51 protein-coding genes and 2 pseudogenes (2 of these 53 only partly in view) are annotated in these 57671 nt (G+C 65.3%); 35 read left to right on the top strand and 18 right to left on the bottom strand.

Annotated elements, in window-relative coordinates; all coding sequences use genetic code 11:
• Nucleotides 1-1353, top strand: the 3' portion of a protein-coding gene (locus QFZ70_RS12635; protein ID WP_307096033.1) for an NADP-dependent isocitrate dehydrogenase. The gene continues 867 nt to the left of window position 1, outside the view; only the last 1353 of its 2220 coding nucleotides appear in the window; its start codon lies beyond the left edge, outside the window; its stop codon occupies nucleotides 1351-1353.
• A gap of 148 nt (nucleotides 1354-1501) precedes the next feature.
• Here the strand turns inward: QFZ70_RS12635 and QFZ70_RS12630 are convergent, their stop codons facing one another.
• From QFZ70_RS12630 to QFZ70_RS12590, 9 genes and pseudogenes are all read right to left on the bottom strand, one after another.
• On the bottom strand, nucleotides 1502-2014 hold the full coding sequence (locus QFZ70_RS12630) for a hypothetical protein (RefSeq protein WP_307096031.1): 513 nt from the start codon (nucleotides 2012-2014) through the stop codon (nucleotides 1502-1504).
• A complete protein-coding gene (locus tag QFZ70_RS12625) occupies nucleotides 2011-3234 on the bottom strand; it encodes a serine/threonine-protein kinase (RefSeq protein ID WP_307097878.1) in 1224 nt (407 codons plus the stop codon). Before QFZ70_RS12625 ends, QFZ70_RS12630 begins: the two co-directional genes overlap by 4 nt.
• A gap of 293 nt (nucleotides 3235-3527) precedes the next feature.
• A complete protein-coding gene (locus QFZ70_RS12620; RefSeq protein WP_307096029.1) occupies nucleotides 3528-5117 on the bottom strand; it encodes a hypothetical protein in 1590 nt (529 codons plus the stop codon).
• Nucleotides 5118-5210: 93 nt separating this feature from the next.
• Nucleotides 5211-6230 (bottom strand): hypothetical protein, encoded by a 1020-nt coding sequence (locus QFZ70_RS12615; protein ID WP_307096027.1) that lies wholly within the window; start codon nucleotides 6228-6230, stop codon nucleotides 5211-5213.
• Nucleotides 6231-6383: 153 nt separating this feature from the next.
• Nucleotides 6384-7478, bottom strand: a complete 1095-nt coding sequence (locus tag QFZ70_RS12610; RefSeq protein WP_307096025.1) for a Gfo/Idh/MocA family protein — start codon at nucleotides 7476-7478, stop codon at nucleotides 6384-6386.
• Between the two features lie 246 nt (nucleotides 7479-7724).
• Entirely contained in the window at nucleotides 7725-8822 is a 1098-nt protein-coding gene (locus tag QFZ70_RS12605) for a sugar-binding protein (RefSeq protein WP_307096023.1), read from the bottom strand.
• A gap of 50 nt (nucleotides 8823-8872) precedes the next feature.
• Nucleotides 8873-10161, bottom strand: a pseudogene (mmsB, locus tag QFZ70_RS12600) (multiple monosaccharide ABC transporter permease).
• Between the two features lie 44 nt (nucleotides 10162-10205).
• Nucleotides 10206-11762, bottom strand: a complete 1557-nt coding sequence (mmsA, locus tag QFZ70_RS12595) for a multiple monosaccharide ABC transporter ATP-binding protein (protein WP_307096021.1) — start codon at nucleotides 11760-11762, stop codon at nucleotides 10206-10208.
• A gap of 131 nt (nucleotides 11763-11893) precedes the next feature.
• Entirely contained in the window at nucleotides 11894-13084 is a 1191-nt protein-coding gene (locus QFZ70_RS12590) for an ROK family transcriptional regulator (protein WP_307096019.1), read from the bottom strand.
• Nucleotides 13085-13287: 203 nt separating this feature from the next.
• Here QFZ70_RS12590 and QFZ70_RS12585 point away from each other — a divergent pair, with 203 nt between their 5' ends.
• The gene (locus tag QFZ70_RS12585) at nucleotides 13288-14082 is read left to right on the top strand and encodes a nitrilase-related carbon-nitrogen hydrolase (RefSeq protein WP_307096017.1); all 795 of its coding nucleotides are present in this window, start codon (nucleotides 13288-13290) and stop codon (nucleotides 14080-14082) included.
• Here the strand turns inward: QFZ70_RS12585 and QFZ70_RS12580 are convergent.
• Nucleotides 14061-15707, bottom strand: coding sequence for a PucR family transcriptional regulator (locus QFZ70_RS12580; RefSeq protein ID WP_307096015.1), 1647 nt, complete (start codon nucleotides 15705-15707; stop codon nucleotides 14061-14063). The genes QFZ70_RS12585 and QFZ70_RS12580 overlap by 22 nt on opposite strands.
• 107 nt (nucleotides 15708-15814) lie before the next feature.
• Between QFZ70_RS12580 and QFZ70_RS12575 the strand changes: the two genes are divergently transcribed.
• Nucleotides 15815-17362 (top strand): amino acid permease, encoded by a 1548-nt coding sequence (locus tag QFZ70_RS12575; RefSeq protein ID WP_307096013.1) that lies wholly within the window; start codon nucleotides 15815-15817, stop codon nucleotides 17360-17362.
• A complete protein-coding gene (locus QFZ70_RS12570; protein ID WP_307096011.1) occupies nucleotides 17359-19092 on the top strand; it encodes an NAD(P)/FAD-dependent oxidoreductase in 1734 nt (577 codons plus the stop codon). Before QFZ70_RS12575 ends, QFZ70_RS12570 begins: the two co-directional genes overlap by 4 nt.
• Here QFZ70_RS12570 and QFZ70_RS12565 read toward each other — a convergent pair.
• From QFZ70_RS12565 to purU, 3 genes are all read right to left on the bottom strand, one after another.
• Nucleotides 19089-19607, bottom strand: coding sequence for a gamma carbonic anhydrase family protein (locus tag QFZ70_RS12565; RefSeq protein ID WP_307096009.1), 519 nt, complete (start codon nucleotides 19605-19607; stop codon nucleotides 19089-19091). The genes QFZ70_RS12570 and QFZ70_RS12565 overlap by 4 nt on opposite strands.
• Nucleotides 19608-19691: 84 nt before the next feature.
• Nucleotides 19692-20360 (bottom strand): class I SAM-dependent methyltransferase, encoded by a 669-nt coding sequence (locus QFZ70_RS12560; RefSeq protein ID WP_307096007.1) that lies wholly within the window; start codon nucleotides 20358-20360, stop codon nucleotides 19692-19694.
• A gap of 27 nt (nucleotides 20361-20387) precedes the next feature.
• Nucleotides 20388-21248 (bottom strand): formyltetrahydrofolate deformylase, encoded by an 861-nt coding sequence (gene purU / locus QFZ70_RS12555; protein WP_307096005.1) that lies wholly within the window; start codon nucleotides 21246-21248, stop codon nucleotides 20388-20390.
• A gap of 274 nt (nucleotides 21249-21522) precedes the next feature.
• Here purU and glyA point away from each other — a divergent pair, with 274 nt between their 5' ends.
• From glyA to QFZ70_RS12505, 10 genes are all read left to right on the top strand, one after another.
• Nucleotides 21523-22821: a serine hydroxymethyltransferase gene (glyA, locus tag QFZ70_RS12550; protein WP_307096003.1), complete on the top strand. Its 1299-nt coding sequence runs from the start codon at nucleotides 21523-21525 to the stop codon at nucleotides 22819-22821.
• A 3-nt stretch (nucleotides 22822-22824) separates the two neighbouring features.
• Nucleotides 22825-23742 carry a bifunctional methylenetetrahydrofolate dehydrogenase/methenyltetrahydrofolate cyclohydrolase gene (locus QFZ70_RS12545; protein WP_307096001.1) on the top strand — a complete coding sequence of 306 codons (918 nt, stop codon included), beginning with the start codon at nucleotides 22825-22827 and terminating at the stop codon, nucleotides 23740-23742.
• 125 nt (nucleotides 23743-23867) lie between these two features.
• A complete protein-coding gene (locus tag QFZ70_RS12540) occupies nucleotides 23868-24869 on the top strand; it encodes an ABC transporter ATP-binding protein (protein WP_373461587.1) in 1002 nt (333 codons plus the stop codon).
• 4 nt (nucleotides 24870-24873) lie between these two features.
• Complete coding sequence (locus QFZ70_RS12535; RefSeq protein ID WP_307095998.1) at nucleotides 24874-25728, top strand: ABC transporter permease; 855 nt, start codon at nucleotides 24874-24876, stop codon at nucleotides 25726-25728.
• Entirely contained in the window at nucleotides 25725-26558 is an 834-nt protein-coding gene (locus tag QFZ70_RS12530; RefSeq protein WP_307095996.1) for an ABC transporter permease, read from the top strand. The genes QFZ70_RS12535 and QFZ70_RS12530 overlap by 4 nt, the downstream gene beginning before the upstream one ends.
• 77 nt (nucleotides 26559-26635) lie before the next feature.
• Nucleotides 26636-27196, top strand: a complete 561-nt coding sequence (locus tag QFZ70_RS12525; RefSeq protein WP_307095994.1) for a hypothetical protein — start codon at nucleotides 26636-26638, stop codon at nucleotides 27194-27196.
• A 10-nt stretch (nucleotides 27197-27206) separates the two neighbouring features.
• Nucleotides 27207-28040 carry an exodeoxyribonuclease III gene (locus tag QFZ70_RS12520; protein WP_307095993.1) on the top strand — a complete coding sequence of 278 codons (834 nt, stop codon included), beginning with the start codon at nucleotides 27207-27209 and terminating at the stop codon, nucleotides 28038-28040.
• A 20-nt stretch (nucleotides 28041-28060) separates the two neighbouring features.
• Nucleotides 28061-29104: a tryptophan--tRNA ligase gene (trpS, locus tag QFZ70_RS12515; protein ID WP_307095992.1), complete on the top strand. Its 1044-nt coding sequence runs from the start codon at nucleotides 28061-28063 to the stop codon at nucleotides 29102-29104.
• Between the two features lie 4 nt (nucleotides 29105-29108).
• Complete coding sequence (locus QFZ70_RS12510) at nucleotides 29109-29831, top strand: 2'-5' RNA ligase family protein (RefSeq protein WP_307095990.1); 723 nt, start codon at nucleotides 29109-29111, stop codon at nucleotides 29829-29831.
• Nucleotides 29832-29868: 37 nt separating this feature from the next.
• On the top strand, nucleotides 29869-30939 hold the full coding sequence (locus QFZ70_RS12505; RefSeq protein WP_307095988.1) for a YihY/virulence factor BrkB family protein: 1071 nt from the start codon (nucleotides 29869-29871) through the stop codon (nucleotides 30937-30939).
• Here QFZ70_RS12505 and QFZ70_RS12500 read toward each other — a convergent pair.
• From QFZ70_RS12500 to sdhC, 5 genes are all read right to left on the bottom strand, one after another.
• Entirely contained in the window at nucleotides 30896-31666 is a 771-nt protein-coding gene (locus QFZ70_RS12500; RefSeq protein WP_307095986.1) for a S9 family peptidase, read from the bottom strand. The genes QFZ70_RS12505 and QFZ70_RS12500 overlap by 44 nt on opposite strands.
• Nucleotides 31667-31767: 101 nt before the next feature.
• Nucleotides 31768-32550 carry a succinate dehydrogenase iron-sulfur subunit gene (locus QFZ70_RS12495; protein ID WP_307095984.1) on the bottom strand — a complete coding sequence of 261 codons (783 nt, stop codon included), beginning with the start codon at nucleotides 32548-32550 and terminating at the stop codon, nucleotides 31768-31770.
• A 1-nt stretch (nucleotide 32551) separates the two neighbouring features.
• A complete protein-coding gene (gene sdhA / locus QFZ70_RS12490) occupies nucleotides 32552-34351 on the bottom strand; it encodes a succinate dehydrogenase flavoprotein subunit (RefSeq protein WP_307095983.1) in 1800 nt (599 codons plus the stop codon).
• Between the two features lie 108 nt (nucleotides 34352-34459).
• Nucleotides 34460-34921, bottom strand: coding sequence for a succinate dehydrogenase hydrophobic membrane anchor subunit (locus QFZ70_RS12485; protein WP_307095981.1), 462 nt, complete (start codon nucleotides 34919-34921; stop codon nucleotides 34460-34462).
• 3 nt (nucleotides 34922-34924) lie between these two features.
• Nucleotides 34925-35305, bottom strand: a complete 381-nt coding sequence (gene sdhC / locus QFZ70_RS12480) for a succinate dehydrogenase, cytochrome b556 subunit (RefSeq protein ID WP_015936418.1) — start codon at nucleotides 35303-35305, stop codon at nucleotides 34925-34927.
• A 266-nt stretch (nucleotides 35306-35571) separates the two neighbouring features.
• Here sdhC and QFZ70_RS12475 point away from each other — a divergent pair, with 266 nt between their 5' ends.
• From QFZ70_RS12475 to QFZ70_RS12375, 21 genes and pseudogenes are all read left to right on the top strand, one after another.
• Entirely contained in the window at nucleotides 35572-36705 is a 1134-nt protein-coding gene (locus QFZ70_RS12475; protein WP_307095978.1) for a mannose-1-phosphate guanylyltransferase, read from the top strand.
• An 86-nt stretch (nucleotides 36706-36791) separates the two neighbouring features.
• On the top strand, nucleotides 36792-37991 hold the full coding sequence (locus tag QFZ70_RS12470) for an amidohydrolase (RefSeq protein WP_307095976.1): 1200 nt from the start codon (nucleotides 36792-36794) through the stop codon (nucleotides 37989-37991).
• Between the two features lie 183 nt (nucleotides 37992-38174).
• The gene (locus QFZ70_RS12465) at nucleotides 38175-38609 is read left to right on the top strand and encodes a MarR family winged helix-turn-helix transcriptional regulator (RefSeq protein ID WP_307095975.1); all 435 of its coding nucleotides are present in this window, start codon (nucleotides 38175-38177) and stop codon (nucleotides 38607-38609) included.
• Between the two features lie 47 nt (nucleotides 38610-38656).
• On the top strand, nucleotides 38657-39085 hold the full coding sequence (locus tag QFZ70_RS12460) for an organic hydroperoxide resistance protein (RefSeq protein ID WP_307095973.1): 429 nt from the start codon (nucleotides 38657-38659) through the stop codon (nucleotides 39083-39085).
• Entirely contained in the window at nucleotides 39082-40113 is a 1032-nt protein-coding gene (locus tag QFZ70_RS12455) for an NADP-dependent oxidoreductase (RefSeq protein WP_307095972.1), read from the top strand. Before QFZ70_RS12460 ends, QFZ70_RS12455 begins: the two co-directional genes overlap by 4 nt.
• Before the next feature lie 285 nt (nucleotides 40114-40398).
• Nucleotides 40399-41469: a BMP family protein gene (locus QFZ70_RS12450; RefSeq protein ID WP_307097876.1), complete on the top strand. Its 1071-nt coding sequence runs from the start codon at nucleotides 40399-40401 to the stop codon at nucleotides 41467-41469.
• Nucleotides 41470-41649: 180 nt separating this feature from the next.
• Nucleotides 41650-43230: an ABC transporter ATP-binding protein gene (locus tag QFZ70_RS12445; protein ID WP_307095970.1), complete on the top strand. Its 1581-nt coding sequence runs from the start codon at nucleotides 41650-41652 to the stop codon at nucleotides 43228-43230.
• On the top strand, nucleotides 43223-44596 hold the full coding sequence (locus QFZ70_RS12440; RefSeq protein WP_307095968.1) for an ABC transporter permease: 1374 nt from the start codon (nucleotides 43223-43225) through the stop codon (nucleotides 44594-44596). The genes QFZ70_RS12445 and QFZ70_RS12440 overlap by 8 nt, the downstream gene beginning before the upstream one ends.
• The gene (locus QFZ70_RS12435) at nucleotides 44593-45918 is read left to right on the top strand and encodes an ABC transporter permease (RefSeq protein WP_307095966.1); all 1326 of its coding nucleotides are present in this window, start codon (nucleotides 44593-44595) and stop codon (nucleotides 45916-45918) included. Before QFZ70_RS12440 ends, QFZ70_RS12435 begins: the two co-directional genes overlap by 4 nt.
• A gap of 7 nt (nucleotides 45919-45925) precedes the next feature.
• Nucleotides 45926-46333 carry a cytidine deaminase gene (locus QFZ70_RS12430; protein ID WP_307095964.1) on the top strand — a complete coding sequence of 136 codons (408 nt, stop codon included), beginning with the start codon at nucleotides 45926-45928 and terminating at the stop codon, nucleotides 46331-46333.
• Complete coding sequence (locus QFZ70_RS12425) at nucleotides 46327-47661, top strand: thymidine phosphorylase (RefSeq protein WP_307095962.1); 1335 nt, start codon at nucleotides 46327-46329, stop codon at nucleotides 47659-47661. The genes QFZ70_RS12430 and QFZ70_RS12425 overlap by 7 nt, the downstream gene beginning before the upstream one ends.
• Before the next feature lie 6 nt (nucleotides 47662-47667).
• The gene (locus tag QFZ70_RS12420) at nucleotides 47668-48297 is read left to right on the top strand and encodes a DedA family protein (RefSeq protein ID WP_307095960.1); all 630 of its coding nucleotides are present in this window, start codon (nucleotides 47668-47670) and stop codon (nucleotides 48295-48297) included.
• Between the two features lie 126 nt (nucleotides 48298-48423).
• On the top strand, nucleotides 48424-49152 hold the full coding sequence (locus QFZ70_RS12415; protein ID WP_307095958.1) for a DedA family protein: 729 nt from the start codon (nucleotides 48424-48426) through the stop codon (nucleotides 49150-49152).
• A 40-nt stretch (nucleotides 49153-49192) separates the two neighbouring features.
• Nucleotides 49193-50329 (top strand): adenosine deaminase, encoded by a 1137-nt coding sequence (locus QFZ70_RS12410; protein ID WP_307095957.1) that lies wholly within the window; start codon nucleotides 49193-49195, stop codon nucleotides 50327-50329.
• A 64-nt stretch (nucleotides 50330-50393) separates the two neighbouring features.
• Nucleotides 50394-50999 carry a MazG nucleotide pyrophosphohydrolase domain-containing protein gene (locus QFZ70_RS12405; protein ID WP_307097875.1) on the top strand — a complete coding sequence of 202 codons (606 nt, stop codon included), beginning with the start codon at nucleotides 50394-50396 and terminating at the stop codon, nucleotides 50997-50999.
• Nucleotides 51000-51131: 132 nt separating this feature from the next.
• Nucleotides 51132-52412, top strand: coding sequence for a phosphopyruvate hydratase (gene eno, locus QFZ70_RS12400; protein ID WP_307095956.1), 1281 nt, complete (start codon nucleotides 51132-51134; stop codon nucleotides 52410-52412).
• Nucleotides 52413-52536: 124 nt separating this feature from the next.
• Nucleotides 52537-53220: a septum formation initiator family protein gene (locus QFZ70_RS12395; protein ID WP_307095954.1), complete on the top strand. Its 684-nt coding sequence runs from the start codon at nucleotides 52537-52539 to the stop codon at nucleotides 53218-53220.
• Nucleotides 53221-53248: 28 nt separating this feature from the next.
• Nucleotides 53249-53920: a DUF501 domain-containing protein gene (locus QFZ70_RS12390; protein ID WP_307095953.1), complete on the top strand. Its 672-nt coding sequence runs from the start codon at nucleotides 53249-53251 to the stop codon at nucleotides 53918-53920.
• Entirely contained in the window at nucleotides 53917-54864 is a 948-nt protein-coding gene (locus tag QFZ70_RS12385; RefSeq protein WP_307095952.1) for a Ppx/GppA phosphatase family protein, read from the top strand. The genes QFZ70_RS12390 and QFZ70_RS12385 overlap by 4 nt, the downstream gene beginning before the upstream one ends.
• 27 nt (nucleotides 54865-54891) lie before the next feature.
• Complete coding sequence (locus QFZ70_RS12380) at nucleotides 54892-56274, top strand: S8 family serine peptidase (RefSeq protein ID WP_307095951.1); 1383 nt, start codon at nucleotides 54892-54894, stop codon at nucleotides 56272-56274.
• Between the two features lie 58 nt (nucleotides 56275-56332).
• Nucleotides 56333-57671 (top strand): annotated as a pseudogene (locus QFZ70_RS12375) (NAD(P)/FAD-dependent oxidoreductase); it runs 138 nt beyond the window's last position.

Below are 57671 nucleotides of genomic sequence, written 5' to 3'. Positions count from 1 at the left end.
AGCCCGAACAACGGCCTCGCTGCCATCCTGAGCAGCCTCGAAGACCTCCCGGAAGACGTCCGGGAAGGCGTCCAGTCCCTCATCAAGAAGGGCCTCGAAGAGGGCCCCGCCCTGGCCATGGTGGACTCGGACAAGGGCATCACCACCCTGAACGTCCCCAGCGACGTCATCGTGGACGCATCCATGCCCGCCATGATCCGCAGCTCCGGCCACATGTGGGGCCCGGACGGCAAGGAAGCTGACACGCTCGCCGTGCTGCCCGACAGCTCCTACGCCGGCATCTACCAGGTGGTCCTCGATGACTGCCGCGCCAACGGCGCCTACGATCCCACCACCATGGGAACCGTGCCGAACGTGGGCCTCATGGCGCAGGCAGCCGAGGAATACGGCAGCCACGACAAGACCTTCGAGATCCAGGAAGCGGGCACGGTGCAGATCGTGGACGGCTCCGGGAACGTCCTGATCGAACACGAGGTTTCCGTCGGGGACATCTGGCGTGCCTGCCAGACCAAGGACCTGCCCATCCGCGACTGGGTCAAGCTCGCCGTCACGCGCGCCCGCGCCTCCCAGACCCCTGCTGTGTTCTGGCTGGACGAGGAACGCGCCCACGACGCCAACCTCATCGCCAAGGTCAACGAGTACCTGAAGGACCACGACACCGAGGGCCTGGACATCCGCATCATGTCCCCGGTGAAGGCCATCGCGTTCACCCTGGACCGTATCCGCAAGGGTGAGGACACCATCTCGGTATCCGGCAACGTCCTGCGCGACTACCTCACGGACCTGTTCCCCATCCTGGAGCTGGGCACCAGCGCCAAGATGCTGTCCGTTGTTCCGCTGATGAACGGCGGCGGGCTCTTCGAAACCGGCGCCGGCGGATCCGCCCCGAAGCACGTCCAGCAGCTGCTTAAGGAAAACCACCTGCGCTGGGACAGCCTGGGCGAGTTCCTGGCTCTGGCCGTGAGCTTCGAGCACCTGGCCACCACCACGGGCAACGCCCGCGCCCAGGTCCTGGCCGACACCCTGGATCGCGCCACCGGCACCTTCCTGCTGGAGAACAAGTCGCCCAGCCGCCGTGTGGGCGAGCTGGACAACCGCGGCAGCCACTACTTCCTGGCCCGCTACTGGGCGGAGGAACTGGCCAAGCAGACGGACGACGCCGACCTGGCCGCCGCCTTCAGCTCCGTCGCCGATGAGCTCTCCTCCAAGGAGGAAACCATCGTGGGCGAGCTGGCTGAGGTCCAGGGCTCCCCGGTGGACGTCGGAGGCTACTACAACCCGGACGATGCGAAGGCTTCCGCAGTGATGCGCCCGTCCGCCACCCTGAACAAGGTTCTCGCCACGCTGAGCTAACGCACGGCTGCGTCAGCAGCTGAACAGGCAACGCGAAAGAGGCGGTGTCCCTGGTTCGATACCGGGGCGCCGCCTCTTTCTTATGTGGCAGGAACGGGTGGGGTCGTCCTGAGCTGACGAGCCGTCGTCGCGCGCTTGGAGCCAGGCGTTAGTCTTTGCCTTTGCCCTTGCCCTCGTTGTCCTTCTTGTCGTCATTATTTCCGGTTTCCGGTGCGGGGGCCGGAGCGGGCTCGGGAGCCGGTGCCGGAGCCTCGACGGCCGGCGGGGAAGTTTGAGCCGCAGCCCGGTCCGCAGCGATTTTCGCGTTTTCTGCTGCCTTGGCAGCGGCCGCGACAGCTTCTTCCAGGTCGGCCCGTACGGCAGCTGCGATGGTCGTGATCGTCTGGCGCCGATCCTCGGAAATTTGGCCCTTGCCTTGGGCCGCAGCCAACTCTGTTTCAAGGCCTTTCAGGGCTTTCATGGCTGTGGCGGGATCATTCTTGGAGGAAGCCTCAGTGACTTCGAGGACCCGCGCCTGAAGCTGCCGGGCAGCGGCTGGCTGCAAGCCGGTGTCGCTGGGACCGCAGCCAGCCACAAGGCCGGCCGCCAACACGGCAGCCGTGCACGTCGATACAACCCGTAACCGGGGGCCACTCGAAGTGCCCCGCAGCTTCAAGCTCACGGCTCCACGCTCTTCTGGAGCTCCTCCAGGTGCTCACCAAGGACGCCGGTCACCGTGGGGTAGGGCACGACGTCGGCGGTGGACTGGGTGGACAGGCTGGCCATCACTGCCGCTACGGCTGCAGCCAGCACCAAAACCCCAAGAAGCACTGCCAGCCACAAGCGCCGGCGTCGCGATCCTGAGGACCGCTCCTTCTTGGGCTGCCCGCCCTTCAGTACTTGTCCAGGGGCGGCCGGCGAAGCTGCGTCTACTGGCCCTGCCGCCTCACGCAGTTCATCCACCGATTCCTCAGCAGTGATGGAGGGCGGGTGGAACGGCATGGCCGGCAGGACCCTCGTGGTTTCCGGAACGAGTTCTCCGGGGGTTGACGCGGGGGACACCAGCGCCTGCCGGAGGGCGGTCTCGATGTCCGCGGCGGCGGGGCGCTCCAGAGGTTCGATGGCTGTCATGGACCGGACCAGGTCAGCCCATTCGGACGGCAGATCCTCGGGGATTTCCGGCGCACGGTGCAGGCGCGCCACGGCAGATTCAACTGCGCCGCCCGGATACTCGACCGTGCCCTTGATGCATTCAAGCAGCACAAGCCCGAGGGAGTAGATGTCCGTGGCGGAGGAGAGAGGCTTGCCCAGGGCCTGTTCCGGGCTGAGGTAAGCGGCAGTGCCCACCATTGTGCCCGTGGCTGTCAGGCGGGTGGAGTCCGCGATCCGGGCGATGCCGAAGTCCGTAAGTTTGGGACGCAGCGGCTCCCCGGGGCGGATCTGCACCAGCAGGATATTGGCAGGCTTGATGTCGCGGTGGATGATTCCGAGGCCGTGGACATACGCCAGTGCGTCGGCGATGCCTGCCCCGATTACGGCAAGTTCCTCCAGCGGGACGCGGCTATGGCGGATCCGGGTCCGCAGATCCTGGCCGTCCACAAGCTCCATGGTGAGGAAAGGCCTCGGCTCGTCAGGGATACGGTCATCGATCCCGGCGTCGAAAAGAGTGACCAGCCCCGGATGGTTGAGCGTGGCCAGGAGCTGGATTTCCGCTTCCTGCCGCTTCAATTCGTCGGCGTCCGGAGCCTGCGGAGCAAAGAGCTTCAGGGCAACGTCGCGGCCCAGGTTCTCGTCCCGGGCACAGTAAACCGATGACATTCCGCCGCGGCCAATGACTTCACCCAACCGATAACGTCCGCCGACCACTTCATTCTTGATGGAGCTAGGCGATTCCGCCACCATGACCCGTTCCTCCCGGTGCGCTGCGGCACTGTCGTACAACAAATTATACGGGCGGTGGAGTAAACGGACGATTGGCCTGGCTTCTGTTCTGTGACACGCCGAGGGCCCGGCGGCGGAACCGTGTGTGGGTTTCGCTGCCGGGCCATCGGCCACAAGGACATGTGTGCTGATGACATGTTTGCGTTGTTTCGTGTGTTGGTTTTGTGTTGTGCGGGGTCCTCCTTCCGTTCAGCCTGCTTGCTGCTGCCGCTTCAGGCGCGGGGTGCAGGCACGGTCAGCAATCGTTTGGTGTCCTAGGAGACCTTGCGCTTGCGGAGCATGAGGAGGGTTCCTGCTGCCAGGAGCAGCAGGGCCAGCGGGACCAGGGAGGCGTCCGCGCCGGTGTTGGCCAGGGCGTTGGCGCCCTGGGTGGTGCCTGCCCGGGTGGTGCCTGCCTGGGTGGTGTTTGCCTGCGCAGGTGTGTTGCCGGCGGTGGTGTCCAGGGCGATGGCGCCGCTCACTGCGGTGGAACCGGCCGGTGCTGCGGAGAAGCCGCCGGTGGCTGCGGTGCCGGTGTCAGAACCGTTGTTCGAACCCGTGGTGCCGGTGTCAGTACCGTTGCCGTTGCCGTTATCGGTGCCGGTGCCGGGGGTATTGGTGTCGGGGTCTTCGGTGCCGGTGCCGCCTGTGGTGCCGTCACCCGGGGTTTCGGCACCGGGTGTGCCGGTGCCAGGGTTCTCCGTGCCATTGCCGTCACTGCCCAGTCCCAGGTCCAGGCCCAGGTCGAGGTCGGCAACCAGTCCACCGGTGTTACCGCCGGTGCTGCCGGTGCCGACACCGACCACTGCATCTACTACGGCGCTGAGTCCGCCGGTGGTGCCACCGGTACCACTGCCGCCGAGGCTGACGTCCACAACTGCATCAACCAGTGCGTCGGTTCCACCGGTGGTGAGCCCGTCGGTGGTGCCGCTGGTGCCGCCGAGGGTGACGTCCACCAGGGCGTTGGTTCCACCGGTGGTGAGCCCGTCGGTGGCGCTGTTGGTGCCGCCGAGGTTGACGTCCACCAGGGCGTTGGTTCCACCGGTGGTGAGCCCGTCGGTGGCGCTGTTGGTGCCGCCGAGGTTGACGTCCACCAGGGCGTCGGTTCCACCGGTGGTGAGCCCGTCGGTGGCGCTGTTGGTGCCGCCGAGGTCAACCACGACGTCCGCAGCGGCAGCCAGGTCGGTCGCGGCCGCGGCGGGTGCGCCGGTGACGGCTCCGAGGTCCACAACGGCCGCCGCGGTGAGGTCCGGGCTGGCGGCCTGGCCGGTCCCGTTTCCGAGGTCAACCACGACGTCTGCAGCGGCAGTGAGGTTGGCCGGGGCCGGTGCAGGTGCGCCGGTGACGGCGTTGCCGGGACCTAGGTCCACGACGGCGGCCGCGGTGAGGTCCGGGCTGGCGGCCTGGCCGGTCCCGTTTCCGAGGTCAACCACGACGTCCGCGGCGGCTGCCAGGTCGGTCGCGGCCGGTGCAGGTGCGGCGGTGACGGCGTTGCCGGGGCCGAGGTTCACGACGGCGGCGGTGAAGTCAGGGCTGGCGGCCTGGCCGGTCCCGTTTCCGAGGTCAACCACGACGTCTGCAGCGGCTGCCAGGTCGGTCGCGGCCGGGGCAGGTGCGGCGGTGACGGCTCCGAGGTCCACTGCGGCGTTGACTACGGCGGCGACGGCCGTTGACTCCGACGGCGTTGGGCCACCCAGCAGGCCCAACGACGCGGTGTCAGCGGACGCCGCCGCCGAGACGAGGGCGGAACCGGAAAGGTCCGGACCGCTGGTGGTGTCCGCGGCGTTGGCCGCGGTGCAGCCGAAGGCTAGAAGCCCGCCGGCAAAGAGGGTGCCCAGCATCCCCCTGCGTAGGTTCGAACTCATGATGATGTCTCCTGAAAATAGTTGAGGTAAGGGGTGCTTGGTCAGCAACCCGCAATGCCGCGTTCTGCCACACAGGGGGCAGACGGGTCTCAACTAATCAGGAGAGGAACCGGGGTCCAGGGACGCCGGTGCAGGGACGTGCTCAGAGGATTCCCCGGCACGGACGGCACCGGGAACAGGAAGATCAACAGTGAAAACGCTCAGCCACGCCGCAGACCCGGAAGAACCGGACGCCGACGTGCCGCTACCGGCACCGGAACCCGGGACAGCAGGTGCCTGGGCAGGGACAGGCGAAGGGTCAGCCGTCCCAGGCTCCCCGGCCCCGGCACCGGACTCGGCCAGGGGGGCCCGCAGCGGGGACGGGGTACCTGCCAGGGCCACCGCGCCGACAGCGGAATCGGCAGAAACCGTGCCCTGCACAGCGCTGGCGGCGGGCACGTCCGCAGCCGCGGGGCCCTCCGGGGTTGCGTCCCGGTCCTCGGCAACAGCCTGGCCCCCTCCGGGGACGACGGTGCCTGCGGAAGGATCGGTGCCGCCGCCGGAAAGATCAGCGGCGTCGGAAAGATCGGCATCAACCGGAACGGACGGCAGCACAGGCAGTTCGGGAACGGCAACGGGCAGCGGAGCGGCGCCTGTGGCCAGGTCAGCGACGGGCTCCAGAACAGGTTCAAGAACCGGAACGGCCCCGGCAACAGGCGGAACAACAACGTCCACCACTGATGCGGTAGCACCGTCAACAACTCCGGCGACGGGAGCCGAAACAACCGTCACGGCACCGGCGGGAACCACCTGGTTCACCACCGGGACCGCTGCGACGATGCTGTCCGCGAGCCCCGAAACCTGGCCCACCACAGGCCCAAGCAAACCCGGCGAGGGCGCCGCAGCAGCAGGCGCGGCAGCAGCAGGCGCGGCCGCAGGGGCAGCCGGTGCAGGGCCGGCAAGTTTGTCCGTTACCGAAGAAACCGTGCTGGTAACCCCGCCCAACAGTGACGTGGTTTCAGAAAGCACGTCCGCTGAGGCCGCCGGAGACGAAAACGTCAGCCAGGTCAGGGTCGCCGCGCCGGCAAGGAACACAGGGCGCAGGGCACGCCACGCAGAACGAGCCTTAGCCATGCGTACCACCCCCAGTACCGTTGCATTCGACGGATGCCCAAAGCCTAAAACCAAATATTGCAGAAAGTCCAGAACCCACTAAAACAAATCGACAAAGTGAGGCTGCTTTTCTTCATGGGCGTGACAGCGGCTTTGAATTTGTACTGCCGTCCTTTACGGCTGTGTCACCTTTGTGGCTTGCCGTTCATCGTTCGGGTAGCTGACTCCCAGTTGGGCACGCACTCCATCGAAAAGGCGCATCGTGTTCAATGTGTCCTCCAGTGGCATCACCGGGCTTTCAATGAGGCCCTGCTGGATACACCGCGTCACCTCGCGCAGTTCGTAGGTGTACCCGCGCCCTACGGCGTCGAATTTTTCGACCCGGCGTTCTTCCCGCCCTGTTCCAATAACCAGGTCCTGCGGGTTGTTGATGGATCCGATGCTCTGCAGGAAGCCTTTGCTGCCGGCGACCGTGGCTGTGCGCGGGCCATGTGCCAGCAGCGACGAGGTCAGCTGGGCCTGCGCGCCGTGGTTGTAGCCGAGGGTCAGGGCATTCTGGGCGTCAACGCCGTCGTCATTTATATCTCCCGTGGCGCTGACTGTCTGGGGAAAGCCAAGGGTCCCCAGCGCCCAGAGCAGCGGATAAACCGAAAGGTCGAGCAGGGCGCCACCGCCGTCCTGCCTGGCCCAAAGCCTGGCGGTGGGTGAGTAGGGGGCGGGGAAGCCAAGGTCGGCCGTCACCCAGTGAATGTCCCCGATCTCACCGGAGGCCGCAATTTCGAAGGCCCGCTGCATGCCCGGCAGGAACCGGCTCCAGACGGCCTCCATGAGGAAAAGATTCCGGGACCGGGCAAGATCGATGAGCTCGGAGGCTTCCCTGGCGTTGACGGTGAATGCCTTCTCGCACAGGACGTGTTTGCCGGCGTTGAGCGCGGCCAGCACAACTTCATGGTGCTGGGCATGCGGCGTCGCCACGTAAACCACGTCCACCGCATCATCGGCGAGTAACCGCTCATAGCCGCGAATTCCGCCGTCGTCCCCGTATGCCCGACCGAACCCATACGTGGCGGCGAAGTTGTCAGCTGTCTCCTGCCCCCGGGAGCTGACGGCATACAGCTCTGCATCGGCCAGCATAGCCAGGTCCTGGGACACGGAGCGGGCAATTCCGCCGGTGGCAATGACGCCCCAGCGGAGGGGATCTCCCGTGGCGGAACGTGGATCCTGGTCGGGCTGGCTGGACAACCATGGCTTGGCGATAGGCGCACTCATGGTGCCCATCTTCTCACTGTGCTGCGAGAGCGTTTGGATTTGACCTGCAGGAACTGCGAGAGCGTTTGGATTTGACCTGCAGGAACTGCGAGAGCGTTTGGATTTGACCTGCAGGAACTGCGAGAGCATCTGGGGGAGGGCGGCGCTGCTGGACCCTGGACCTCACCCGTCCCGCCTACTTATCCGGTTTACCAAAAAGCCCGGCCCCGCAGAATGCGGGACCGGGCTTTTCGGTGACCAGATTGCTTACTTGGTGATCGGTCCGAGTACCGGATCGTCCACGTAGGCCGTCTTCACGTTTTTAGCAGTGACGATAACCGGCTCCAGCAGGTAGGCCGGGACCGTCTTGACGCCGTTGTTGTAGGAGTCCTTGTCGTTGATTTCCAGTTCCTTGCCGGCCTGGAGATCCTTCACCATGGTGATGGCGTGCTCAACGAGCTTGCGGGTGTCCTTGTTGATGGTGGAGTACTGCTCGCCGGCCATGATCGACTTGACCGACTCAACCTCGGAGTCCTGGCCCGTGATTACCGGGGTGGGCTTGCCAGCGCCCTTGACGGAGGTCAGGACAGCGCGGGCAAGAGTGTCGTTGGGGGAGAGGACGCCGTCCAGGGACTGGCTGGTGTAGCTGCCGGTGAGCAGGGTGTCGGCGCGGCGCTGGGCGTTTTCAGCCTTCCAGCCCTGCGTCACGGCCTGTTCGAACTTGGTCTGTCCGGACACTACCTTGAGCGTGCCGTCGTCGATCTTCGGCTGCAGGACGCTCATGGCGCCGTCGAAGAAGACCTTGGCGTTGGCATCGTCGGGGGAGCCTGCGAACAGTTCGATGTTGTACGGGCCGCTTGCCTTCTTGGCCTGCAGGCCTTCGAGCAGTGCCTGGCCCTGGAGCTCGCCCACCTTGAAGTTGTCGTAGGCCACGTAGTAGTCCACGTTCTGGGTGTTCAGGAGCAGACGGTCGTAGGCGATGATGGTGGCGCCGGCGTCCTTGGCCTGCTGGAGCTGGGTTCCCAGCTGCGAGCCGTCGATGGCACCGACGATGATCACCTTGGCGCCCTTGGTGACCATGGCGCTGATCTGGTTCTGCTGCTCGGACACGCCGCCGTTGGCGAACTGCACATCAGCCTTGAACCCTGCCCCGTTGAGGCCGTCGTTGAACAGCTTCTCCGCCAGGACCCAGTTCTCGCTGGTTTTCTGCGGAAGTGCGACGCCGATGGAGGAGTTCTGTTCGAACCCTCCTGCGCCTTCGGTTCCGCCGCCCGTGCTGGGCTCCGACCGGCCGCAGCCCGTCAGCGCCAGTGCTGCGATGGCAGCAACCGCTGCGGCCTTTCCTGCTTTACCAAACATTCGCATTGTTGGTTCTCTTTCCTTGTGGTGGTGTAACTCTATTCAGGCTGCAAAGCTCAGGCTTCCCTGGCGATCGCTTCCTTGGTGGAGGTGGTTTCGTCGGGCTGGAGGGGGTTGCTGGGTCCGCCGCCGGAGGGCCGGCTGAAGTTTTGTGTCAGCAGGCCGATGATCGACTTCTTGCCCTGGCTCTTGTTGTAGACGTCGAAGGCGACGGCGATCAGGAGCACCAAACCCTTGATGATCTGGGTGAGGTCGGCACCGACGCCGAGGAGCTGCAGGCCGTTGTTCAGCACTGCCATCACCAGGCCACCAATGATGGAGCCGACGACGGTGCCCACGCCGCCCGTAACCGCAGCGCCGCCGATGAAGACAGCGGCGATGGCGTCCAGTTCCCAGCCCACGCCGTCGAACGGGCCCGAGGCGGTGGAGCGTCCGACGAAGATCATGCCTGCCAGGCCGGCAAGGATGGACATGTTCATCATGACCAGGAAGTTGACCTTCTTGGACTGGACACCGGACAGTTCGGCCGCGTGACGGTTGCCGCCCACTGCGTAGACGTGCCGGCCCAGGATGGTGCGGGAGGCGACAAAGCCGTACAGCAGGACCAGGACCGCGAGGATCAGGCCGGGGATGGGGAAGGAAGTACCGGGACGGCCGGTGGCAAACAGGTACGTGGCGTAGAGGATGGCGCCGCAGATTAGGACCAGCTTCAGCACGGTGACCCACATTTCCGGAACTTCAGCGCCAAGAGCCTTGGCGCGGGCCCGGGAGCGCAGTTCGCCCCACACTACGAAGGCCGCGGCGGCGATGCCCAGCAGCAGCGTGAGGTTGTTGAAGCCGGTGTCGGGGCCAACCTCGGGAAGGTAGCCCGATCCGAGGAACTGGAAATCGGCGGGCACCGGAATGGTGTTGGACTTGCCCACGAACTGGTTGAAGCCGCGGAACAGGAGCATGCCGGCGAGGGTAACGATAAAGGCGGGTATGCCCACGTACGCTGTCCACCAGCCCTGCCAGGCGCCGATCACCACGCCGAGCACCAGGCCCAGGAGCACGCCGGCGCGTACCACGGGATTCCCCAGTCACGGATGGCGAGGGCCACGGTGACTCCCACGAAGGCGGCAACTGAACCGACGGAGAGGTCGATGTGCCCTGCGATGATCACCAGCACCATGCCGATCGCCAGGATCAGGATGTAGGAGTTGCCGTTGAAGAGGTTGATGACGTTGCCGGGGGTGAGGGTGCGGCCGTCGGTGGCGATTTGGAAGAAGACGATCAGGGCCACCAGGGCGAAGATCATGCCGAATTGGCGGGTATTTTCGCCAAAGAGCTTCTTGAGGGCGTTCATTGTGTGAGTCCTTGTGTCCGGAAGGTTCTGGGGTGGTCCAGGGGTCAGGCGGCTTTGCGGGCGGAGGTCATCAGTTTCATCAGGCTTTCCTGGCTGGCCTCTTCTTTGTCCAGGACACCGGTGATGGCGCCTTCGAAAATCGTGTAGATACGGTCTGAAAGGCCCAGGAGTTCGGGCAGCTCCGAGGAAATGACGATGACACCCTTCCCCTGGTTGGCCAGTTGCTGGATGATGCCGTAAATCTCGTACTTGGCTCCGACGTCAATGCCGCGGGTCGGTTCATCCAGGATCAGCAGGTCCGGGTCCGTGAACATCCACTTGGCCAGGACTACTTTCTGCTGATTTCCGCCGGACAGTTTGGCCACGCCCTCCTCCACCGACGGGGTCTTGGTCCGCAACGACTTGCGGTACTGCTCCGCTACGGTGAATTCCTGGTTGGGGTCCACCACCGAGTTGTGGCTGATCTTCCGCAGGTTGGCGGCCACCGTGGTGGTTTTGATGTCATCGAGCAGGTTCAGTCCCAGTGACTTGCGGTCCTCGGTGACGTATCCCAGTCCGGCATCAATGGCCTGCCGGACGGACTTGAGGGTCACCTGCTTGCCGTCCTTGTAGATCTGGCCGCTGATGAACTTGCCGTAGGACCGGCCAAATACGGACCGGGCAAGCTCGGTGCGGCCGGCGCCCATGAGCCCGGCGAATCCTACAATTTCACCGCGGCGGACGAAGAAGTTCGAGTTTTTGCAAACCAGCCGGTCCTGGACGTTGGGGTGGCCCACGGTCCAGTCCTTGACTTCGAAGAACACCTCGCCGATTTTCGGAGTGTGGTCCGGGAAACGCGATTCGAGGGTGCGGCCCACCATCCCTTTGATGATGCGGTCCTCGTCCACGCCGTCCGCTTTGACATCCAGCGTCTCGATCGACTTGCCGTCGCGGATGATGGTGATGGAATCGGCGATTTGTTCAATTTCGTTGAGCTTGTGCGAAATGATGATGCTGGTAATGCCCTTCGCCTTCAGGCCAAGCATCAGGTCCAGCAGGTGCTGGGAATCGGACTCATTCAGCGCGGCCGTGGGCTCGTCCAGGATGAGGATCTTTACGGACTTGTTCAGGGCCTTCGCGATTTCCACGAGCTGCTGCTTGCCGACGCCGATTTCTTTGATGGGAGTGTCCGGATCCTCGCGCAGGCCGACGCGGGCCAACAGGTCCAGGGAGCGCAGCCGGGCCTCGGCCCAGTTGATGACGCCGCGCTTTGTTGGCTCGTTGCCCAAGAAGATGTTCTCCATGATGGACAGTTCCGGGATCAGCGCGAGTTCCTGGTGGATGATCACGATGCCGGCGTGTTCGCTGGCCCGGATGTCGCGGAACTGCTGGACCTGGTTCTGGTAGACGATGTCGCCGTCGTAGCTGCCGTAGGGGTAAACACCTGAGAGGACCTTCATCAGGGTGGACTTGCCGGCGCCGTTCTCGCCGCAGATGGCGTGGATCTCGCCGGCCTTCACCCGCAGGTTCACATCGGCCAACGCTTTAACGCCGGGGAATTCCTTGGTGATGGACCGCATCTCGAGGATGATCGGGTCGGTTTGCGTGGTCTGGGACGTCATGTGCCCTAACCCTCCAATGCAATGACTTCTTTGTCCGGCCGGCAAAGCGCAGGGCCGTCTGATGAGAAAGTAAACTGGATCACGCCGGTTGTCGTCAAGTCTTTAACGCATATCCCGGATAACAAAACGGTCTAGGTCTTCCTGATTCCGGCGTGTTGGAACACCAGGGCGGCCGCTCCGAGGGCCTCCGCGCGGTCGCCCAGGGAGGACATGGCCAACGCGGTGGTCTCCCCAATGACGGGCACCGCATGCCGCACCAGTCCCCGCTTAATAGGGTCCAAAAGGAGGTTGCCGAGGCCGGCAAGTGGCCCGCCGACCACGATGACTTCAGGGTTGATCAGGTTGGCAACGTTGCCGAGCGCGCGGCCGACGGCGAGCCCAGCGTCATCGAGTACCCGGAGGGTTGCCGAGTCACGGGCCAGGGCCTTGCGCACGATATCCGCGGGGGTGAGCGGCCGGTCCTCACCGCGGCTCAGGAGCTCAATCATGGTAGTGGTGGACGCGATGGTTTCAAGGCAGCCGCGGTTGCCGCAGCGGCAGACAAGCCCCTGTTCATGGATGGTGGCGTGTCCGATTTCGCCAGTGATTCCGACGTTGCCGTAATAGGGTGCCCCGTTCAGGATGAGGCCGGCTCCGATGCCTGATCCAATCTTCAAGAACAGCAGGTTGCTGACCCCGGTGTGTTGCCCCCAGGTCACCTCGGACCAGGCGCCCAAATTGGCGTCGTTGTCAACAAAAACGGGGATTTTGAGCCGTTCCTCCAGGTGCTGGAGGATGTTGATGCCCACCCACTCCGGAAGGATTGCCCCTTGGGCCACCGTGCCGGTGCGCCGGTCTATCGGCCCGGGGATCCCGGCCCCTGCGCCCACCACTGCACTGCGCGCGATGCCGCTTTCCTGCAGGAGTTTCTCAAGCAGGATTACTGCCGCCTGGATGCCTTCCTCAGCCTGGTGGCCCAGCGGCAGCGTGACTGATTCCTCGGCAATGACGTGATAGCTCAGCGAGGCCAGTACCACCCGTAGGTGGCGCCGGCCGAAGTCGATTCCGACTGCCACCGCACCGTTGCTGTTGAGCCTGACGTTGAGCGCCCGGCGGCCGGAACTGGTGATGGGCTCCGTGGATGCCATCCCTGAATCGAGCATTATTCTGACGATGTTGGAGACCGTTGCCGTGGAGAGCCCGGTCTGCCGGGCCAGTTCAGCCTGCGTGGAAGGCCCGCCCATCAGCGATTCGATAATCCGTTGCTGGTTCAGTTGCCGCAGGGCGGATTGCGAGCCGGGATTTTTGGGCTTGCTCCTCGTTGAGCGCGAAGTTGCGGGCATGCTTGAAAGAGTGCCTTATCGGAAGTCTTGTAGTCAAGAAGTTAACGCAACGCGCCTGAGGAGCGTCGGGGAAAAGCCAGGATGATCTGCCCGCACTGACGGGCGGAGCGGTGCAAATGGGCCCCGCGGACCTGCCTAAACCGTGCCTAGTCTGTTCCTAGGCCTTCTTTTGAGGGCCGGTCCGACGACGGAAGGTGGCCGCTGTGTTGCTGGCAATCCTGCAGGCCAATGCTGTTGTGATGGATGTGGACGCGAACTGTGCCGCCATCGATGCAGCCGCAGAATCTGCTGCTGCCGCCGGGGCCGGCGTCCTGGTGACACCCGAACTCTTTCCCGTGGGTTACGCACCCCGCAGGGTCCGGGCGGAACTGGATCCCGCCCGCCTGCCAGCCCTGCACAGGAAGCTTGCCGGCATCGCGCGGCGCCATCAGGTGGGCCTCGTATACAGCCTTCCCCAGGTCACCGGGCAGGGGGAGTGGCACATCAGCGCCACTCTTCTGGATGCCGAAGGCAACAGCCTGCTCGGCTACTCCAAGGTGCACCTCTTTGGTCCTGACGAACGCGCGGCGTTCAGCCCGGCGGCCGAGCCTCCCGCCGTCGTGGATTTCAACGGCGTGCCAACCTCGATGGTGATCTGCTACGACGTCGAGTTTCCCGAAGCCGTCCGTGCCGCAGCCGTGGCCGGAGCCGAACTGCTCCTGGTACCCACCGCCCTGGCGCACGGGTTTGACGACGTTCCGCAGGTTTTGCTGCGTGCTCGCGCGCTGGAAAGCCAGTTGGCCATTGCCTACGCCAACCACTCGGGAGTGGAGGAGGGCTGCAGGTTCCTTGGCGGCAGCGTCATCGCCGGGCCGGACGGCAGGTTGCTGGCGGCGGCAGGTGAGGAAACGCAGCTCCTTTTCGCGGAGCTAAACGAAGACTCCGCCGCCGAGGCCCGCGGCGAGGTGCCGTACCTCGCCGAACGGCGGCCGGATCTCTATCGTTCCTGGGGCGACTGAGAGTTTTCCGTTACCGGCCCATCCACGTACTGCAGCGCAATCCACAACTCTGCCCGTGACTGGGCCTGGCCCAAGTCGATGTCCAACACTTCCGCGATGGCGTTGATTTGTCGCCGCACGCTGTTCCGGTGCAGGTCCAGCTCCTTGGCCGTGGCGTCCCAGCTTCCGTTTGCCGCCAGCCAGGACCGGAGAACCCGGAGCTGGGCGTCACGGCGTTCGGGCTCCAGCTCGAGGACCGGCGCCAGGATCCTGGCCGCCAGCATGCTGCCGGCCTCCCTGCCGAGCAGGCCGGTCACGGACCAGGTCATCTCCTCGACGCGGGCGCTTTTGCCCGTCGCCGATACCCGGGGCCGGAGCGAGGAGGCACGCCGGTAGGTCTCCGGCAGGCCCGACAGCTCCGTAGGCTCGCCCACCACCAGTCGCCACCCGAGGTGCTCCACTTCGGCCAGCAGCTGGTCATCCACCTTCAGCCGGGTCACGGCCGCGAAGCCGTAGTCGGTCAGCTCCACCATTTTGCTGTCGAACAGCCGGCGCCACTGCAGCAGCTCCCGGACCGGCCCGTCGTCTGCGGCGGGTGCAACCGCTGCCCGCATGCCCTGGATCACGCGGACCTGTCCGGACCGTGTTCCCGCGACGCTTTGCGCCAGCAGATCCTTTAGCCCGTTCAGCTGCCGGGTGTTGCCGCCGGCGAGCGTTTCGGGATGGAGCAGGAGGGCGGTGGCCAGCTGGCTGGGCGCCAGGGACCCGCTGGTGCGCTGGCGGACCAGCAGTTCCAGGAGGCCCACCACAGAAGAAACCACACTGTTCTGCGCGGGAGTCAACGCCTTGTCCGTGCCGAGCACCAGCCCGCCCAAGGTAGCGTCTTTGCTGCTCCGGAGGGGATGGGCGAAGACCAGCGCCGAGCCCGGGGCATCAAGCGTTTCTGTTTCCACCCGGGGTCCGGCCCCGCTGAGGAGCTTCTTGAGCAGGGGCTGGAGTTGGGAAAGGTCGACGGCGGCACCCGCCCGGGCACGAACGCGGCCGTCGGCGCCCAGAAGGACGGCCCACGCCGGGACGCGCTGGGCCAGCGCCGCGAGCAGTTCATGCTCCGGCCGGGCCGAAAGCACTGCCCGCATGAGGTGCCTGTTGGTCTCCGCCAGTTGCCGGAAAACCCGGGCGTTTCCGGACTCAAGCAGCTTGGAGAATTCCAGGCCCAGGGCGGCAAACGGCACGCTGGCGGGCACCTCCACCAAGGTGAGTCCCTGCTTCCGGCAGGCTGCCAGCACGTGGTCCGGGACGGCGTCGTAATAGGGCTGCAGGCCGAAGCCCAGCGCAGCCACTCCGGCCTCCACCAGCCGGCGGACATACTCCTCCACTCGGGCCGCACTTTGGCCCCCTTGGGGGCCGGCGCCGTCGTTTCCGCCGTCCCGGAAGGGCATGCCGGCGGTGAGGACAAATTCGCCGTCAAGCAGGTAGGGGGTGGGGTCCTCCAACTCGCTCGGCTCTACCCACCGCAGGGGCACCTGGCCGTTTCCGGCGTCGTGCACGACTGCTACTTCGGCGGGCAGGGCGGCGAGGAACTGTTCGAGCGTCACGGCGTCCAATTGGTCCGGGCCACCAGCGGCGGTTGGTGCATTACGTCTCATGAGTGAACACTATAGGTCACTTTGCACTCCTTGAGATGCGGCTCACACCCCTACTGTGGGTGAGGGGAAAACCGCTCAACCAGCCAACGACAGAACGGACGTCAACGATGACTGTGCCTACACTCTCCGGCCCGGCTCCGGACGGCACCGCCGGAACAGCAGCCCGCCCGGCCCTGGGCGCACAGCTGCTGCGCCGCAAGCCAATCGCGCAGATGGTCAACGAGGCAGAAAGCTCCGACGGCGGCCCCCGCCTGGTCCGCAGCTTCGGCGTCCTGCAGCTGACCATGATCTCTGTTGGGGCAACCCTCGGCACCGGCATCCTGGTGATTCTGGGCGAATCCGTTCCGCTTGCCGGGCCTGCCATCTGGATTTCGTTCGCGATCGCCGGCCTGGCCGCACTGCTCTCCGCGGTTTCCTATGCGGAAATGGCAGGGCTGGTGCCCGTTGCCGGGTCCAGCTATTCCTACACGTACGCCACCATGGGCGAGGGGATGGCGTGGATCTGCGGCTGGTGCCTGGTGCTGGAGTACGCCGTTTCCGTGGCCGCCGTCGCCGTCGGTGCCGGCCAGTACGTGAATGAAGCGCTTGCCGTCTTCGGCTCCGTCCTGCCAGATGCAGTGTCGCAGCCACCCGGGGACGGCGGAGTGGTCAACATCCCCGCAATGGTCATCGTGGTGCTCGCAACCGTCCTCCTGGTCCGCGGCGCGAAGGAAAGCGCCTGGATCAACACCTCCATCGTGGTGGTGAAGGTGGGCATCCTGCTGTTCTTCTGCGCCGTGGCCTTCACCGCATTCAACGCCGGCAACTTTGAGCCCTTGCTGCCCATGGGTGCTGCCGGCGTCTCCGCCGCAGCCTCCCGCGTCTTCTTTTCCTACATTGGATTCGACGCCGCCTCCACAGCAGGCGAGGAAGCGCGGAACCCCAAGCGCGACCTGCCCAGGGCCATTATGTTGTCCATGCTGATTGTCACCACCATCTACGTCCTGGTGGCCGTCGCTGCCATCGGCGCCCGGCCATGGGGATGGTTCGACGGAACGGAGGCGGCCCTGGTGAAGATCCTCGAAGAGACCACCGGCCAGCCGTGGATTGCACTCGTCTTTGCAGTGGGCGCGGTGCTGGCAATCGCCAGCATCGTCCTGACGGTGCTCTACGGGCAGACCCGTATCCTGCTGTCCATGTCCCGTGACGGGCTCATCCCCAAGGTCTTCGGCCGCGTTTCCCGCCGTACCGGCACCCCCGTGGCAGGGACGCTCCTGGTGGGGGCCGCCGTCGCGCTGACCGCCGGGCTGGTGCCCCTGGGTGCGCTCGCGGATGCCACCAGCATAGGCACCCTGTTTGCGTTCGCCCTGGTGAACGTCGCCGTCATCTACCTCCGCCGCACGCGCCCGGAGCTGGAACGCACCTTCCGCGTGCCACTCTTCCCGCTCACCCCCATCCTCGGCGCCGCGATGTGCGCATACCTGATGGCGAACCTCGGCGCTGACACCTGGGTGGTCTTCGCCCTCTGGATGCTGGTGGGCGTGGCCGCGTACTTTGGTTACGGCCGCCGGAACTCACGGGTGGCGGCACTCAGCAACGAGGAATACCGCGAGCTCTCCGGACCACCACTTTCAACCCAGCAAACCCCAGAACAGACGAAGGCAGAACTTCCATGACCATCGCCACCGAACTGCCGGCCTCAGATCCATCCAGCACATCAGCCACTCCCGGTGCGGCCCCGGGCCCAGGCGGCGCCGACGCAGGTCACATCACCATGCTGAACCCGGACTTCCCGTTCAGCTACGACCACTACCTCGCCCACCCGGACGGCCTCGGTTCCGTGCCGCCCGAACTTCTGGGCACGGAAGTCGCCGTCATCGGGGCCGGGCTTTCGGGGCTGGTCACTGCGTACGAGCTCATGAAGCTGGGGCTGCGGCCGGTGGTGTACGAAGCCGATCGGATCGGCGGACGCCTGCGCACTGCATCGTTCCCCGCTGCGCCCGGTGTTGTGGCGGACCTCGGCGGCATGCGCTTCCCGGAATCCGGCAAGGCGTTCTACCACTACGTGGACCTGCTCGGCCTTGAAACAGAGGAGTTCCCGAACCCCCTGTCCCCGGCCACCTCCAGCACGGTGATTGAACTGGCAGGCCAGAAACACTATGCGGAGAAGGCCAGCGACCTGCCGCCGTTCTTCCGCGAAGTGGCGGATGCCTGGAAGGCAGCCGTGAATGACGGCGCCCAGTTTGTCGAAATGCAGCAGGCCATCCGGTCCAGGGACACCGCGCGCATCAAGGAGCTGTGGAACGAGCTGCTGCCGCTGATGGATGAGCAGACCTTTTACGGCTTCATCGCGGCCAGCGAGTCATTCAGGAAGGCCGGGTTTGCGCACCGGGAAGCCTTCGGCCAGGTGGGCTTCGGCACCGGCGGCTGGGACACCGACTTCCCCAACTCCATCCTGGAAATCCTCCGGGTGGTGTACACGGACGCCGACGACCAGCACCGGCTTATCCGCGGGGGAGCGCAGCGGCTCCCCGAGGCACTGTGGCAGCACGCGCCGTCGGGCATGGCCCACTGGCCGGAAGGAACGTCGCTGGCGTCGCTGCACTCCGGCTCCCCGCGCGGCGCCGTGGGCAGGATCAGCCGCGACCCCGACGGAAACCTGCGGATCCGCGAACGCTGGGGCCGCGAAGCCAGCTACCCCGCCGTGGTTACCACCTGCCAGTCCTGGCTGCTGTCCACCCGAATCCACACGGAAGAGGCCCTGTTCCCGGCCGAACTGTGGACGGCCATTGAGCGCTCGCACTACATGCAGTCCTCCAAAACGTTTGTGATGGTGGACCGGCCGTTCTGGAAGGACATCGATCCTGAAACCGGGAACGAAGTACTCTCGATGACGCTCACGGACCGGCTCAACCGCGCAACGTACCTCCTGGACAACGGGCCGGACCAGCCCGCCGTCATCCTGCTCTCCTACACCTGGAACGACGACGCTCTGAAGTGGCTGGCGCTGGACGCGGACGAGCGCGTGGAACTGATGCTGCATTCGCTCGAGCAGATTTACCCGGGAGTGGACATCGCAGGACACATCGTGGGCCAGCCGATCACCGTTTCCTGGGAGGCCGATCCCAACTTTATGGGTGCCTTCAAAGCCAACCTGCCCGGCCACTACCGCTACCAGCAGCGGCTGTTCACGCACTTCAAGCAGGACGCGCTGCCGGACTCACAGCGCGGGATCTTCCTGGCCGGCGACGACGTCTCGTTCACGGCAGGCTGGGCTGAAGGCGCCGTCACCACCGGGCTCAACGCGGTGTGGGGAGTGCTGAACCACCTGGGTGGTTCCGCCGCACCCGGCAACCCCGGGCCCGGCGAACTGCTCGACGAAATTGGCCCAATTTCCCTGGACTAGGCGTGCATCTCCCGGTGCGCCTTGGCCAACTCCACGTAGCGCGCCGCGTTGGCCCGGACGCCGTCGTACTCTTCGCCGGTGAGTTCGCGGCGGATCTTGCCCGGCACGCCCGCCACGAGTGAGCGGGGCGGGACGATGGTGCCCTCCAGGACGACGGCGCCGGCTGCCACGAGCGAGCCGGTGCCGATGACGGCGCCGTTAAGTACGGTCGCGCCCATGCCGATCAGGCAGTCGTCCTCCACAGTGCAGCCATGCACGACGGCGGCGTGCCCCACGCTGACACGTTGGCCCACTGTGCAGGGGAAGCCGGGGTCCGCGTGCAGCACCACGTTGTCCTGCACGTTGCTGCCCGCACCGACGGTGATGGCGGCGGTGTCGGCGCGTACGGAGACCCCGTAGAACGCGCTGGAGTCCTCGGCCATCGTGACGTTGCCGATGATCGAGGCGGTGGGCGCAACAAAAGCGGATTCGTGGACGGCCGGGGTGTTGCCGGCGAAGGGGTACAGAGGAGCCATGCGCCAAGCCTAGGACATCCGCCGTGGTCCAAGTAGCTCGCAGTTAAAGTCGTGAAAACCCGAAATGGGGACGTTAACTGCGAGCTAGTTGGGTGGGGGAGGCGCGGGGGTGCGCAGGACCAGGAACTGGTAGTGCTGGGTCCAGTACCCGGCACCGGGCCCGGATTCTGCACCCGTGCCCTCCGACCACGTAACAAAGTCTTCGAAATCGCCATGGCGCCCAAAAACTTCCCGGACCGTCGCGTCGCTGCGCCGGCTGAAAAAGCGGGGCTCGACGTCGTCCTCGGGATTCAGTACCTCTTCATCGTCGCCGGACCAGAGGCCGACGGCGATCAGCCCGCCGGGAGCGGTGACGCGCACCAGCTCTGCCAGGACGACGTCGATGTCGTATGCGGGGATGTGCAGCAAGGTGCTCATCGACCACAATGCCGGGAACGAACCGTTTGGGAACGGCAGGCGCCGGGCGCTCGCAACTGATACACCCAGGCCCCTGGCCCGGGCCAGCCGGACCTGCCCCTCAGCGAGATCCACTCCCGTGTAATGGATGCCCGCTTGAACGAATTTCAACCCGTCCAGACCCGTCCCGGTCCCGACTTCGAGGACGGAGTGGCGCCCCTCTGCCTTCAGCAGGGCGATGAAGCGCTGGCGCTGCTTCACGCGGTTGCGCGACGGCGGGCGGTCGGCGCCGGAAGCGGCCCGCCGGTTGTAGAAGTCGGCCAGGCGGCGCTCGCCGTCCTCCGCCCCCGGTTCCATCGCGCCTCCCTGACGCTTAGTTCACCGTCAGTTAAAGACGACGGTGCGGTTGCCGTCCAGCAGCACCCGGTGCTCTGCGTGCCACTGCACCGCCTGGACCAGCGTGCGGCCTTCAACGTCCCGGCCCATCTGGACGAACTGCTCCGGTGTGCGGGCGTGGTCCACGCGGATGACTTCCTGCTCGATGATGGGGCCCTCGTCCAGTGCAGCCGTCACGTAGTGGGCGGTGGCACCGATCAGCTTCACGCCGCGGGCGTGCGCCTGGTGGTACGGCTTGGCGCCCTTGAAGGACGGCAGGAAGGAGTGGTGGATGTTGATGGCCTTGCCGGTGAGCTCGGTGCAGAGCTCGTCGGAAAGGATCTGCATGTAGCGGGCCAGGACCGTCAGTTCAATATCGTGTTCGGCCATGATGGCGCGGAGCTTGTCCTCCGCCTGCCCCTTGGTGTCCTTGGTGACAGGGATGTGGTGAAACGGAATGCCATAGAACTCGGCCAGCCCGGCAAGGTCCTGGTGGTTGGACACGATGGCGGGGATCTCGATGGGCAGGGTTCCGGAGCGCTGCTGGAACAGCAGGTCATTGAGGCAATGGGCGGCGGTGCTGGCCATGACCAGGGTCCGGACCTTTTGCCCCACCGCATTCAGGCTCCACTGCATGCCGAATGCCTGTACCACCGGCTCCAGGGCGACCCGAAGCTCTGACGCGGCAGCCACCGTCGTCACCTCTACCCGCATAAAGAAGTTTCCCGTTGCCGGGCTGCCGTACTGCTGCGAATCGGTAATATTGCACCCCGCCACCAGCAGGGCGCCGGCCACCGCATGGACGATCCCCGGGCGGTCCGGGCAGGACAGGGTTACTACGTACGCTTGGTTCAGCTGCTCTTCACTCACGCCTACAAGCGTACCCGCGCAGGGCGCTGCGGATTTGGTAGGCTGAAAGGGTCGCAACTGGCGTTGGGTGGCTAACCACCAGGGAGCGGCAATCACGAAGACCACGGATCGTACGCCTGGGCCGAGGGTCATGTCTTGCCGGAATTGGTGCTGCACCCCGTCAGTACTTGCAGCGCCATGACCGCATTTTTGCGCTGTCATATGGAGGTGCGAAAGTGCGTCAACCGGTAGCCTGACCTAAGCAGTGCCCGTTATCCCTAGCCAGGAGTTCTTCGTGACTACTACAGCCACCTCCACCACCGCCGTCAGCAACCAGCCGCTGGCTGAGCTTGATCCCGAAATCGCAGCAGTCCTGGACCAGGAGCTCGGCCGCCAGCGCGGCACCCTGGAAATGATTGCTTCCGAGAACTTTGCCCCGCGCGCCGTGATGGAAGCCCAGGGCTCCGTCCTCACCAACAAGTATGCAGAGGGCTACCCGGGCCGCCGCTACTACGGCGGCTGCGAGTACGTTGACATCGCCGAGCAGTTGGCCATTGACAGGGTCAAGGCCCTCTTCGGCGCGGAGTACGCCAACGTCCAGCCGCACTCCGGTGCCCAGGCCAACGCCGCAGCGCTGTCCGCCATGATCACCCCGGGCGACAAGATCCTCGGCCTGTCCCTGGCCCACGGCGGCCACCTGACCCACGGCATGAAGCTGAACTTCTCGGGCAAGCTCTACAACGTGGCTGCTTACCAGGTGGAGGAAGACAACTTCCGCGTGGACATGGACAGGCTCCGCGAGCAGGCCATCGCCGAGAAGCCCCAGGTCATCATCGCCGGCTGGTCCGCCTACCCGCGGCACCTGGACTTCGCTGCCTTCCGTTCCATCGCCGACGAGGTTGGCGCGCTGCTCTGGACCGACATGGCGCACTTCGCCGGTCTGGTTGCCGCAGGCCTGCACCCGAGTCCGGTGCCCTACTCCGACGTCGTTACCTCCACTGTGCACAAGACCCTCGCAGGTCCGCGCTCGGGTGTAATCCTGGCCAAGCAGGAGTGGGCCAAGAAGCTGAACTCCAACGTCTTCCCGGGCCAGCAGGGCGGCCCGCTGATGCATGTCATCGCCGCCAAGGCCGTGGCCTTCAAGATCGCCGGCACCGAGGAGTTCAAGGAGCGCCAGGAGCGCGTCCTGGAAGGTGCGAAGATCATCGCCGACCGCCTCAACCAGGCGGACGTCGCCGAAGCCGGCGTCTCCGTCCTCACCGGCGGCACCGACGTACACCTGGTCCTCGTTGACCTGCGCAACTCCAAGCTGGACGGCCAGCAGGCTGAGGACCTCCTGCACTCCGTGGGCATCACGGTCAACCGGAACGCCGTTCCGTTCGATCCCCGCCCTCCGATGGTCACCTCCGGCCTGCGCATCGGCACCCCGGCCCTGGCAACCCGCGGCTTCGGTGCCGCCGAATTCACCGAGGTGGCAGAAATCATCGCCACCGCGCTGAAGGCCGGCAACGCCGCCGACGTCGAGGCCCTGCAGTCACGCGTGGACAAGCTCGCGGCCGACTTCCCGCTGTACCCGACGCACGAGCAGTGGTGACCCATGACTAAGACAACCCAGACTGCAAAGGTTCTTGACGGCAAGGCGGCCGCGGCCGCCATCAAGTCTGAGCTGACGGAGCGCGTCGCGGCGCTGAAGGCCGCCGGCGTCACTCCCGGCATTGCCACTGTGCTCGTGGGCGCTGACCCCGCTTCCCAGCTGTATGTGTCCATGAAGCACAAGCAGTCCGAGGCGATTGGGATGAACTCCATCCAGCGTGAGCTTCCGGCGGATGCCACCCAGGCTCAGGTTGAAGCCCTCATCGACGAACTCAATGCGGACCCTGCCTGCCACGGGTACATCGTGCAGCTGCCGCTGCCCAAGCACCTGGACACCGATGCCATCCTCGAGCGCATCGACCCCGCCAAGGATGCCGACGGCCTGCACCCGACCAACCTTGGCCGGCTGGTACTCAACGTCAACAACGAGATCACCTCGCCGCTGCCGTGCACGCCCCGTGGCGTCATCGAGCTCCTCGAGCGCAACGGCTACAGCCTCGCCGGCAAGCACGTTGTGGTGGTGGGCCGCGGCGTCACCATCGGCCGTTCCATCGGCTTGCTGCTCACGCGGCGCGCCGTGAACGCCACCGTGACACTGACGCATACCGGGACCGAGAACCTTTCGGAACTGCTGCGTCAGGCGGACGTGATCGTGGGCGCGGCGGGTGCGAAGCACATCGTCAAGGCCGCAGACGTGAAGCCGGGCGCTGCCGTGCTCGACGTCGGCGTCACCCGCGAAACCGACCCCGAGACGGGCAAGAGCAGGGTCCACGGCGACATCGAGCCCGCCGCGGCCGAGGTGGCCGGCTGGATTTCGCCGAACCCCGGCGGCGTCGGTCCCATGACCGTTGCACTGCTGATGACCAACGTGGTGGAAGCCGCGGAACGCCAATTGGCACAGCAAAGCGGAATCACCCGGTAGTTCGTCTTCTCAACGCCCGACGACGGCGCGCCCCTTGCGCTCATGGGGCGCGCCGTCGTCGGACTTTAAGGACAGAACCGACGGTCCTCTTCCACCTGCCGGGCAGCTCTACTAGTCTGCGGAGGGTGCACAACAAAGCCACCGTGTCCTCCGGCGCCGCAGCCGGTGCCGTCCAGCCCGCCGCCGAACCCCGCACCGAACCCCGCCGCACCGTTATCACGGCTGAGAACCTGAGCAAGATCTACGGCGACGTTGCCGCTGTGGACGGCATCTCGTTCAGCGTCCCGGCGGGGGAGTCGTTCGGCCTGCTGGGACCCAATGGTGCGGGCAAGTCCACCACCATGAAGATGATCGGCGGGGTCACCCGGCGCACGGCCGGGAACCTCCACATTATGGGCCTGGACCCGGACTCCCACGGACCGGAGGTCCGCGCGCACCTCGGTGTGGTGCCGCAGCAGGACAACCTCGACGAGGAACTCCGGGTCCGGGACAACCTGCTGGTGTACGGCCGCTACTTCGGCCTGCCCATGAGCTACCTGAAGCCGAAGGCCGACGAGCTGCTCGAGTTTGCCCAGCTGACGGACAAAGCAAAGTCCAAGGTGGACGCGCTGTCCGGCGGCATGAAGCGGCGCCTGGCCATCGCCCGTTCGCTCATCAACGAGCCGCGGATCCTGCTGCTGGATGAACCCACCACCGGACTGGACCCGCAGGCCCGGCACATCCTCTGGGACCGGCTGTTCCGGCTCAAGGAGCAGGGCGTCACGCTGATCCTGACCACGCACTACATGGACGAGGCCGAGCAGCTGTGCGACCGGCTCATCGTGGTTGACAAGGGCCGCATCATGGCCGAGGGGTCCCCGGCGCAGCTGATCCGCGAGCACTCCACCCGCGAGGTGGTGGAGCTGCGGTTCGGGTCCGAACGGAACACCACCATTTCTGCGGAGCTGGACGGGATCGGAGAGCGGCTGGAGGTCCTGCCGGACCGGGTGCTGATTTACGCGCACGACGGCGAGGCGGCCCTTGAGCAGGTAGCGTCGCACGGCCTGCGACCGTTGACATCACTGGTCCGGAGGTCCTCGCTGGAAGACGTGTTCCTCCGGCTGACGGGCAGGAGCCTCGTTGAATGAGGTCGTGAAGGCAGGCTTGACCGGCAAAACGGAGGTGCCTTCCCGGGCGCACAGCCCTGAGACGGCTGCAGCAAAGGCGAGGCGCTGGGGCGCCTTCTATTACGCCGAGCAGGTGCTCAGGGTGATGAAGGGCTACAGCTGGTCCATCATCATGTACAGCGTGGGCCACCCGGTGGCTTACCTGTTTGCCATGGGCGTGGGCCTGGCCACCCTGGTTGACTCCCAGGGCACCGGAGCCTTCGGGGGAGTGGGCTACGTGACGTTCGTAGCGCCGGCACTGGTGGTCTCCGCCGCGGTCATGACGGCCGCCAACGAGTTCACCTTTCCCGTCATGGACGGCTTCAAATGGCGCCGGACCTACTACGGACCGCACGCCTCGCCGTTGACGCCCCAACAGATAGCCGCCGGCCACATTATGGCGGTGACCCTGCGGTTCCTGCTGCAATCCGCCGTCTATTTTGCTGCCGTTGCCCTTTTCGGTGCGGCGCCCGGCGGCTGGGGTTGGGTCACCATCCTGGTTGCCACGCTGGCGGGGCTCTCCTTCGGCCTGCCGCTGATGGCGTATGCCGCGTCCATTACTGAGGACAAGGGGCAGTTCGCGCTGGTGATGCGCTTCATCGTGATGCCGTTGTTCCTGTTCTCCGGCACGTTCTTTCCCCTGGACAGCCTCCCGCTGGCGGTGCGCTGGATCGGCTGGATCTCACCGATCTGGCACGGCACCGAACTGGGCCGGGTTTTCAGCTACGGGTACCAGGAACCGCCGCTGTTGACCATCCTGCATGCCGTGGTGCTGGTGGGCCTGGCAGTGCTGGGCTGGTTCCTGACGCGGCGGCAGTTCGCGGCAAGGATGGGCCGATGAGCCCCGGGCTGCCCGTGAAGAGCGCCGCGGACGAGGCCCGCAACAGGACGTTCGGGGCGCTCTATTCCCGCAACGCCAAGGCCGTGATTTCGCGAGGGCTCCTGGCTACGAAAAGCACCAACTGGCTGGTGATGCTCTCCGGATTCTTTGAACCGGTCCTGTTCCTGATCTCCATGGGAGTAGGGCTGGGCGCGATTGTGGGTTCGGTTCAGGGCCCGGGCGGTGGGGAGATCAGTTACGCCGCCTACATTGCTCCGGCCCTGCTGGCCGTCTCGGCGATGAACGGCGCGGTCTACGACTCGACGTGGAACGTGTTCTTCAAGATGAACTTCGCCAAGCTGTACCAGGGCATGCTGTACACGTCGCTGGGGCCGCTGGACGTGGCACTGGGGGAGATCTTCCTGGCACTCCTGCGTGGGCTCCTCTATGCGATGGGTTTCACAGCCGTGATGGGTGTGATGGGTTTAATCACCACACCCTGGGCGCTGCTGATGGTTCCAGCCTCGGTGCTGATCGCATTCGGGTTCGCCAGCATCGGAATGGGGATCACCAGCTTCCTGAAGACGTTCCAGCAGATGGACTGGATCAACTTCATCATGCTGCCCATGTTCCTGTTCAGCGCCACGTTCTACCCGCTCAGCGTCTACCCGCAGGCGATTCAATGGCTCATCCAGGCCATGCCGCTGTGGCACGGGGTGGAACTGCTGCGCCAGATCAGCGTTGGCACGTTCACGGCGGCGACCCCCATCCACATCGGTTATTACCTGGTGATGACCGCCGCCGGAATGCTCCTCACCACGGTGCGGCTGCGGCAGCTCTTCCTGAAGTAGCCTGCCTGCCGGAGGGGGCTGTTCGCCGGGGGTGGAAGGCGGCGGGAGCATACTCCGGCATTTGAGAGAATGGGTGCATGCAATCTCTGGGCAGCTCCAAGTCATCCTCCAAACCCGCCAGGGGCGGATTCTCCATGTTCCGCATCAGCGGGCCAGGACTGATGGTCCTTGTCACCGCGTTCGTGGTTGCCGTCATCTTCGCGGCCAACCAGAACGACGTCGTGGGCTGGGTTGTTGCCGTCATCGCCGCCTTCTGGCTCGCCCTCGCATGCTTCGTTGTCTTCAGCATCCAGAAGGCCGCCAAGAAAGCCGGAGCCAAGCTGACTGAAGCCCAGAACGCCTTCACCACAGCTGCCGGACGCGGTCCGTCCTCCTACGCGGACCAGGGCGGAACCCGTGTTGTTGCCGAGCGCAGCCAGGCCGAAGAGGTCCGGGACCTCAAACTGGACCACTCCTTCAAAATCGTCCAGGTGCAGATCCGCGTGGTGGAGGAGGAACGTGCCAAGGGTGCGGCCGCCAACCAGGACACCATTAGCCGGGCCCTGGAAACCATCGAGATCACCGCTACGAATGCAAGGGACATGATCAAGTCCTCCGGCGGCAGCGGAGAGCCGGTCACCGGAACCATCATCGACTAGAGTGGAGCGGGTGATCTCGGCATTGAAGAAGGACCACCTTCGCATCGCATCCGTTAATGTCAACGGCCTTAGGGCTGCTTACAAAAACGGCATGGCGGCGTGGCTCGAGCCGCGCGAAGTGGACATCCTCTGCCTGCAGGAAGTCCGCGCCCCGGACGCCATCGTCCGGCAGCTGCTGGGCGACGGCTGGCACATCCTGCACGCCGAGGCCGAAGCAAAGGGCCGTGCCGGCGTCGCAATCGCCGCCCGTGAAGAGCCCCTCGAAACGCGGAACGGCATCGGCGATGACTACTTCGCTACCGCCGGCCGCTGGGTGGAGGCTGACTTCCGGTTCGCCGACGCCGCCGGACACCCTGTCCAGCTCACTGTTGCCAGCGCCTACGTCCACTCCGGCGAGGTGGGCACGCCCAAGCAGGACGACAAATTCCGGTTCCTCGACGCCATGAGCACCCGCCTCCCGGAACTGACCAAACACAGCGACCACGCCCTGGTGGTGGGGGACCTTAACGTGGCCCACACGCCCCGGGACATCAGGAACTCGAAGGGCAACGTGAAGAAGGCGGGCCACCTGCCCGAAGAACGCGCCTACTTTGACCGGTTCTTCGGCGAGGAAATCGGCTGGCAGGACGTCCACCGCAACCTGGCCGGCGACGTTGACGGGCCGTACACGTGGTGGTCCCAGCGCGGGAAGGCGTTCGATAATGACACCGGCTGGCGCATTGACTACCACCTGGCCACCCCCGAACTGGCGTCTGCCGCCATCTCCGCGGTGGTGGACCGGGCGGCCTCGTGGGACACCCGCTTCTCCGACCATGCCCCGCTGGTAGTGGATTACCAGCTTTGAGCCCCGAAGGTTTCCTCCCCATGACTAGCCAGACTTCCACGGCAACCAAGAAGCGCATCCTTTCCGGCGCCAAGCCCACAGCGGACTCGCTGCACCTGGGCAACTACATCGGCGCGGTCCGCAACTGGGTGGACATGCAGGCCGAGTACGACGCCGTCTTCTTCATCCCGGACCTGCACGCCGTCACCGTGGACTTTGACCCCGCTGAACTGGCGAAGCGTACGCGCATCGTGGCTGCCCAGTACATCGCGGCCGGCATCGATCCGGACAAAAGCATTTTCTTCGTCCAGTCCCACGTGCCCGAGCACGCGCAGCTGGCCTGGGCCCTGAACTGCATCACCGGTTTCGGTGAAGCCTCCCGGATGACCCAGTTCAAGGACAAGACCCAGAAGTCCGGCGCCGACGCCGCCACCCTGGGGCTGTTCGCCTACCCCACCCTCATGGCCGCGGACATCCTGCTGTACCAGACGGACCTGGTGCCGGTGGGGGAGGACCAGCGCCAGCACCTGGAGCTGACCCGGAACCTGGCCCAGCGCTTCAACACGAGGTTCGGCCCCACGTTCACGGTTCCTGAGGCCACCATCGTCAAGGAACGTGCCAAAATCTACGACCTCCAGAACCCCAGCGCCAAGATGTCGAAGACGGGTGAGTCACCCAACGGCGCCATCCAGCTGCTGGAAGACCCCAAGATCGCCGCAAAGCGCATCAAGTCCGCAGTGACTGATGCCGGGACGGAAATCAGGTTCGACTCTGAAGAGAAGCCCGGCGTCTCCAACCTGCTGACCATCTACTCGTCCCTGACGGGTAAGTCGGTGGCGGAACTCGAAGCCGAGTACCAGGGGAAGATGTATGGCCACCTGAAGGTGGACCTCGCCGAGGTGGTGGTGGAGTTCGTCACGCCGCTCCGTGACCGCACCAACGAGCTGATGTCAGACCCGGCGGAACTGGACAGGCTGCTGGCGCACGGCGCCGAGCGTGCCCGCGAAATCGCTTCCGTAACTCTGGGTCAGGTTTACGAGCACATGGGCTTCCTTCCGTCCTTCTCCCTTGCAGGAGTCCGCTAGCGCCATGCCATCCAGCAAAGTCACCGCAAGGGAAGGCTCCCGCTCCACCAAGGTGGCGGGAATGTCCGGTAACCCCCAAGGCGACCCAGCGGAGGCTTCCGGCAGGAAGGCTGCCACCGCGCCCCGTACGGAAGACGTCAGTGTGGGCGTCATCCTGGGCTTTCCGCCGGATGTGGCTGAAGAGCTGCAGCGTTGGCGGGCTTCGTTCGGCGACCCGCTCGCCGACGTGGTGCCGGCCCACATCACACTGGTCACCACCACTCCAACCCAGGACTGGGAGGCCACTCTGGAGCATGTCCGGCAGGTGGCACTGAACCAAAGTCCCTTTATGGTCACCATCGCCGGGACCGGGACGTTCCGTCCGGTTTCGCCCGTGGTCTTCATCAATGTGGAGGACGGCTTCGCGGACTGTGTTGACCTGCACGAAAAGCTGCAGCAGGGCCCGCTCCAGCGCGAACTGCCCTTCGCCTACCACCCGCACGTCACCATCGCCCACGACGTCGCCCCGGAAAGCCTCGATGAAGCCGAAACGGTGCTGAAGAACTACAGGGCCACCTTCCCCGTGGTTAGCATGGGACTTTACGAGCACGATGCTGACGGCATCTGGCAGCTACGGGAAGAGCTGGACTTTGGGACCGAAACTGACAACGACGCCGGCACCAGATTCACGGACGCCGCCGCGGACACAGCCACCGAAGCAAGCGGAACAACAGCCACTTCCCACTGAGCAGGCCCGGCTAAAGCTTGCCGTCATCCAAAAGCAGATGGAGCTGGGCAAGGCACGCCGGGCAGGGGGCGGCCCGTTCGCCACCCTGATGGCCACCTTCCATTGGCTCCTTGCCCGCCTCAACGCGCTCCGGCCCATGCGCGCCTTCCGGCACTACACCCTTCAGCACGGCCCGCTGATGAGCGCCGGCATTGGCTTCAACATGTTCTTTTCCATCACCGGCCTGCTCACCACCGGCTTCTCCATCGCCGGGCTGGTGCTGCGCGGACAGCCTGCGCTCCTGGACACCATCATCAGCAGCGTGGCCCAAAGCGCGCCCGGGCTCCTGAAGCTGAACGGCGCCGAAGGGCTCGTCGATCCGCAGGACTTGCTCAACCCGGACGGGCTCGGCTGGACCGCAACCATCGCCGCAGCAGTCACCGTCTTTACGTCCCTGCGATGGATTGCCGGACTTCGGGACGGGCTGCGCGGCGTTATGGTGCTGTCCCCGCTGCTGGTCAACCCCATCCTTTTGAAACTGCGCGACGCCGGCACGCTGCTTCTGCTGGGTGTTGCCCTCGTCATCAGCGCCGGCGCGTCCCTGGTCTTCGGCACGGCAGCCGGGTGGGTCTCGGACTTCCTGCGGCTCGACGCCGTACTGGCGGGCCCGCTGACCACGTCCATCAAGATTGGGGTTCCCCTGGTGTTGAGCTGGGTGACCGCAATCATTATGTTCCGGCTGGCCGGAAGCTTGAAGCTGTCACGGCGGGCGCTCCTCGAAGGCACCATCCTGGCCGCAGTGGGCACTACCGTCCTGCAGGTCTTCAGCACCGAACTGCTGGCCGGCGCCGGACGAAATCCCATCCTCGCGCCGTTCGCCATCATCATCGGGCTGCTGATCTGGTTCAACCTGGTGAGCCAGGTCTACCTCATCTCGGCGGGATGGGCCGCCATCCGGGAGGCCGACCTCAAGCACCAGTCTTCAGGGCACGAGAAGGGCACCTGGGGAGCCCGCCAGGTCCAGCCCGGCAAGGTGCCTGTCCAGCCGGGCAAGGCGTCGGTGCGCACGGACACCGCCGCCCCGGCTACTGGCCGGCGTCGAGGTATTGGTCGGCCCAGGCAGCGATAATCCTGGCAGCCCGGGCGGCCTGGCCCTTTCCGGTCAGGAGGTGGTCACTGCCTTCGAGGGAAACGAAGTTCCGGGGATGCCGAGCCGTCTGGAAGATGGTGCTGGCATTCTCGATGCCCACCGTGTTGTCCGTGGGGGAGTGCAGCACCATCAGCGGCTTGTGCAGCTGCTTGATGCAATCAGTGAGGTCGGCGTTCTCCAGGTCCTCCACAAAGTGCTTGCGGATCTCCACCCGCTTCCCGCCGAGGTCCACCTCGGCGCTGCCTTCGCTCAGGATCCTGTCCAGCGCAGCGTCGAAGACGTGCGCCACATGCTTGGGTGAGAAGGGCGCCCCAACGGTAGCGACGGCGTCGAGCTCGGGAATCTCCCGGGCAGCCGCCAGCACTGCGGCGCCGCCGAAGGAATGCCCCACCAGCAGGGAAATCTGTTTCCCCTCGCTCCGCATAAACTCCGCGGCCTTCACCGTGTCTGCCACCTTGTGGCTGAAGGAACCCGCGGACCACTCGCCGGCCGAGCCGCCCAGGCCCAGGTTGTCGAACCGCAGCATGCCCACGCCGCTGTCCGCCAGCGCCTTGCACATGCGCGAAGCCGACGGCGCGTCCTTGCCCAGCGTGAACCCGTGGGAGAAGACCCCCCAACCCTTCACCGGGCCCTCGGGAACGTCGATGATGCCGGAGAGCATCTCGCCGGTGGAACCTGCAAAGGAAACTTTTTCAGAGCGGGACACGGCGTCCCCTTTCTTCGATGCGGAGGTGCTCAACTGCGGAAACGACGACGGCGCCGACCCCCTTAGGTGGGGGACAGCGCCGTCGTCCGCTAAATCCTTTGTCAGATCTTGCGGGAGAGAATGGCCTGCTTGACCTCTTGGATGGCCTGGGTCACCTGGATGCCACGGGGGCATGCTTCCGAGCAGTTGAAGGTGGTGCGGCAGCGCCACACGCCTTCCTTGTCGTTAAGGATCTCCAGGCGCATGTCGCCGGCGTCATCGCGTGAATCGAAGATGAAGCGGTGCGCGTTGACGATCGCGGCCGGGCCGAAGTACTGGCCGTCGGTCCAGAACACGGGGCAGGAGGACGTGCACGCGGCGCAAAGGATGCACTTGGTGGTGTCATCGAAGCGCTCCCGGTCCTCGGCGGACTGAAGGCGTTCCTTGGTGGGCTCGTGGCCCTTGTTGATGAGGAACGGCATAACCTCGCGGTAGGACTGGAAGAACGGCTCCATGTCCACAATGAGGTCCTTCTCCACCGGCAGGCCCTTGATGGGCTCCACGGTGATGGGCTTGGACGTGTCCAGGTCCTTCAGGAGCGTCTTGCAGGCGAGGCGGTTGCGGCCGTTGATGCGCATGGCGTCGGACCCGCAGACGCCGTGCGCGCAGGAGCGGCGGAAGGACAGGCTGCCGTCCATTTCCCACTTGACCTTGTGCAGGGCGTCGAGGACACGGTCGGTGCCGTACATGGTGAGGTGGAAGTCATCCCAGGTGGCTTCTTCGGAGACCTCCGGGTTGTACCGGCGGACGCGCATGTGCACATCGAACGTGGGGATTTCGCCGCCACCGCCGACGCCGGCAGGCAGTTCAATCTTTGAGGCTGGCTCAGCGGTTTCAGCGGTCATCTTAGTACTTCCTCACCATCGGCTCGTAGCGGGTAAAGACAACCGGCTTGGTGGCCAGACGGATACCGGCGATTGCCTCTGCTGGTCCGTCCGCCGGCGCGTGGTCGTCCTTGTACGCCATGGAGTGCTTCATGAATTTCTCGTCGTTGCGTTCCGGGAAGTCCTCGCGGAAGTGTCCGCCGCGGGATTCTTCGCGGTGCAGGGCTGCCACGGTCATGACCTTGGCCAGTTCCAGCAGGAAGCCCAGCTCAACGGCCTCGAGCAGGTCAAGGTTGAAGCGCTTGCCCTTGTCCTGGACGTTGATGCGCTTGTACCGTTCCTCGAAGGAGGCAATGTCGCGCAGCACCTGGTTCAGGGTGTCCGCGGTGCGGAATACCTGCATGTTGGCGTCCATGGTGTCCTGCAGTTCCTTACGGATTACAGCCACCTTTTCTTCGCCGACGCCGTTGCGGGCAATGTCCAGCAGTTCGGTGGTGTATGCCAGCGGGTTCTCCGGCAGTTCCACAAAATCAGCCGTCTTGGCGTACTCCGCAGCGGCGATGCCGGCGCGCTTGCCGAACACGTTGATGTCCAGCAGCGAGTTGGTGCCCAAACGGTTGGACCCGTGAACGGAGACGCACGCAACCTCGCCGGCTGCGTACAGGCCGGGGACCACGGTGTCGTTGTCCTGCAGGACCTCGGTGGTGATGTTGGTGGGAATGCCGCCCATGGCGTAGTGCGCCGTCGGGAAAACGGGAACCGGTTCCGTGTAGGGCTCCACGCCAAGGTAGGTGCGGGCGAACTCGGTGATGTCCGGGAGTTTGGCATCGATGTGCGCCGGCTCCAGGTGCGTGAGGTCCAGGAGGACGTAGTCCTTGTTCGGGCCGCAGCCGCGGCCTTCGCGGACTTCGTTTGCCATGGAGCGGGCCACGATGTCTCGGGGCGCCAGGTCCTTGATGGTGGGGGCGTAGCGCTCCATGAAGCGCTCACCTTCCGAGTTGCGGAGGATGGCGCCTTCACCGCGGGCGGCTTCGGAAAGCAGGATGCCCAAACCGGCGAGGCCGGTCGGGTGGAACTGGAAGAACTCCATGTCTTCCAGGGGAATGCCGCGGCGGAACGCGATGCCCATGCCGTCACCGGTGAGGGTGTGGGCGTTGGAGGTGGTCTTGAAGACCTTGCCGGCGCCGCCGGAGGCGAACACCACGGACTTGGCCTGGAACACGTGCAGCTCACCGGATGCGAGGTCATAGGAAACCACACCGGCAACGCGCTTCTGCTTGTACGGCGTGCCGTCCTCGCGGACTGCGTCCTCTTCGACCGTCAGCAGGTCCAGGACGTAGTACTCGTTGTAGAACTCAACGTTGTGCTTAACGCAGTTTTGGTACAGCGTCTGCAAAATCATGTGGCCGGTACGGTCCGCGGCGTAGCATGCGCGGCGGACGGGAGCCTTGCCGTGGTCGCGGGTGTGCCCGCCGAACCGGCGCTGGTCAATCCGTCCTTCGGGCGTGCGGTTGAACGGCAGGCCCATCTTTTCCAGGTCCAGCACGGCGTCGATGGCCTCTTTGGCCATGACCTCTGCGGCGTCCTGGTCAACCAGGTAATCGCCGCCCTTGACGGTGTCGAACGTGTGCCACTCCCAGTTGTCTTCCTCGACATTGGCAAGGGCTGCACACATGCCACCCTGCGCCGCACCGGTGTGCGAGCGGGTGGGGTAGAGCTTGGTCAGTACTGCTGTGCGGGCGCGTTGACCGGACTCGATCGCGGCGCGCATGCCAGCGCCACCGGCACCGACGATGACGACGTCGTACTTATGGACCTGCATACCAGACGCTCTTTCTCTCAAAATTCGCTATAAAACAACGGTCGGGCGTTGCCCGCTCCGCAAAACAAGGCCCGCGGTTGTACCCGCGGGCCCGGGATGCTGCCGGTGCTAGGCAGGGCAGAACCCGCCAGGCAGGGGAACGCCGTCAACCACGGGGCACGGGTTGAAGGTAAAGATCACCAGGGTGCCCAGCACGATGATGACGACGGTGGCCGAGTAGAGGACCGTCTTCAGCCAGCGGCGGGTTGAATCCTTTTCGGCGTAGTCGTTGATGATGGTGCGGACGCCGTTGGTGCCGTGCAGCATGGCCAGCCAGAGCATGGTGAGGTCCCAGAACTGCCAGAACGGGTCTGCCCACTTGCCGGCAACAAAGCCGAAGTCGATGGCGTGGATGCCTTCGCCCACCAGGAGGTTCACAAAAAGGTGGCCGAAGATAAGGATTACCAGCACCACGCCGGAAAGCCGCATGAACAGCCAGGCGATCATCTCGAAGTTGCCACGGCTTCCGCCCGTGCGTCGGTACTGGGGGGCGATACGACCGCTGCGCGGGCTCTCGATGGTTGCAGACATGGCTTAGTGACCTCCGAGCGCGAGGGACAGGTGGCGGATGGAGAAGGCGACCATGGTGACCACCCAGAGGCCCAGGACTGCCCAGAGCATCTGGCGCTGGTACTTGGCGCCCTTCTTCCAGAAGTCCACCGCGATGATGCGCAGGCCGTTGAAAGCGTGGAAAACGATGGCGGCAACAAGGCCGGTCTCACCCAGGGCCATCAGGGGGTTCTTGTAGGCACCGATCACCGCGGTGTAGGCCTCCGGAGACACCCGTACCAAGGAGGTGTCCAAGACATGGACCAACAAGAAGAAAAAGATCACTACACCGGTAATCCGGTGTCCTACCCAGGACCACATGCCTTCACGGCCGCGGTACAAGGTGCCAGCTGGTTTTGTCGGCACTGATAAACCTCCCTGCAACACAGCGGCGCTGGCATGGGATCCACGCGGGGGGAACGCCTGCTGCGAGAGCACTCGTAGCTCGGAGCCTAAATCTAGGCTCCGCTAACAGCTTATTCAATTTAGGAACTCCTTGGTGCCCAGTAACGGCAAGGAATCCGCCGATTAATGAGACAAACGCCACAATTCCCTGCAGCCCGGGCGGTATATGTTGCGGCTGGGGGCGCTGGAAGGGGCCCTCTGTATCCGGTCGGCTAAAGTGGGGACTGATGAGTACAGACAAAGTGACAAGCCCGGTTTCACCCCTTGACCGCTTCATTGCGGTGATCCCGGCAGGCGGAGTGGGGACCCGCCTTTGGCCCCTGTCGCGAGCCGCAGCTCCCAAGTTCCTGCACGATCTCACCGGTTCGGGCAGCACGCTGCTGCGCGCCACCTACGACCGGCTGCACCCGCTCGCCGGAAGCAGGGTGCTGGTGGTTACGGGGCAGGCCCACCGTGAAGCGGTGTGCCGGCAGCTTCCGGAAGTCCAGGATTCGGACCTGGTCCTGGAGTCCGAGCCCAAGGATTCCGGCGCGGCAATCGGCCTTGCCGCCGCCATCCTCCACGAGCGTGATCCGGACACCATCATGGGTTCCTTCGCGGCAGACCACGTGATCAGTCCGGACAGCCTCTTCCAGCAGGCCGTCCGGGAGGCCATCCACACTGCCGCCGCCGGCAAGATTGTCACGATCGGCATCAAGCCCACGCACCCCTCCATCGGGTTCGGCTACATCCGGTCCGGCCGGGACCTCCACATCGACGGTGCCCCCAGTGCCCAGGACGTAGTGGAGTTCGTCGAAAAGCCGAACGAGGAAGTAGCCCAGCAGTACGTGGACAGCGGCAACTACGTCTGGAACGCCGGCATGTTTGTGGCGCCGGTTGCACTGCTGCTCAAACACCTCGAAGCCAACCAGCCCGAGCTGTTCCAGGGCCTGCAGGAAATTGCGCGCGCCTGGGATACCCCCGCCCGCGACGAAGTCACGGCCCGCGTCTGGCCCACCCTGCCCAAAATAGCCATCGACTACGCCGTCGCCGAACCTGCCGCCGAAGCGGGGGACGTCGCCGTCGTGCCCGGCTCCTTCCGCTGGGACGACGTCGGCGACTTTGCTTCCGTGGGCAGGCTCAACAGTGCCAAGGAAGTGGACGACGTCACGGTGCTCGGGGAGGGCGCGCGCGTCTTCACCGAAAACTCCAGCGGTGTGGTGGTCAGCGACACCAAGCGTGTGATCGCCCTCATCGGTATCGAGGACGTTGTCATTGTGGACACCCCGGATGCGCTGCTCGTGACCACCATGGCCAACTCTCAGCGGGTCAAGGCAGCGGTGGACGCCCTCAAGGCCAGCGGGGATACCGACGTCCTCTGAGGCGCCGTTTCTGCCGTCGCGGTTCCCGGATGTAACGCGGGGACCGCAATGGCCCGTATTCCAGCGACCCTCGCTAGAGTGAACCAGTGCGCAATTACACTACGGAAGCCGAGCCCACCGCGCTGGTGGCTCCCTGGCTTGAGCCGCTCCTGCCGGAACTGATCGATTTCCGCCGGGACCTGCATGCGCACCCGGAACTGTCCTTCAAGGAATTCCGCACTACGGACAAGCTGGCCGACAGGCTCGAAGCCGCGGGCCTCAATCCGCGCCGGCTGGACGGCACCGGACTCACCGTGGATGTGGGTGAAGGCCCCATCGCCACCGCGCTACGTGGTGATATTGATGCCCTGCCCATCATCGAGGAAACGGGCCTGCTCTTCGCCTCGAAGAACCATGGCGTCACCCACGCGTGCGGCCACGACGTCCATACCACCACCATGCTGGGCATTGCCCTGGTGCTGCACCGGATGCACCTGGAGGAGCCCCTCGGCGCCACCGTCCGCATCATCTTCCAGCCCGCAGAGGAAACCATGCCCGGCGGCGCCCACTCGTGCATCGAGCAGGGCGTTCTGGACGGCGTTCCCCGGATCCTTGCCCTGCACTGCGATCCGCGCATCGAAGTGGGCAAGATCGGTACCCGCATCGGCGCCATCACCTCGGCCTCGGACACCATCCGGATCGAACTTTCCGGCCGCGGCGGCCACACGTCCCGCCCGCACCTGACCGAGGACCTCGTCTTCGCCCTGGCCCAGATCGCCGTCAATGTTCCCGCCGTCCTGTCCCGGCGCGTGGACGTCCGCAGCGGAGTTTCGGTGGTGTGGGGCCAGATCTCCGCCGGCTCGGCACCGAACGCCATTCCGGGAACCGGCTATATGGCAGGGACCATGCGCTGCCTGGACCGCGAGGCGTGGCACGCCGCCGGGGAGCTGCTGGATGAGGTGGTCCACCAGGTGGCTGCCCCGTACGGCGTTGACGTGCGCCTCGAGCACACTAGGGGAGTGCCCCCGGTGGTGAACTCCGAGCATGAGACGGCCATCATCGAAGCGTCTGCCCGCGCCGAAATCGGCGAAAGCGCCGTGGTGCTGACGCCGCAGTCCATGGGCGGGGAGGACTTCGCCTGGTTCCTGGCCGAGCTCCCGGGCGCCATGATGCGGCTTGGAACCAAGACCCCCGGCGGCGAGGAATACGACCTCCACCGGGGCGACTACATCCTGGACGAACGCGCCCTGGGGCTCGGCATCCGGGTCCTCACAGCAGCGGCGCTGCGCACCATCCGCGACCTTTAGGGCCAAGGGCGCGGGACGCCGTCGTACGAGGCTGCGGACTGAAGCCCGGCCTCGCTGCGCCAGTGCAGTCCCTGCGCAATCAGGGCTGTTTCCATGGCACCGTCCCGCAACGTCCAACCCGGCCTGGCTGTAGGCGGCGTATTGTAAGTTGTGCACAATTGAATTGGGCCCTAGGATGTTCTTATGACTGATGCTCCACGGCTGAACCGCCAGGTGTGCTTCGCGCTCTACTCGGCCTCCCGCGCCGCGACTGCCGTCTACCGGCCTGTCCTTGACGAGCTCGGGCTGACCTATCCCCAGTACCTGGTGATGCTGGTGCTCTGGGAAAACGAGCCGCGGGGCGTGAAGGAACTGGGCGAGGAGCTCGGACTCGACTCCGGCACGCTCTCGCCCCTGCTGAAGCGCCTGGAGTCACTGGGCCTGGTGGAACGCCGCAGGTCCGGTGAGGATGAGCGTCGCGTGGCCATCCACCTGACGGCCGCCGGACGGCAACTCAGCGGAAAAGCCAGCGCCATCCCCAAACGGCTGGCCGAGGCGGCAGGGCTGACGCCCGAGGAGCTCGACCAGCTCCACCACACCCTGGGCCGGCTGACTGCCGCCCTCCATAACAGCCACTGACAGCATCGGCCCGGAAGTTTTCAGCCTCAGAACAGGACGGATACACCATGAAACCTCTTTACACTGCCGAGGCGCTCGCCTCGGGCGAAGGACGCGACGGCAATGCGCGCTCTAATGACGGCAAGCTGGACGTCACCCTCTCCAGCCCCGTGGAACTGGGCGGAGACGGGCAGGGAACCAACCCCGAGCAGCTCTTCGCCGCCGGCTATGCAGCCTGCTTCCACTCCGCGCTCCGCCTGGTGGGCCGCAAGGAAAGGGCCGACCTGACAGACTCGGCGGTAGCTGCCAAAGTCCACCTCGGCCAGCTGGACGGGGCCGGCTTCGGTCTTGCCGTGGAACTGGAAATCGCGCTGCCCGCTCTGGATCTGGCCGCGGCAGAGGCACTGGTTGCCAAGGCACACCAGGTCTGCCCGTACTCCAGCGCCACTCGGGGAAACATCACCGTGGATATCAGGATCATGGAGTTCGCCGCGTGAGCCTTGGAACCCTCCCCGCCGCCACCCGCGAAATCCAATTGGCCTCCCGCCCGGTGGGGCGCCCCGTGGCGGGCAACTTTCGGCTTGCCGAGTCGCCGCTGCCCGAGCTGGGGGACGGCCAGATCCTGGTCCGGAACCTCTACATGTCCGTGGACCCCTACATGCGCGGACGCATGAACGATGTCAAGTCATACTCCGCGCCGTTCGCGCTGGACAGAGCGCTCGACGGCGGCGCCGTGGGTGACGTGATCGCGTCCCGATCCCCGGAACACCAGGAAGGTGACGTTGTGGTGCACAGCCTCGGCTGGCGCGAGTACGCAGTAGTGGATGGCGGCGTTGCCCAGCCTGCCCGCACAGATCTCGCCCCCGCGTCCGCGTTCCTCAGCGCCCTGGGCATGACCGGGCTTACCGCATACGCCGGACTGCTGAAGGTTGCCGGTTTCAAAACCGGCGACGCCGTGTTCGTCTCCGGTGCCGCAGGGGCAGTGGGTTCGTTGGTGGGCCAGATCGCCAAGGCGATGGGCGCCTCCCGCGTGATCGGCTCCGCAGGCTCACCCGCCAAGGTGGCCCGGCTTCTTGAGCTCGGCTTTGACGCCGCCTTCGACTACCACGACGGTCCCGTGCGCGGGCAGCTGGAGGAAGCAGCCGGCCCCGGCGGTATCGACGTCTACTTCGACAACGTGGGTGGCGAGCACCTCGAGGCAGCGTTGGCCACCCTGAATGTCGGGGGCCGGGTGGCGATGTGCGGAGCCATTGCGCAGTACAACTCGACGGAGCCGACGCCTGCACCGCACAACCTGATGCTGGCCATCGGCAAGCAACTCACCCTGAAAGGTTTCCTGGTGGGCGGCCAGCGGCAGCACGCCGCCGAATTTGCCTCGAAAATGGCCGGGTGGCTGGCTGATGGCACCGTGCAGTACGACGAAACAATCGTTGACGGGCTCGAGAACGCCGCGCAGGCCTTTATGGACCTGCTTGACGGAGCCAACACCGGCAAGATGCTGGTCCGCCTCCAGCCTGGGCAGTAACCAGCCGGACCAGTACGGGCGCCGCACTCCGGACGCGGCACCCGTACTGGTTGGTAACAACTTGTAAACAATCTCCGGGAACAAGTCCCGCTGTGCTATTGGGACGTGGTGCAGGCCACTAAAGTAGGTGGCATCAGTGCGCTCCGGCGCAGTGCTGCGGACCTCAGTGAAAACAGAATTTCAGTGCAGAAACGGACACTCATTGAATTCCAGCCGTAGCGCCACTCTCTTCATCCTGGAGGAAAATTGAAGACATCACTGCGTGCACAATTCAAGCGCGGTTCAATGGCCGGCCTGGCTACCGTCAGTGCCTCGGCCCTTCTGTTGACCGCCTGCGGCGCAGCGCCCGAAGCCGGAAGCACTTCGACCGCCGGGGTCACCGACTACACCGGCTGCATCGTTTCCGACTCCGGTGGATTCGACGACCAGTCCTTCAACCAGTCCTCCTATGAGGGCTTGAAAAAGGCTGAAGCCGACCTCGGCATCAAGGTCAACCAGGTTGAGTCCAAGACCAACAACGACTTTGAGCCCAACCTGCGCGCCATGGTCACCGCAGGCTGCAACCTGACCGTCACCGTTGGCTTCCTCCTGGGCGACGCCACCAAGGCACAGGCAACGGCCAACCCGGACAGCCATTTCGCCATCATCGACTTCGGCTACGAAACACCTATCAGCAACGTCAAGCCGATCATCTACGACACAGCCCAGGCTGCTTTCCTCGCCGGCTACCTCGCCGCAGGAACCACCAAGACCGGAACCGTGGCCACGTTCGGCGGCATCAAGATTCCCACCGTCACTATCTTTATGGACGGCTATGCCGACGGCGTGAAGTACTACAACGAGCAAAAGGGCAAGAACGTCAAGCTCCTTGGCTGGAACAAGGCCGCCCAGGACGGCAGCTTCACGGGCGACTTCGAAAAGCAGGACGTGGGCAAGCAGTTGACCCAGAACTTCCTGGACCAGGGCGCCGACATCGTGATGCCGGTGGCCGGCCCGGTGGGCAAGGGCGCCGGTGCCGCGCTGAGCGAAGCCAAGGATGCGGGCAAGGACGTCAAGCTGATCTGGGTTGATTCCGACGGCTACCTCACGGCCCCTGACTACAAGGACATCATGCTGTCCTCTGTCATGAAGCAGATGGGCGACGCCGTGGAGACCGTGGTCAAGGAGGACAAGGAAGGTAAGTTCAGCAACACCCCGTACGTCGGCACCCTCGCCAACGAAGGCGTGCAGCTGGCCCCGTTCCACGATCTCGAGTCCCAGGTCCCTGCGGAGCTGAAGACCGAACTTGAGCAGATCAAGAAGGACATCGTTGACGGCAAGCTGAAGGTGGAGTCCGCCGCCAGCCCCAAGGCCTGACCCGCATCTGAAGCGCCACCCCCGGTTGGTCAATGACTGGCCGGGCGGTGGCGCTTTTTGCTGTGGACTTCCTCTTTCGGGCCACCGCCCGCTCATCCCAGGACTGCACCCACTAGGCTGGTGCTGCAGCCACATATCCCGTCCGGTCGATCACTGGACGCTTCGAGATTGGTCAGAGTTTTGAAACTTGAACTCAGAGGGATCACTAAACGCTTCGGAACCCTGCTCGCCAACGACCACATCGACGTGGTGGTTGAGCCCGGACAAATACATTGTCTGCTCGGCGAGAACGGGGCCGGAAAATCGACCCTGATGAATGTGCTGTACGGCCTCTACGAGCCGTCCGGGGGCGAAATCCTCGTAGACGACAAAGCGGTGGCCTTCCGCGGACCCGGCGATGCAATGGCGGCCGGGATCGGGATGGTGCACCAGCACTTCATGCTGGTCCCCGTCTTCACGGTGGCCGAGAACGTGGCGCTCGGTGCAGAACCCACCAAGGCCGCCGGTTTCCTCAACCTGGAAGAGACGCGCCGCCGGATCAAGGAAATCTCGGACCAGTACGGCTTCGACGTCGATCCGGACGCCCTGGTGGAGGACCTGCCCGTGGGCGTCCAGCAGCGCGTCGAAATCATCAAGGCGCTGGTACGCAACGCCAAGGTCCTGATCCTCGACGAACCCACCGCGGTCCTGACACCCCAGGAAACCGACGAACTGCTGGACATCATGCGCCAGCTCAAGGCCGGCGGCACGTCCATCGTCTTCATCTCGCACAAGCTGCGCGAAGTAAAGGAAGTTTCGGACACCATCACCGTGATCAGGCGCGGCAAGGTGGTGGGAACTGCCGATCCCGCTGCCCCAACAGCCGAACTCGCCTCGATGATGGTGGGACGCGCCGTCAGCCTGACCCTCGACAAAGCACCCGCACAGCCGAAGGAGAAAACCTTCGAAGTCCGGGACCTCACAGTCATCGCTTCCAACGGCCAGCATGTGGTGGACGGGCTCAGCTTCGACATTGCCCGCGGCGAGATCCTCGCCGTGGCAGGCGTCCAGGGCAACGGCCAAACCGAACTCACCGAAGCAATCCTTGGCCTCCAGGACAGGGTCTCCGGCTCCATCAGGCTCGACGGCAAGGAACTGCTGGGCCGGTCCGTCAAGGAAGTCCTGCACGCCGGCGTCGGGTTCGTTCCGGAAGACCGCAAGGTGGACGGTCTGGTGGGCACGTTCTCAGTGGCCGAGAACTTGGTCCTGGACCTTTACGACAAGCCTCCCTTCGCGAAGGGCATCAGCATGAGCCCGGCGAAGATCCTGGAGAACGCCAAGGCCCGCATCGGCGAATTCGACGTCCGGACGCCCTCCGCCGCAGCCGCCGCAGGTACGTTGTCCGGCGGCAACCAGCAGAAATTGGTCATGGCGCGCGAACTCTCCCGCCCGCTGCGCCTGTTCATCGCCTCCCAGCCAACCCGCGGCGTGGACGTGGGCTCCATCGAGTTCCTGCACCGCAGGATCGTGGCGGAACGGGACCAGGGCACTCCGGTGATGATCATCTCCACCGAGCTGGACGAGGTGATGGAACTGGCAGACCGCATCGCGGTGATCTACAAGGGCAAGCTGGTGGGCGTTGTTCCGGGCGGCACCAGCCGTGACGTCCTGGGCCTCATGATGGCGGGCATACCGCCGGAGGAACACGCGCATACCACAGGGCAGGCGCCCGCCGCTGCCGCAGCCTCCACTTCCGACGCCGAAGGAGGCGACCATGTCTGACAAACATCCACCCAAGCACGCAGCCGAAGAGGGCAGCAGCAAAGCGCACCGACCCGCCCCCGCTGCCGAGGAGACAGCCGCCGTCGTATCCGTTGATACTGCCGGCGGCGCCATGGAACCGTCGGCGGTTCCGGCCACTGCCCAAAGCGGGCAGCTCCCGGGCGGCCCCGACACCCTGCTCCGCAAAATCTTTACCGGGAGCGGCATGGTCTCGGTCCTGGCCGTCCTGCTGGCGCTCATCATCGGCGGCCTCCTGATCGCGAGCACGGACAAGCAGGTGGCCACGACCTCCACCTACATTTTCGCCCGCCCCACCGATTTCCTGACGGCTGTGTGGAACGCCGTCACCCGCTCCTATATCGCCCTGTTCCAAGGTTCGGTCTTCAACCCCCGGGGCAACAGCGTCGCGGCCCAGTTCGCACCGTTTATGGAAACGCTCACCATTGCCACGCCGCTCATCACAGCCGGCCTGGGCGTGGCACTTGCCTTCCGCGCGGGACTGTTCAACATCGGCGCGCAGGGGCAGATCATCGTGGCCGGCATCCTTGCCGCCTGGGTAGGCTTCGCCCTCCACCTGCCCCTGGGACTGCACTTGCTGCTGGTCCTGGTGGCCGGCATCATTGGCGGTGCCTTCTGGGGCGGCCTTGTGGGGCTGCTCAAAGCCCGGACGGGCGCCCATGAAGTCATCCTCACCATCATGTTCAACTACATCGCGCTGTACTTCCTGCGGTACCTGCTGAACACGCCAGCCTTCCAGCGGCCGGGAGAGACGAACCCCATTTCGCCCATCCTGGACCCCACCGCCGTGTACCCGCAGATTTTCGGCACGCAGTACCGGCTGCACCTGGGCTTCCTCCTGGCCATCGCGGCCACCGTCCTGGTGTGGTGGCTCCTGAACCGATCCACCGTGGGCTTTGAGTTCCGTGCCGTGGGCGCCAACCCCAAGGCTGCCCAGACCGCAGGCATCAACGTTTCCCGCTCCACCATCCTGGTGATGGCCATTGCCGGTGGCCTGGCGGGTATGTCCGGCGTCGCCCAGGTGGCCGGCACGGAGAAAGTCCTCACGGACGGCGTGGCGGCCACCTATGGATTCGACGCGATCACCGTCGCCCTCCTGGGACGTTCGACGCCGTGGGGCACCTTCGCTGCCGGCCTGCTGTTCGGCGCCTTCCGCGCCGGAGCCGTCCAGATGCAGATCCAGACCGGAACCCCGATCGACATCGTCCTGGTGGTCCAGTCCCTGATCGTCCTCTTTATTGCGGCTCCGCCGCTGGTCCGGGCCGTTTTTGGCCTGAACCCCCGCCGCAAGAAGCCGGCCCGTGCGGCCAGGTCCCGCCAGGCAGCCACAACCGGAGGTGCAGCATGAGCACAAAACTATCGTCGCCCCGCCCCGGAAACCCACAGCCGGGTGACACCTCCAAAGACACCCGCTCCGCCGCCATCTCCGCCAAGCCGGTGACCTGGCGGACGCCTGTCCTGCTCACCGCCTTCGGTCTGATCGCCCTGGTCTTCTTCGGTTTGCTGGCGCCCAACCAGACCGCCAGTTTCGGCATCTCCACGGGCGAAGACTTTTTCCAGTTGCCGGCCCTTGCCGTGAACGCGTTCGCGGGCGGCATCGTGTTGTCCGTACTGCTGCTGGGGCTCGCAGCCTATGCGGTGTACCTGAAAACCAAGGACCGGCCGGCTCCCGGCTGGCTGACAGTTACCTTCATCGTCCTGTTCGTGGCCGCCTTCCTCATCTGGGTGGTGGGCGGTGCCCGCACCCCGAGCATCTCGCTGGCCGGGCTGATCGCCGGGTCCGTCACCCTCGCCGTCCCGCTTGTGTTCGGCTCGTTGTCCGGCGTCCTGTGTGAGCGCGTGGGCGTGGTCAACATCGCCATCGAGGGCCAGCTCCTGGGCGGCGCCTTCACCGCCGCCATCGTTGCCAGCATGACGCAGAACCCCTTCATCGGGCTGTTGGCCGCCGCAGTGGCCGGAGCCGTGGTGTCCATGGTGCTGGCGGTGTTCAGCATCAAATACCTGGTCAACCAGATCATCGTGGGTGTTGTCCTGAACGTCCTGGTCTCCGGTGTTACCGGCTTCCTCTTCAGCACGGTCATGCAGGCGGACAGCGACCAGTTCAATTCACCTCCCGGCCTCGACATCATCGAGATCCCCGTCCTGTCCAGCATCCCCATCATCGGGCCCATCCTGTTCCGCCAATCGCTGGTGGGGTACCTGATGTACATCGCGGTCCTGGTGGTCTGGGTAGGCCTCTTCAAGACCCGGTGGGGCCTGCGCGTCCGCGCCGTGGGCGAGCACCCCCAGGCGGCCGACACCCTGGGCATCAACGTGAACGCCACCCGGTTCTGGAACGTCACCCTGGGCGGAGCCGTCGCCGGCATCGGCGGGTCCTTTTTCACCCTCGTGGCGATCGACAGCTTCACCAAAGAAATCTCCGGCGGCCGCGGCTTCATTGCGCTTGCTGCCCTGATCTTTGGCCGGTGGAACCCCATCGGCGCATTCTTCGCCGCGCTGCTGTTCGGGTTCGCAGACAACCTGCAAAGCATCGTGACCATCATCGGCACCCCCGTGCCGAGCCAATTCATGGCGATGCTGCCCTACCTGGTGACGGTTCTCGCCGTGGCCGGACTGGTGGGCAAGTCCAGAGGGCCGGCAGCCAGCGGCATCCCGTATGTCAAGGGCTGACGGGCGGGTGGGACCCGCAAGGGCCGTGGACTGGCCCGCCCTGGAAGCTGCCGCCGTCGAGGCCATGGGCAGGGCCTACACGCCCTACTCGAAGTTTCCGGTGGGGGCTGCGGCGCTGACCGAGGACGGCCGCATCGTCAGTGGCTGCAACGTCGAAAACGCCAGCTACGGGCTGACCCTGTGCGCCGAGTGCGCTCTCGTGGGCAACCTGCACATGACCGGCGGCGGACTGCTCCGGGCGTTCTACTGCGTGGACGGCAAGGGCAACGTCCTGATGCCGTGCGGGCGCTGCCGCCAGTTACTCTACGAATTCCGGGCACCAGGCATGGAGCTCATGACCACCCAAGGCATCAAGACCATGGACCAGGTGCTGCCAGACGCCTTTGGTCCCGAACACCTGGAGGAAACATGGTGACAGAGGCCCGCGCAGCGGAAAACATCGCCGAAGCGTTCGACGCCGTGGACATCATCCGCATCAAGCGGGACAAGGGCACGCTGAGCGCGGACCAGATTGACTGGACCATCGATGCCTACACTCGGGGAGCCATCGCGGACGAGCAGATGGCCGCCCTGAACATGGCCATCCTGCTCAACGGCATGAACCGCACCGAAATCGCCCGGTGGACGGCCGCCATGATTGCCTCCGGCGAACGGATGGACTTCTCCAGCCTGCGCCGCCCCGACGGTGGGCTGAAGTACACCTCGGACAAGCACTCCACCGGAGGCGTGGGGGACAAGATCACCCTGCCTTTGGCGCCACTGGTAGCGGTCTTCGGCGTCGCCGTTCCGCAGCTCTCCGGCAGGGGACTCGGGCACACCGGCGGCACGCTGGACAAGCTCGAGGCAATTCCCGGCTGGCGGGCCTCCCTCAGCAACGAGGAGATGCTGGCCCAGCTCCAGGACGTGGGCGCGGTCATCTGCGCAGCCGGTGCAGGCCTCGCTCCCGCGGACAAAAAGCTTTACGCACTCCGCGACGTCACCGGCACCGTTGAGGCCATCCCCCTCATCGCCTCGTCCATCATGAGCAAAAAGATCGCCGAGGGCACCGGGTCTCTGGTGCTGGACGTGAAGGTGGGCAGCGGCGCGTTTATGAAGGACGAGGCAACGGCCCGTGAACTGGCGGAGACCATGGTGGCGCTCGGTAAGGATGCCGGCGTCAACACCGTGGCCCTACTCACCAACATGAGCACGCCGCTGGGCCTGACTGCGGGTAACGCCATCGAGGTGGAGGAATCCGTTGAGGTGCTGGCGGGCGGCGGACCCGACGACGTGGTGGAGTTGACGGTCCGGCTCGCCGAGGAGATGCTCGCCGCTGCAGGCGTGCACGACGCCGACCCTGCGGCTGCCCTCAAGGACGGCCGCGCCATGGACGTCTGGAACCGGATGATCGAGGCGCAGGGCGGGGACCCGCGGGCCAAGCTGCCGGCGGCCCGGGAGTCCGAGGTGGTTTACGCCCCCGCGGACGGAGTGCTGGTGGAACTCGATGCCTTGGCCGTGGGCGTGGCAGCCTGGCGGCTCGGTGCCGGACGGGCCCGCAAGGAGGACGTGGTGCAGGCAGGTGCGGGAGTCCGCATGCACGCCAAGCCAGGCGCCGTGGTCCGGGCGGGCGAGCCCCTGATGACCCTGCTCACCGACACCCCGGAACGGTTCGCCCGCGCCAAAGAAGCGCTGGAAAACGCAGCAGTCATCGCACCCGAGGGATCACGGCCCGCACAGCGACTCATCATTGACCGCATAGCATAGGGACCCATGCAGGCCATCAATGACTTCATTCTCGCGGCAGCCGGACAGCCCTGGGTGTTGTTCCTTGTTTTGGCATGCTGCATCATTGATGGCTTCTTCCCGCCCATCCCCAGCGAGTCAGTGGTGGTGGGTCTGTCCGCCGTTGCCGCCACCGCAGACGTTCCCAACCCCTGGCTCCTGATGCTGGTGGCGGCTTTGGGCGCCTTTTCCGGCGACAACATCGCTTACCTGATCGGGCGAAGGGTGGGCACCCGGCGCTGGGCCTGGATGCGGGGCCCCCGGATGCAAAGTGCCTTTCGGTGGGCAGGCCGGGAGCTACGCAAGCGCCCTGCCTCGCTCATCCTCGTGGCGCGGTTCGTCCCAATCGGCCGGGTTGCGGTGAACCTCACAGCCGGGGTCACGCATTATCCGCACCTGCGCTTTGTGGGGCTGACTGTCCTGTCGGCCAGCCTGTGGGCGGCCTACTCGGTGGGAATCGGCCTGTTCTTCGGCCAGTGGTTTGAAAACAACCACCTCCTGGGCGCTGTCATCGCCATCATCTGCGCGGTGGCGCTGGGGATCGTGGTGGACGTCGTCATCAACCGGGTCCGGCGCAGGGCTCCGATGGTGGAACGGATGAAGGAACCAGAAGCGTAGCCGGACCGTTGTTCGGGCAGGACGGGGCGTAGCGTGTTGCGCCGCGGCCGTGGGACACTTAGGAACGATTTCCGCTTTGGCTGCGGCACTTTTGGCCGGTGCCATTTTGCATAGGAGCAAGACCGCGTGGAGTTTATTAATGAGGCTGTGCTCCATGCAGCTGGCCAATGGTGGATCTACCCGGTCCTGCTGTTGTTTTTCTTTGTGGACGGCTTCGCCATGGTGGTCCCCAGCGAGACCCTCATCGTGGCCCTTGCAGCGTTTTCCCGCCACAGCGGGGAACCCAATCTCTGGATCCTCGGCCTCACCGCGCTGATTGGTGCCATTGCCGGAGACAACATGGCTTTCATGCTCGGACGCCGGATCGGCCTGAACCGGTGGAAGTGGATGCGCCGGCCCAAGGTCCAGAAGGCCTTCGGCTGGGCCCGCTACGAACTGGACAAACGCGGCGCCGTGCTGGTCTTCACGGCCCGCTACATTCCCTGGGGCCGGGTGGCTGTCAACTACGTAGCCGGAAGCACCGGCTTCTCCCACCGCCGCTTCTTCCTGCTGGACGCCTTCGCTTGCATCACGTGGGTGGGGTATTCCATCGGGATTGGCCTGCTGGCCAGTTCCTTCCCGTGGCTGCACCACAACCCACTGCTCAGTGCGGGCATTGCCGTGGTGTTCGCCATTGTGCTCGGTGTCCTCATCGACCACCTGCTCCGGTTGTGGCACAAGCATCTTGCCCGCAACGACGCCGAAGAAGTGGATGAGTGGCTTGACGGCGGTCCCAATGGGGCACGGGACGGACAAACCCGCGCCACCGCGGTCATGGCACCCGCAGCCGCAGACGGCGGACCTGCCGCAACCTAGCCGCTGGCATTGAACTGCTGCCCACCCTAAGGTGGGGTACGTGACTGAGCCTATTGTTGACGCTGCCCCTGCCATCGATTTTGACCTGAAGAACCTGCCCAAGGTTTCACTTCACGACCACCTGGACGGAGGACTCCGTCCGGCCACCATCATCGAACTGGCCGAGGCCGTTGGGCACACCCTTCCGTCGACCGATCCGGTTGCGCTCGGGCAATGGTTTCGGGAATCCGCGAACTCCGGCTCCCTGGTCCGCTACCTGGAAACTTTCGACCACACCGTTGCCGTGATGCAGACCGCCGAAGGGCTCATCCGCGTAGCCAAGGAATTTGTCGAGGACCTCGCTGACGACGGCGTGGTGTACGGCGAAGTGCGGTGGGCGCCGGAGCAGCATCTGCAGAAGGGCCTCACCCTGGACGAAGCCGTGGAAGCGGTGCAGGAAGGCCTCGAGGCCGGCGTCGAGGCCGTGGGGGAGACCGGCCGGGAAATCCAGGTGGGCCAGCTGATCACCGCCATGCGCCACGCCGACCGCGGCCAGGAGATCGCCGAACTTGCCGTCCGCCACCGCAACAAGGGCGCCGTCGGCTTCGACATCGCCGGAGCCGAGGACGGTTTCCTGCCCTCCCGTTTCAAAGAGGCTTTTACCTACCTTGCCCAGCAAAACTTTCCGGCCACGGTGCACGCCGGCGAGGCAGCCGGCCTGGAAAGCATCCAGTCAGCCCTGGTGGACGGCCGGGCGCTGCGGCTGGGACACGGCGTCAGGATCGCCGAGGACATCATGGTGGAGTTCGACGACGATGACGAGACCGAGGACACCATCGGCCTGGTGACCCTCGGCGACCTCTCCAGCTGGGTCCGCGACCGTGGCATCGCCCTGGAGATCTGCCCGTCCTCGAACCTCCAGACCGGCGCAATCGCCGGCTTCGGTGACGGCATCGAAAGCCATCCGCTGGACATGCTCTACCAGCTCGGCTTCAACGTCACCATCAACACCGACAACCGGCTGATGAGCGGCGTCACCCTGACGGACGAGTTCGACCTCCTGGTGGAAACCTTCGACTACGACCTCGACGACCTGCTGGAGCTGACCCTGAACGCCGCCGAGGCATCCTTCCTGCCCCTTGAGGAGAAGGAAGCACTGGTGGAGTACATCAACGACGCCTACGCAAACCTTGGCTAGCCAGCCGTCACCCCTGCCGGAGCTCATTGGCGTGATCGCCGCCCTGCGGGAGCATTGCCCCTGGATGGGCGCGCTGACCCATGAGTCGCTGGTGGAGTACCTCCTGGAGGAGGCCTACGAGGTGGCCGAAACCATCGAGGCCGGAACCGGCACAGGAACCGACGACGCCGAACTCCGGGGCGAGCTGGGCGACGTGCTGCTCCAGGTGGTGCTGCACGCCCGGCTTGCAGAAGAGCGCGGCGCCTTCACGTTCGACGACGTCGCTCGCGGCCTGAGTGCCAAGATGGTACGCCGGAACCCGCACGTGTTCCGCCCGGACGGCTCCCTGCAGGACAGTTTTCCTGCCACGGTTGATGAGATCGTGCAGAAGTGGGACGCCGTCAAGCGGGCAGAGCGTCCCGGGCGGAGGGATCCGTTCGAAGGCATTCCGCGGGCGCTCCCGGCACTCGCCCGGGCGCAGAAGTCCATCGACCGCGCGGCGAGGGCCGGGTTTTCGGAGGCACGTCCATCGGTGGACGTGCCCGCTTTCACGTCGGAGGACGAGCTCGGCGAGCTGCTGCTCGCCGTCGTGCGTTCTGCCCGCGCCGGCGGATTCGACGCCGAGCGTGCCCTGCGCGGCGCGGTCCGGAACTACCAGCAGCGCGTCCCCGAGCAGCACCAACAGAGGTAACCGCACCATCATGACGTCCGGGGCCGGATAGGTTTCCGTAACCCGGACCACTCTCGACTACGCTGGTCCGTGACGAGTACGTCGAGTTTTCAGCTGTATTTCCCCCGTTAATCAGCCATAAGGAGCAAATTCATGGCGCTTATCGATGCCATCCACGCCCGCGAAATCCTTGATTCCCGCGGCAACCCCACAGTAGAAGTTGAAGTACTGCTCTCGGACGGCCAGATCGGCCGCGCGGCAGTTCCCTCCGGTGCCTCCACCGGTGAGCACGAAGCCGTTGAGCTGCGTGACGGCGACAAAGGCCGTTACCTCGGTAAGGGCGTCCAGAAGGCTGTTGACGCCATCATCGACCAGATCGCTCCGGCACTGACCGGTTTCGACGCCACGGACCAGCGCAGCATCGACCAGGCCATGCTGGACCTGGACGGCACGCCGAACAAGGGCAAGCTGGGCGCCAACGCCATCCTCGGCGTTTCCCTGGCCGTTGCCAACGCAGCCGCCGCCTCCGCTGACCTGCCGCTGTACAAGTACCTTGGCGGCCCGAACGCCCACGTCCTGCCGGTCCCGCTGATGAACATCCTCAACGGTGGCTCGCACGCCGATTCCGACGTCGACATCCAGGAATTCATGGTTGTCCCGCTGGGCGCCGAGACCTTCTCGGAGGGCCTGCGCTGGGGCGTTGAGGTCTACCACGCCCTCAAGGCCGTGCTGAAGGAAAAGGGCCTCGCAACCGGCCTGGGCGACGAAGGCGGCTTCGCGCCGAACCTGCCCTCCAACCGTGCAGCACTGGACCTGATCCAGGAAGCCATCAAGAACGCCGGCTACACCCCGGGCAAGGACATCGCCCTGGCCCTGGACGTCGCCTCCTCCGAGTTCTTCACCGACGGTGCCTACCAGTTCGAAGGCAAGGCCCTGACCTCCGCCGAGATGAGCGCCTACTACACCGAGCTCGTCGCCGACTACCCGCTGGTCTCCATCGAAGACCCGCTGGACGAGAACGACTGGGACGGCTGGAAGACCCTCACCGACTCCATCGGCGACAAGGTCCAGCTGGTGGGTGATGACCTCTTCGTCACCAACCCCGCCATCCTGCAGCGCGGCATCGACACCAAGACCGCCAACTCCCTGCTGGTCAAGGTGAACCAGATTGGTTCGCTCACCGAAACGCTCGACGCCGTGAGCCTGGCCCAGCGCGCCGGCTACACCACCATCACCTCGCACCGCTCGGGCGAAACCGAGGACACCACCATCGCCGACATCTCGGTGGCCACCAACGCCGGCCAGATCAAGACCGGCGCCCCGGCCCGCTCCGAGCGCGTTGCCAAGTACAACCAGCTGCTGCGCATCGAAGAGGAACTCGACGACGCCGCGCGCTACGCAGGCCGCAGCGCGTTCCCGCGTTTCAAGGGCTAGTAGCCGCATCAACGACGCGTCGGTGGCTATGGTTGAAAGACCATAGCCACCGTTGTTGTTTCGGCAGTATTAGTTCCAGCCCAGCTAGTGGCGGCCCAGGCAGGCTGCGTGTTTCAGGAGTGTCATGGCTACCCGCCGTCCCAAAGTCCCAAAGGTCGCCCCACCCCGCCAGGCAACGGTTGCGGAGGCGGACGTCATCCGCGCGGATTTCGGTACCGCCACGGACAAGCCCGGCACGCACGGGGCCGGCCGGAAAGCCGCGGCACCGAACGAAGGCCACGCCGCGGGCGGCAACCCGGCAGGCTCCAGGACTGCGTCCGGATCCCACGGCGTCACCGCATCTGCCGGCGGAGGGAAAGGGAACCGTTCCCAAGGCACCTCCCCGGCGGCCGGCACCGAAACTGCGGATGACCAGCAGCCCGTCCCCGCCAAGGCGTTTTCCGGACGGATGCTCGCGCTGGCGGTGGTCATGATTGCCATTACCATCATGCTGGCGCCCACGGTGAAGATTTTCTTCGACAAAAGGGCAGAAATCGAAGCCCTGAATGCGGACATCGCAGCCCGGGTGGCTGAAGGTGACAGCCTGCGCCAGCAGGTCTCCCGCTGGGAGGACCCCAACTACGTGAAACAGCAGGCCCGCGACCGCATTAACATGGTTATGCCGGGCGAAACCGGCTACTGGGTCTTCGGCAGCGATTTGCCGGCCGGAGAAAGCAGTAGCCAAACCGGTGCAGCAGCACAAGACCCCGCCGATCTGCCGTGGGTGGATTCCCTGTGGGAGTCCATCACGCGCGCGGCCACAGACTGAACCGCAAAAGGAAGGACGGCCCGCGACAGTGGAACTTAACACGGCAGCCGCCCGGGACGAATCCCGCCAGCCATCAGCACGAGACCTGGAGGTACTGAGCCGCCAGTTGGGACGTCCGGTCCGGGACGTCGTCGAGATTCCCGCGCGCTGCGTCTGCGGCAACCCGCTGGTGGCCGCAACCGCTCCACGCCTCGCCAATGGAACCCCGTTTCCCACCACGTACTATCTGACTCATCCGGTCATCACCTCTGCGGTTTCCCGGCTGGAGGCAGCAGGTGTGATGACCGAAATGAACGAGCAGCTGGCCGGTAACGGTGAACTGGCCAACGCCTACCGCTCCGCGCATGAGGCCTACCTGGCAGCACGTGCGGCCATCGGTGAACGGTCCGGAATCGGAGCTGTTCCCGAGATCGACGGGATATCCGCCGGCGGCATGCCGACCCGCGTCAAGTGCCTCCACGTCCTGGTGGGGCATTCCCTCGCAGCCGGTCCAGGAGTCAACCCGCTGGGGGACCAGGCCATCAACGCGATCAGTGAGTGGTGGACCACAGACAGGTGCTACTGCGAAGGCGCCTGGGATACGGCAGGGGAAGCTCCGTCCAGGGACCTCAGCCGGCACGGGCCGCAGGGGCTGCCGGACATCGTGGGCCGCCCCGCGCCGGTCCGGAAGACTTCCGGGACTGCCGAGGCCGCTAAATGACCCGCGTTGCCGCCATCGACTGCGGCACCAATTCCATCCGCCTCCTGATCGCAGACATCGACCGCAGCAACGGAACCACCAGCCTCACGGATATCGTGCGCGAGATGCGCGTGGTGAGGCTGGGCGAGGGAGTGGACGCCACGGGCGAACTGGCCCCGGAGGCCCTGGAGCGGACGTTTGCGGCCACCGCCGACTACGCCAGCCTGATAAAGGAACACGGTGCCGTCAAGGTCCGCTTCGTTGCCACCTCCGCCAGCCGTGACGCACGGAACCGGGACCTGTTCGTGGACGGCGTCCGGGACCTCCTGGGCGTGGAACCCGAGGTCATTTCCGGTGACGAGGAAGCCGCGCTGTCCTTTGCCGGAGCCAGCAGCGTCCTGCCCATCCTTGACGGCCAGGAGGTGCTGGTGGTTGACCTGGGCGGCGGCAGCACCGAGTTCGTCCTGGGTACGGCAGCCGGGGTGACGGCGGCAAAGTCCGTAGACATCGGTTGTGTGCGCCTGACCGAACGGCATCTGAGCCAGGACCCGCCCACCGCCGAACAGATAGCTGCCGCGGAAGCTGACGTGGACGCCGCCATCGCCCGCGCCGGGCAGGACGTACCCCTGGAACGAGCCACCGCCGTCCTGGGCGTTGCCGGTTCCATTACCACCATCACCGCGCACGCCCTTCGCCTTCCTGAATATTCACCAGATACGATTCACGGCACGGAACTGCCCCTCGGCACAGTCCGGGCGGCCTCCACCGAGCTCCTCACCATGACGCGATCGGAACGCGCCGGCCTGCCCTACATGCACCCCGGCCGGGTAGACGTCATCGGCGCCGGGGGACTGGTGTGGGGCCGGATCCTCGAACGGCTGGCAGAGCTCACCGGCGGGCGCATCGCAACAGCCACAGCCAGCGAACACGACATCCTCGACGGCATCGCCCTGAGTATCGGCTGACGGCCCATGAAGATATCCACCACCCGAATGAGAGCACCGCTTGGACGGACCGGCGCAGCCCTGCTCGCGCTGGTCCTGGCCGGCGGCTGCCTGGTCACCGGCCTGTTCACTGCCCAGGCGGCGCAGGCGGACGAATGGCGCGACAAGCAGTACTGGCTGGCGGAGTCCGGCATCACCAAGGCCTGGGAGGTTTCCAAGGGCGCCGGGGTCAAGGTGGCCGTGATCGACAGCGGCGTGGACGCCCAGCACCCTGACCTCAAGGGAGCCGTTGCTGGCGGCTATGACGCCTCCGGTTCAGGACAGCCCAACGGGCAGGAGGGCGTAGGCTCCAAGACGGAACACGGCACGCTGGTGGCCACCATGCTCGCAGGACGCGGCCACCAGCCCGCACGCGCTACTGCCTCGCCCTCGCCCAAGCCTTCGCCTTCACCCCGCCCCGGAGCCCTTCCCCCTGACGGAATCGTGGGGGTAGCTCCGGAAGCGCAGATCCTCTCGGTCTCCACCTGGCTGGGCTCAACGAACCCGTCCGGCAAAAGTGACCAGGACCAGATCCCCGAGGCCGTCCGCTGGGCGGTGGATAACGGTGCCCGGGTCATCAACATTTCCCTCGGCAGCACCACCCCGCAGTGGCCGCAAAGCTGGGACGCCGCGTTTCTTTACGCCGAGCAAAAAGACGTGGTGATTGTGGCCGCCGCGGGCAACCGGGTGGGCGGCAACATCCAGGTGGGCGCTCCTGCCACCATTCCCGGCGTCCTCACGGTCGCCGGCGTGGACCGCAAGGGCACAGCCAGTGTTGACGCATCCTCCCAGGGAATCAGCATCGGCGTAGCGGCGCCCGCGGAGAACCTGCTGGGCGGCGTGCCCGGCGGCAGCTACGCAGAATGGGCAGGGACCTCCGGCTCTACGCCGATCGTTGCCGGTGTTGCGGCGCTGATCCGTTCCAAGTGGCCGGACATGAGCGCCGAACAGGTCATCAACAGGATTGTTTCAACGGCGAAGGATGCCGGAGCCCCCGGCAAGGATCCCCTGTACGGCTTCGGGGTCCTTAATGCAGAGGCGGCGCTGAAGGCCGACGTGCCGGAAGCAGCGGCAAACCCGCTTGGTTCCATTGCCGAGTGGATCCGGGTCCACCGGCGGGGCAACTTTGCCACCCCCGCACCGCTCCCCACCGCGGAAGTCCCCAGCGCGGCGCCCACCCTGCCGGAGGCCACCGTCCCTGCGGTTGTGCCGCCGTCGCAGCGGGACAGTGCCCTCGGCGCCGCCGTCGTCATTGGTTTCAGCCTGCTGTTCGTGGCGATCATCGCGGCAGCCGTCATCCAGCTCCGGCGGGCGGCGGGGAGACCGGCGGAGCTGGCCGACGAGCCCGACACAGGGGTGATGGGCAGTGTGGATTCCGAGCGTCAAACCTAAGCCCTGTAGCTTTCGGACAGTTAGTGAAGATTTTCACAAACTGCGGTATCCTTGATCCATGGCAACCACCCCAGAGCTCCAGGACCGTCCCAGGGTACTCGTCGTCGGCGGCGGGTACGTCGGCCTGTACGTAGCACTCAAATTGCAGAAGAAGATCGCGAACGCCGGTGGCATCGTCACCCTCGTGGATCCACTGCCGTACATGACCTACCAGCCGTTCCTGCCCGAGGTGGCCGGTGGCAACATCGAGGCGCGCCACGCTGTGGTTTCCCACCGCCAGCACCTCAAGCAGACCGAATTGATCCAGGGCCGCGTGACCTCGATTGACCACGCCAACCGCACCGCCGTAGTGGCTCCCGCTGATGGCGGCGCGCACTTTGAGGTTCCCTACTTCGACGTTGTGATGGCCGCAGGTGCCATCACGCGTACGTTCCCCATCAAGGGACTCGCGGACAAGGGCATCGGCCTGAAGACCATCGAGGAAGCTGTTGCCCTCCGCAACAAGGTCCTGGAGCGCATCGAAGTCGCCTCCACCATGACCGACCCCGCTGCCCGCGCCAAGGCCCTCACGTTCGTGGTGGTGGGTGGCGGATTTGCCGGCAATCGAGTGCATCACCGAAATGGAAGACCTCGCCCGGGCCGCCGTCCGGAACAACCCCCGCATCAAGCAGGAGGAAGTCCGCTTCGTCCTGGTTGAAGCCATGGGCCGGATCATGCCCGAAGTCACCGCCCAGCAGGCGGAATGGGTTGTGGAGCACCTCCGCAGCCGCGGCATCGAGGTACTCCTCAACACCTCCCTGGACAACGCTGAGGGCAGCCTCAAGCTCATCAACCTCCCGGACAAGACCCCCGCCCAGGAGTTCGAAACGGACACCCTCGTGTGGACGGCCGGCGTGCAGGCCAACCCCATGGTCCGCTCCACCGACTTCCCGCTCGAGCCCCGCGGCCGCGTGCGCGTCCTGCCGGACCTCCGGGTTGCCGGTGATGAGGGCATTATCGACAACGCCTGGGCAGCCGGCGACGTCGCCGCCGTGCCGGACCTCACCGGCAAGGGCCTCCCGGACGGCACCTGCGTTCCGAACGCCCAGCATGCGCTCCGCCAGGCCAAACGCCTCGCCAAGAACCTGTGGGCCTCCCGCTGGGACAAGCCGCTGAAGGACTACAAGCACAAGAACCTGGGTGCTGTTGCAGGCTTCGGTGAGTGGAAGGGCGTTGCCAACATCAACCTTGTGGGCAGCATCGGCCTCAAGGGCGGTCTTGCCTGGCTCGCCCACCGTGGCTACCACGGCATGGCGATGCCCACATTCGAGCGCAAATTCCGGGTGGTCTTCAACTGGATCCTCAGCTTCTTCGCGGGCCGCGACACCACGCAGCTGATGGACCTGGACAACCCGCGC

It is taken from the genome of Arthrobacter sp. V1I9 (assembly GCF_030817075.1).
Classification (GTDB): domain Bacteria; phylum Actinomycetota; class Actinomycetes; order Actinomycetales; family Micrococcaceae; genus Arthrobacter.
Note: the sequence above shows the minus strand (reverse complement) of the source record. Positions and strands in the feature narration are given on the sequence as shown.

Bases quoted from the DNA above. Each gene is read 5' to 3' on its own strand.
- QFZ70_RS12625 (WP_307097878.1), bottom strand. From the start codon at position 3,234: ATGGTGGCGGAATCGCCTAGCTCCATCAAGAATGAAGTGGTCGGCGGA.
- QFZ70_RS12620 (WP_307096029.1), bottom strand. From the start codon at position 5,117: ATGAGTTCGAACCTACGCAGGGGGATGCTGGGCACCCTCTTTGCCGGC.
- QFZ70_RS12615 (WP_307096027.1), bottom strand. From the start codon at position 6,230: ATGGCTAAGGCTCGTTCTGCGTGGCGTGCCCTGCGCCCTGTGTTCCTT.
- QFZ70_RS12610 (WP_307096025.1), bottom strand. From the start codon at position 7,478: ATGAGTGCGCCTATCGCCAAGCCATGGTTGTCCAGCCAGCCCGACCAG.
- QFZ70_RS12605 (WP_307096023.1), bottom strand. From the start codon at position 8,822: ATGCGAATGTTTGGTAAAGCAGGAAAGGCCGCAGCGGTTGCTGCCATC.
- mmsA (WP_307096021.1), bottom strand. From the start codon at position 11,762: ATGACGTCCCAGACCACGCAAACCGACCCGATCATCCTCGAGATGCGG.
- QFZ70_RS12590 (WP_307096019.1), bottom strand. From the start codon at position 13,084: ATGCCCGCAACTTCGCGCTCAACGAGGAGCAAGCCCAAAAATCCCGGC.
- QFZ70_RS12580 (WP_307096015.1), bottom strand. From the start codon at position 15,707: ATGAGACGTAATGCACCAACCGCCGCTGGTGGCCCGGACCAATTGGAC.
- QFZ70_RS12575 (WP_307096013.1), top strand. From the start codon at position 15,815: ATGACTGTGCCTACACTCTCCGGCCCGGCTCCGGACGGCACCGCCGGA.
- QFZ70_RS12570 (WP_307096011.1), top strand. From the start codon at position 17,359: ATGACCATCGCCACCGAACTGCCGGCCTCAGATCCATCCAGCACATCA.
- QFZ70_RS12565 (WP_307096009.1), bottom strand. From the start codon at position 19,607: ATGGCTCCTCTGTACCCCTTCGCCGGCAACACCCCGGCCGTCCACGAA.
- QFZ70_RS12560 (WP_307096007.1), bottom strand. From the start codon at position 20,360: ATGGAACCGGGGGCGGAGGACGGCGAGCGCCGCCTGGCCGACTTCTAC.
- QFZ70_RS12545 (WP_307096001.1), top strand. From the start codon at position 22,825: ATGACTAAGACAACCCAGACTGCAAAGGTTCTTGACGGCAAGGCGGCC.
- QFZ70_RS12530 (WP_307095996.1), top strand. From the start codon at position 25,725: ATGAGCCCCGGGCTGCCCGTGAAGAGCGCCGCGGACGAGGCCCGCAAC.
- QFZ70_RS12525 (WP_307095994.1), top strand. From the start codon at position 26,636: ATGCAATCTCTGGGCAGCTCCAAGTCATCCTCCAAACCCGCCAGGGGC.
- trpS (WP_307095992.1), top strand. From the start codon at position 28,061: ATGACTAGCCAGACTTCCACGGCAACCAAGAAGCGCATCCTTTCCGGC.
- QFZ70_RS12510 (WP_307095990.1), top strand. From the start codon at position 29,109: ATGCCATCCAGCAAAGTCACCGCAAGGGAAGGCTCCCGCTCCACCAAG.
- QFZ70_RS12505 (WP_307095988.1), top strand. From the start codon at position 29,869: ATGGAGCTGGGCAAGGCACGCCGGGCAGGGGGCGGCCCGTTCGCCACC.
- QFZ70_RS12495 (WP_307095984.1), bottom strand. From the start codon at position 32,550: ATGACCGCTGAAACCGCTGAGCCAGCCTCAAAGATTGAACTGCCTGCC.
- sdhA (WP_307095983.1), bottom strand. From the start codon at position 34,351: ATGCAGGTCCATAAGTACGACGTCGTCATCGTCGGTGCCGGTGGCGCT.
- QFZ70_RS12485 (WP_307095981.1), bottom strand. From the start codon at position 34,921: ATGTCTGCAACCATCGAGAGCCCGCGCAGCGGTCGTATCGCCCCCCAG.
- QFZ70_RS12475 (WP_307095978.1), top strand. From the start codon at position 35,572: ATGAGTACAGACAAAGTGACAAGCCCGGTTTCACCCCTTGACCGCTTC.
- QFZ70_RS12465 (WP_307095975.1), top strand. From the start codon at position 38,175: ATGACTGATGCTCCACGGCTGAACCGCCAGGTGTGCTTCGCGCTCTAC.
- QFZ70_RS12460 (WP_307095973.1), top strand. From the start codon at position 38,657: ATGAAACCTCTTTACACTGCCGAGGCGCTCGCCTCGGGCGAAGGACGC.
- QFZ70_RS12450 (WP_307097876.1), top strand. From the start codon at position 40,399: ATGGCCGGCCTGGCTACCGTCAGTGCCTCGGCCCTTCTGTTGACCGCC.
- QFZ70_RS12440 (WP_307095968.1), top strand. From the start codon at position 43,223: ATGTCTGACAAACATCCACCCAAGCACGCAGCCGAAGAGGGCAGCAGC.
- QFZ70_RS12435 (WP_307095966.1), top strand. From the start codon at position 44,593: ATGAGCACAAAACTATCGTCGCCCCGCCCCGGAAACCCACAGCCGGGT.
- QFZ70_RS12425 (WP_307095962.1), top strand. From the start codon at position 46,327: ATGGTGACAGAGGCCCGCGCAGCGGAAAACATCGCCGAAGCGTTCGAC.
- QFZ70_RS12420 (WP_307095960.1), top strand. From the start codon at position 47,668: ATGCAGGCCATCAATGACTTCATTCTCGCGGCAGCCGGACAGCCCTGG.
- QFZ70_RS12405 (WP_307097875.1), top strand. From the start codon at position 50,394: ATGGGCGCGCTGACCCATGAGTCGCTGGTGGAGTACCTCCTGGAGGAG.
- eno (WP_307095956.1), top strand. From the start codon at position 51,132: ATGGCGCTTATCGATGCCATCCACGCCCGCGAAATCCTTGATTCCCGC.
- QFZ70_RS12395 (WP_307095954.1), top strand. From the start codon at position 52,537: ATGGCTACCCGCCGTCCCAAAGTCCCAAAGGTCGCCCCACCCCGCCAG.
- QFZ70_RS12385 (WP_307095952.1), top strand. From the start codon at position 53,917: ATGACCCGCGTTGCCGCCATCGACTGCGGCACCAATTCCATCCGCCTC.
- QFZ70_RS12380 (WP_307095951.1), top strand. From the start codon at position 54,892: ATGAGAGCACCGCTTGGACGGACCGGCGCAGCCCTGCTCGCGCTGGTC.